This window comes from Streptomyces sp. NPDC058464 (genome assembly GCF_042721035.1).
In the GTDB taxonomy this organism is placed as follows: Bacteria; Actinomycetota; Actinomycetes; order Streptomycetales; family Streptomycetaceae; genus Streptomyces.
On record NZ_JBHXMA010000022.1, the window covers coordinates 1 to 56,173 of the forward strand.

At 72.5% G+C, this 56,173-nt stretch carries 50 protein-coding genes and 1 pseudogene (1 of these 51 cut by a window edge); 20 read left to right on the forward strand and 31 right to left on the reverse strand.

Translation table 11 applies throughout. The features are described 5' to 3' along the window. Positions 1 to 159 precede the first annotated feature (159 nt). The gene (locus tag ACFWPQ_RS27080) at positions 160 to 759 is read right to left on the reverse strand and encodes a hypothetical protein (RefSeq protein WP_384039890.1); all 600 of its coding nucleotides are present in this window, start codon (positions 757 to 759) and stop codon (positions 160 to 162) included. Positions 760 to 839: 80 nt separating this feature from the next. Between ACFWPQ_RS27080 and ACFWPQ_RS27085 the strand changes: the two genes are divergently transcribed. From ACFWPQ_RS27085 to ACFWPQ_RS27095, 3 genes are all read left to right on the forward strand, one after another. Continuing rightward, a complete protein-coding gene (locus tag ACFWPQ_RS27085) occupies positions 840 to 1,919 on the forward strand; it encodes an exo-alpha-sialidase (protein WP_384039893.1) in 1,080 nt (359 codons plus the stop codon). Positions 1,920 to 1,966: 47 nt separating this feature from the next. Then, entirely contained in the window at positions 1,967 to 2,686 is a 720-nt protein-coding gene (npdG, locus tag ACFWPQ_RS27090) for an NADPH-dependent F420 reductase (RefSeq protein WP_384039896.1), read from the forward strand. 62 nt (positions 2,687 to 2,748) lie between these two features. Next, positions 2,749 to 2,931, forward strand: coding sequence for a hypothetical protein (locus ACFWPQ_RS27095; RefSeq protein ID WP_384039899.1), 183 nt, complete (start codon positions 2,749 to 2,751; stop codon positions 2,929 to 2,931). Positions 2,932 to 2,964: 33 nt separating this feature from the next. Here the strand turns inward: ACFWPQ_RS27095 and ACFWPQ_RS27100 are convergent, their stop codons facing one another. From ACFWPQ_RS27100 to ACFWPQ_RS27110, 3 genes are read right to left on the reverse strand one after another with little or no spacing between them, the layout of a single operon-like run. Further along, positions 2,965 to 3,639, reverse strand: coding sequence for a PhzF family phenazine biosynthesis protein (locus ACFWPQ_RS27100; protein ID WP_384039901.1), 675 nt, complete (start codon positions 3,637 to 3,639; stop codon positions 2,965 to 2,967). Positions 3,640 to 3,663: 24 nt separating this feature from the next. Continuing rightward, positions 3,664 to 5,136 (reverse strand): HtaA domain-containing protein, encoded by a 1,473-nt coding sequence (locus tag ACFWPQ_RS27105; protein ID WP_384039903.1) that lies wholly within the window; start codon positions 5,134 to 5,136, stop codon positions 3,664 to 3,666. A gap of 14 nt (positions 5,137 to 5,150) precedes the next feature. Then, positions 5,151 to 6,584, reverse strand: coding sequence for an HtaA domain-containing protein (locus ACFWPQ_RS27110; RefSeq protein WP_384039906.1), 1,434 nt, complete (start codon positions 6,582 to 6,584; stop codon positions 5,151 to 5,153). A 137-nt stretch (positions 6,585 to 6,721) separates the two neighbouring features. On the opposite strand from ACFWPQ_RS27110, the gene ACFWPQ_RS27115 reads away from it, so the two are divergent. The 7 genes from ACFWPQ_RS27115 (at position 6,722) to ACFWPQ_RS27145 (ending at position 14,289) form a co-directional block, all read left to right on the forward strand. Then, the gene (locus ACFWPQ_RS27115) at positions 6,722 to 7,723 is read left to right on the forward strand and encodes a hemin ABC transporter substrate-binding protein (RefSeq protein WP_384039909.1); all 1,002 of its coding nucleotides are present in this window, start codon (positions 6,722 to 6,724) and stop codon (positions 7,721 to 7,723) included. After that, complete coding sequence (locus tag ACFWPQ_RS27120; protein WP_384039912.1) at positions 7,720 to 8,766, forward strand: FecCD family ABC transporter permease; 1,047 nt, start codon at positions 7,720 to 7,722, stop codon at positions 8,764 to 8,766. The genes ACFWPQ_RS27115 and ACFWPQ_RS27120 overlap by 4 nt, the downstream gene beginning before the upstream one ends. Before the next feature lie 237 nt (positions 8,767 to 9,003). Next, on the forward strand, positions 9,004 to 9,825 hold the full coding sequence (locus tag ACFWPQ_RS27125; protein ID WP_384039915.1) for a heme ABC transporter ATP-binding protein: 822 nt from the start codon (positions 9,004 to 9,006) through the stop codon (positions 9,823 to 9,825). Positions 9,826 to 9,985: 160 nt separating this feature from the next. After that, complete coding sequence (gene efeO / locus ACFWPQ_RS27130) at positions 9,986 to 11,119, forward strand: iron uptake system protein EfeO (RefSeq protein ID WP_384039918.1); 1,134 nt, start codon at positions 9,986 to 9,988, stop codon at positions 11,117 to 11,119. Positions 11,120 to 11,129: 10 nt separating this feature from the next. Beyond that, the gene (gene efeB, locus ACFWPQ_RS27135) at positions 11,130 to 12,428 is read left to right on the forward strand and encodes an iron uptake transporter deferrochelatase/peroxidase subunit (protein ID WP_384039921.1); all 1,299 of its coding nucleotides are present in this window, start codon (positions 11,130 to 11,132) and stop codon (positions 12,426 to 12,428) included. Between the two features lie 3 nt (positions 12,429 to 12,431). After that, positions 12,432 to 13,340 (forward strand): iron uptake transporter permease EfeU, encoded by a 909-nt coding sequence (gene efeU / locus ACFWPQ_RS27140; RefSeq protein ID WP_384039924.1) that lies wholly within the window; start codon positions 12,432 to 12,434, stop codon positions 13,338 to 13,340. Next, the gene (locus ACFWPQ_RS27145) at positions 13,264 to 14,289 is read left to right on the forward strand and encodes a hypothetical protein (protein ID WP_384039927.1); all 1,026 of its coding nucleotides are present in this window, start codon (positions 13,264 to 13,266) and stop codon (positions 14,287 to 14,289) included. Before efeU ends, ACFWPQ_RS27145 begins: the two co-directional genes overlap by 77 nt. A 118-nt stretch (positions 14,290 to 14,407) precedes the next feature. Here ACFWPQ_RS27145 and ACFWPQ_RS27150 read toward each other — a convergent pair whose 3' ends face one another. The 4 genes from ACFWPQ_RS27150 to ACFWPQ_RS27165 form a co-directional block, all read right to left on the reverse strand. Beyond that, a complete protein-coding gene (locus ACFWPQ_RS27150) occupies positions 14,408 to 15,151 on the reverse strand; it encodes a bifunctional DNA primase/polymerase (protein WP_384039930.1) in 744 nt (247 codons plus the stop codon). Positions 15,152 to 15,232: 81 nt separating this feature from the next. Then, positions 15,233 to 16,228 carry a small ribosomal subunit Rsm22 family protein gene (locus ACFWPQ_RS27155; protein ID WP_384039933.1) on the reverse strand — a complete coding sequence of 332 codons (996 nt, stop codon included), beginning with the start codon at positions 16,226 to 16,228 and terminating at the stop codon, positions 15,233 to 15,235. Continuing rightward, positions 16,225 to 17,421: a serine hydrolase domain-containing protein gene (locus tag ACFWPQ_RS27160; RefSeq protein WP_384039936.1), complete on the reverse strand. Its 1,197-nt coding sequence runs from the start codon at positions 17,419 to 17,421 to the stop codon at positions 16,225 to 16,227. Before ACFWPQ_RS27160 ends, ACFWPQ_RS27155 begins: the two co-directional genes overlap by 4 nt. Then, entirely contained in the window at positions 17,358 to 18,701 is a 1,344-nt protein-coding gene (locus ACFWPQ_RS27165) for a multidrug effflux MFS transporter (protein ID WP_384039939.1), read from the reverse strand. Before ACFWPQ_RS27165 ends, ACFWPQ_RS27160 begins: the two co-directional genes overlap by 64 nt. 232 nt (positions 18,702 to 18,933) lie before the next feature. Between ACFWPQ_RS27165 and ACFWPQ_RS27170 the strand changes: the two genes are divergently transcribed. Both ACFWPQ_RS27170 and ACFWPQ_RS27175 read left to right on the forward strand, forming a co-directional pair. Continuing rightward, on the forward strand, positions 18,934 to 19,932 hold the full coding sequence (locus ACFWPQ_RS27170; RefSeq protein ID WP_384039941.1) for a Gfo/Idh/MocA family protein: 999 nt from the start codon (positions 18,934 to 18,936) through the stop codon (positions 19,930 to 19,932). A gap of 139 nt (positions 19,933 to 20,071) precedes the next feature. Further along, positions 20,072 to 20,830, forward strand: a complete 759-nt coding sequence (locus ACFWPQ_RS27175; RefSeq protein ID WP_384039944.1) for an SDR family oxidoreductase — start codon at positions 20,072 to 20,074, stop codon at positions 20,828 to 20,830. Positions 20,831 to 21,077: 247 nt separating this feature from the next. On the opposite strand, the gene ACFWPQ_RS27180 is transcribed toward ACFWPQ_RS27175, so the two are convergent. Then, positions 21,078 to 22,334: a D-alanyl-D-alanine carboxypeptidase family protein gene (locus tag ACFWPQ_RS27180; RefSeq protein ID WP_384039947.1), complete on the reverse strand. Its 1,257-nt coding sequence runs from the start codon at positions 22,332 to 22,334 to the stop codon at positions 21,078 to 21,080. Between the two features lie 200 nt (positions 22,335 to 22,534). Here ACFWPQ_RS27180 and ACFWPQ_RS27185 point away from each other — a divergent pair, with 200 nt between their 5' ends. Both ACFWPQ_RS27185 and ACFWPQ_RS27190 read left to right on the forward strand, forming a co-directional pair. Further along, positions 22,535 to 24,007, forward strand: a complete 1,473-nt coding sequence (locus tag ACFWPQ_RS27185; RefSeq protein WP_384039950.1) for an ABC transporter permease — start codon at positions 22,535 to 22,537, stop codon at positions 24,005 to 24,007. A gap of 91 nt (positions 24,008 to 24,098) precedes the next feature. Further along, positions 24,099 to 24,785, forward strand: a pseudogene (locus tag ACFWPQ_RS27190) (ABC transporter ATP-binding protein); the annotation flags it as partial. Between the two features lie 181 nt (positions 24,786 to 24,966). Here ACFWPQ_RS27190 and ACFWPQ_RS27195 read toward each other — a convergent pair. Together ACFWPQ_RS27195 and ACFWPQ_RS27200 are read right to left on the reverse strand one after the other, a co-directional pair. Further along, positions 24,967 to 25,953: an aldo/keto reductase gene (locus ACFWPQ_RS27195; protein WP_384039953.1), complete on the reverse strand. Its 987-nt coding sequence runs from the start codon at positions 25,951 to 25,953 to the stop codon at positions 24,967 to 24,969. Positions 25,954 to 26,052: 99 nt separating this feature from the next. Continuing rightward, the gene (locus ACFWPQ_RS27200) at positions 26,053 to 26,379 is read right to left on the reverse strand and encodes a nuclear transport factor 2 family protein (protein ID WP_384039957.1); all 327 of its coding nucleotides are present in this window, start codon (positions 26,377 to 26,379) and stop codon (positions 26,053 to 26,055) included. A 122-nt stretch (positions 26,380 to 26,501) separates the two neighbouring features. Here ACFWPQ_RS27200 and ACFWPQ_RS27205 point away from each other — a divergent pair, with 122 nt between their 5' ends. The 4 genes from ACFWPQ_RS27205 (at position 26,502) to ACFWPQ_RS27220 (ending at position 28,665) form a co-directional block, all read left to right on the forward strand. Continuing rightward, positions 26,502 to 27,047: a DoxX family protein gene (locus ACFWPQ_RS27205; protein ID WP_384040323.1), complete on the forward strand. Its 546-nt coding sequence runs from the start codon at positions 26,502 to 26,504 to the stop codon at positions 27,045 to 27,047. Positions 27,048 to 27,078: 31 nt separating this feature from the next. Further along, a complete protein-coding gene (locus ACFWPQ_RS27210) occupies positions 27,079 to 27,474 on the forward strand; it encodes a MazG-like family protein (protein ID WP_384039960.1) in 396 nt (131 codons plus the stop codon). Positions 27,475 to 27,558: 84 nt separating this feature from the next. Then, positions 27,559 to 28,191 (forward strand): DUF1345 domain-containing protein, encoded by a 633-nt coding sequence (locus tag ACFWPQ_RS27215; RefSeq protein ID WP_384039963.1) that lies wholly within the window; start codon positions 27,559 to 27,561, stop codon positions 28,189 to 28,191. Between the two features lie 90 nt (positions 28,192 to 28,281). Beyond that, positions 28,282 to 28,665, forward strand: a complete 384-nt coding sequence (locus ACFWPQ_RS27220) for an NUDIX domain-containing protein (protein WP_384039966.1) — start codon at positions 28,282 to 28,284, stop codon at positions 28,663 to 28,665. Here the strand turns inward: ACFWPQ_RS27220 and ACFWPQ_RS27225 are convergent. From ACFWPQ_RS27225 to ACFWPQ_RS27285, 13 genes are all read right to left on the reverse strand, one after another. Then, positions 28,662 to 29,690 (reverse strand): sulfotransferase, encoded by a 1,029-nt coding sequence (locus ACFWPQ_RS27225; protein ID WP_384039969.1) that lies wholly within the window; start codon positions 29,688 to 29,690, stop codon positions 28,662 to 28,664. The two genes, ACFWPQ_RS27220 and ACFWPQ_RS27225, sit on opposite strands and share 4 nt — an antisense overlap. A gap of 310 nt (positions 29,691 to 30,000) precedes the next feature. Beyond that, complete coding sequence (locus ACFWPQ_RS27230; protein ID WP_384039972.1) at positions 30,001 to 30,519, reverse strand: flavin reductase family protein; 519 nt, start codon at positions 30,517 to 30,519, stop codon at positions 30,001 to 30,003. Beyond that, positions 30,519 to 31,928 (reverse strand): MFS transporter, encoded by a 1,410-nt coding sequence (locus tag ACFWPQ_RS27235; RefSeq protein ID WP_384039975.1) that lies wholly within the window; start codon positions 31,926 to 31,928, stop codon positions 30,519 to 30,521. The genes ACFWPQ_RS27230 and ACFWPQ_RS27235 overlap by 1 nt, the downstream gene beginning before the upstream one ends. 1 nt (position 31,929) lies before the next feature. After that, the gene (locus tag ACFWPQ_RS27240) at positions 31,930 to 33,255 is read right to left on the reverse strand and encodes an NtaA/DmoA family FMN-dependent monooxygenase (protein WP_384040326.1); all 1,326 of its coding nucleotides are present in this window, start codon (positions 33,253 to 33,255) and stop codon (positions 31,930 to 31,932) included. 5 nt (positions 33,256 to 33,260) lie between these two features. Next, positions 33,261 to 33,932 (reverse strand): cysteine hydrolase family protein, encoded by a 672-nt coding sequence (locus ACFWPQ_RS27245; protein ID WP_384039978.1) that lies wholly within the window; start codon positions 33,930 to 33,932, stop codon positions 33,261 to 33,263. After that, on the reverse strand, positions 33,932 to 34,993 hold the full coding sequence (locus tag ACFWPQ_RS27250) for an LLM class flavin-dependent oxidoreductase (protein WP_384039981.1): 1,062 nt from the start codon (positions 34,991 to 34,993) through the stop codon (positions 33,932 to 33,934). Before ACFWPQ_RS27250 ends, ACFWPQ_RS27245 begins: the two co-directional genes overlap by 1 nt. A gap of 124 nt (positions 34,994 to 35,117) precedes the next feature. Further along, on the reverse strand, positions 35,118 to 36,233 hold the full coding sequence (locus ACFWPQ_RS27255; RefSeq protein ID WP_384039984.1) for an ABC transporter substrate-binding protein: 1,116 nt from the start codon (positions 36,231 to 36,233) through the stop codon (positions 35,118 to 35,120). A gap of 130 nt (positions 36,234 to 36,363) precedes the next feature. Then, positions 36,364 to 37,221, reverse strand: coding sequence for an ABC transporter permease (locus ACFWPQ_RS27260; protein ID WP_384039987.1), 858 nt, complete (start codon positions 37,219 to 37,221; stop codon positions 36,364 to 36,366). 14 nt (positions 37,222 to 37,235) lie between these two features. Next, positions 37,236 to 38,063, reverse strand: coding sequence for an ABC transporter ATP-binding protein (locus ACFWPQ_RS27265; protein ID WP_384039990.1), 828 nt, complete (start codon positions 38,061 to 38,063; stop codon positions 37,236 to 37,238). Between the two features lie 159 nt (positions 38,064 to 38,222). After that, complete coding sequence (locus ACFWPQ_RS27270; protein ID WP_384039992.1) at positions 38,223 to 38,648, reverse strand: hypothetical protein; 426 nt, start codon at positions 38,646 to 38,648, stop codon at positions 38,223 to 38,225. 72 nt (positions 38,649 to 38,720) lie between these two features. Continuing rightward, entirely contained in the window at positions 38,721 to 39,392 is a 672-nt protein-coding gene (locus ACFWPQ_RS27275) for a LuxR C-terminal-related transcriptional regulator (RefSeq protein WP_384039994.1), read from the reverse strand. Positions 39,393 to 39,912: 520 nt separating this feature from the next. Then, positions 39,913 to 40,554, reverse strand: coding sequence for a hypothetical protein (locus ACFWPQ_RS27280; protein ID WP_384039997.1), 642 nt, complete (start codon positions 40,552 to 40,554; stop codon positions 39,913 to 39,915). A gap of 126 nt (positions 40,555 to 40,680) precedes the next feature. After that, complete coding sequence (locus ACFWPQ_RS27285; protein ID WP_384040000.1) at positions 40,681 to 41,358, reverse strand: alpha/beta fold hydrolase; 678 nt, start codon at positions 41,356 to 41,358, stop codon at positions 40,681 to 40,683. Between the two features lie 352 nt (positions 41,359 to 41,710). Here ACFWPQ_RS27285 and ACFWPQ_RS27290 point away from each other — a divergent pair, with 352 nt between their 5' ends. Next, positions 41,711 to 44,575, forward strand: a complete 2,865-nt coding sequence (locus tag ACFWPQ_RS27290) for an AAA family ATPase (RefSeq protein ID WP_384040003.1) — start codon at positions 41,711 to 41,713, stop codon at positions 44,573 to 44,575. A 22-nt stretch (positions 44,576 to 44,597) separates the two neighbouring features. On the opposite strand, the gene ACFWPQ_RS27295 is transcribed toward ACFWPQ_RS27290, so the two are convergent. Then, positions 44,598 to 45,275 (reverse strand): RNA polymerase sigma factor, encoded by a 678-nt coding sequence (locus ACFWPQ_RS27295; protein WP_384040006.1) that lies wholly within the window; start codon positions 45,273 to 45,275, stop codon positions 44,598 to 44,600. 325 nt (positions 45,276 to 45,600) lie between these two features. Here ACFWPQ_RS27295 and ACFWPQ_RS27300 point away from each other — a divergent pair, with 325 nt between their 5' ends. Then, positions 45,601 to 46,167 (forward strand): PadR family transcriptional regulator, encoded by a 567-nt coding sequence (locus ACFWPQ_RS27300; protein WP_384040009.1) that lies wholly within the window; start codon positions 45,601 to 45,603, stop codon positions 46,165 to 46,167. Between the two features lie 45 nt (positions 46,168 to 46,212). Here the strand turns inward: ACFWPQ_RS27300 and ACFWPQ_RS27305 are convergent, their stop codons facing one another. From ACFWPQ_RS27305 to ACFWPQ_RS27330, 6 genes are all read right to left on the reverse strand, one after another. After that, positions 46,213 to 47,910, reverse strand: a complete 1,698-nt coding sequence (locus tag ACFWPQ_RS27305; protein WP_384040011.1) for an amidohydrolase — start codon at positions 47,908 to 47,910, stop codon at positions 46,213 to 46,215. A gap of 247 nt (positions 47,911 to 48,157) precedes the next feature. Beyond that, entirely contained in the window at positions 48,158 to 50,968 is a 2,811-nt protein-coding gene (locus tag ACFWPQ_RS27310; protein ID WP_384040014.1) for an ATP-binding protein, read from the reverse strand. A gap of 93 nt (positions 50,969 to 51,061) precedes the next feature. Further along, on the reverse strand, positions 51,062 to 53,371 hold the full coding sequence (locus tag ACFWPQ_RS27315) for an FdhF/YdeP family oxidoreductase (protein WP_384040329.1): 2,310 nt from the start codon (positions 53,369 to 53,371) through the stop codon (positions 51,062 to 51,064). Between the two features lie 202 nt (positions 53,372 to 53,573). Continuing rightward, a complete protein-coding gene (locus tag ACFWPQ_RS27320; RefSeq protein ID WP_384040016.1) occupies positions 53,574 to 54,095 on the reverse strand; it encodes a nuclear transport factor 2 family protein in 522 nt (173 codons plus the stop codon). A gap of 184 nt (positions 54,096 to 54,279) precedes the next feature. After that, positions 54,280 to 55,119: a carbohydrate ABC transporter permease gene (locus tag ACFWPQ_RS27325; protein ID WP_384040018.1), complete on the reverse strand. Its 840-nt coding sequence runs from the start codon at positions 55,117 to 55,119 to the stop codon at positions 54,280 to 54,282. Continuing rightward, on the reverse strand, positions 55,116 to 56,173 hold the 3' portion of the coding sequence (locus tag ACFWPQ_RS27330; protein ID WP_384040021.1) for an ABC transporter permease subunit. It continues 316 nt past the right edge of the window; the window shows 1,058 of its 1,374 coding nt (coding positions 317–1,374); the start codon falls outside the window, past its right edge; it ends in the stop codon at positions 55,116 to 55,118. Before ACFWPQ_RS27330 ends, ACFWPQ_RS27325 begins: the two co-directional genes overlap by 4 nt.

Below are 56,173 nucleotides of genomic sequence, written 5' to 3' on the forward strand. Positions count from 1 at the left end.
CGGCCCTGTCCCCCGCGCCCCTGCCGGGGGGTGGCGCAACCGGCCCCTGAGGGGGCGCGGGGAACTGCGCGACCAGCCCCCACCGCACCCGCGGCCGACATCCGTGGCCGCGCCACCCCGGCTTCCTGCTCCCCCCTTCCTCACAGTGGGTGGGCAGAGTCACCAGGGCGGCGGAGGCGGAGCCGTCACCGTTTCCGCCAGGCGGGTCAGGCGGTCTCGGAAGCGGCGGCGCCCCCGCGGAGAGGGGCCGTTCTCGCCGGTGGCCGCGCTGACGAGGTGTTGGACCGTGTCCAGGTCGAGTTCCGCGCCCTCGGGGACGGTGAGCGTCTCGTGGGCCATGGCGGTGAGCGCGTCGTCGGTGGTGGTGGAGAGGGCGAGGACCGTCACGCCGGCGCGGCGGGCGGTGTGGATCCGCTCCAGCAGGGGTTCGGCGTCACCCGGCGTCACCACGAGCAGTGTCTCGCCGCGGCGGGCCGTCTCGATGCGCCCGGGGCCGACCGCGAGGTGCGCCGGGTCGGTGGGACGCGCGTCGTGCCGTACGAGGGTCGGCGCCAGTTCCGGCGTACCGGACCACGCCGCCTCGTCCACCAGGTGCGCGGCGAGATGCCAGGGCTCGTAGTCCGGGGTGCCGAGGAGGAGGAGTCCGCCGCCGTGCGTCACCACCGAACCGCGCAGCGCCCCCGCGAATCTCCGCGTCGCGCTCAACCACTCGGTCCCGGCGAGCACTTCACGCAACAACGCGACCCGTACGGCGTCCATGCCCACGCATACTGCCGCAATCGGACACTCGTGACGCGGAGTTCACTCCGAATTCGCCCGAACCGGGGAGAAGGCGGCCCATGAGCGACGTAGAAGCAAGCATTCCCTTTCGCGCCGGCAAAGAGGGCTACGCCAGTTTCCGGATCCCGGCGGTGGTGGTCTCCCGGGCCGGCACCGTGCTCGCCTTCTGCGAGGGGAGAGTCAACTCCGCCGCCGACCACGGGCACATCGACGTCGTCCTGAAGAGGTCGGGGGACGGTGGACGCACCTGGGGGGCGCTCCAGGTCGCCGCGAGCAACGGGACCGATCTCGCCGGGAACCCCGCCCCCGTCGTCCTCGACACCGGCCGCATCCTGCTCGTGCACGTCCGCAGCGCCGCCTCCGCCACCGAGGACGCCATCCTGCGCGGGCAGGTGCCGGACGCCGACGGGCGGCGGGTCTGGGTGCAGCACAGTGACGACGACGGGGTGACCTGGTCCGCGCCGAAGGAGATCACCAAGTCGGTGAAGAAGGCCGGGTGGCGGTGGTACGCCACCACGCCCGGGCATGCGCTGCAACTCCGTTCGGGGCGGGTGGTCGTGGCCGCCAACCACACCCTGCCGCCCACCGGGACGGACAACGGCACCGAGGGCAAGTACAACAGCGGGCACTGCCTGCTCAGCGACGACCACGGGGAGACCTGGTACCTCGGCTACCTCGACGAGAACACCAACGGGTACATCAACGTGAACGAGACCACCGCCGCCGAACTGCCCGACGGGCGCGTCTACTTCAACACGCGCAACGACTCCCCGGCGCCGGGGAACAGGGCCGACGCGCACTCGGTGGACGGCGGGCGCACGCTCGTGAAGCCCTTCCGGCCGCAGGCCGGGCTCACCGCGCCCGTCTGCCAGGCCAGCGTGCTCCAACTCCGCGATCCGGAGCTGCTGCTGTACTCCGGGCCCGGCGATGCGGCGAGCCGCGCCCTGATGACGATCCGCGCCTCCGCCGACGGCGGGACCACCTGGCGGTCCGTGCACACCGTGGACGGGCTGCCCGCCGCCTACTCCGACCTGACCCGGATCGACGCGGCCACCGTCGGGCTCCTGTACGAGACCGGTGACTTCAGCGCGTACACGACGATCACCTTCCGCCGGGTGCCCGTGAACCGGCTCACCTGACCGAACCTGGCCGGGTACGGCCGTCGGCCCGGACGTAGAGTCGGCCCATGACCTCTACCGACAGTGCACAGCAGCCGGCGGCCGGGAAGGCCCCCGCCAAGGATCCCTGGGACCTGCCCGACGTCTCCGGTCTGGTCGTGGGGGTGCTCGGCGGCACCGGCCCGCAGGGCAAGGGCCTCGCCTACCGGCTGGCCCGGGCCGGCCAGAAGGTGATCATCGGCTCCCGGGCCGCCGAGCGCGCGCAGGCCGCCGCCGACGAGCTCGGGCACGGTGTCGAGGGCGCCGACAACGCCGAGTGCGCGCGCCGCAGCGACCTCGTGATCGTCGCCGTACCGTGGGACGGGCACGGCAAGACGCTGGAGTCACTGCGCGAGGAACTGGCCGGCAAGCTGGTCGTGGACTGCGTCAACCCGCTCGGCTTCGACAAGCAGGGCGCCTACGCGCTCAAGCCGGAGGAGGGCAGCGCGGCGGAGCAGGCCGCGGCGCTGCTGCCGGACTCCCGGGTCACGGCCGCCTTCCACCACCTCTCCGCCGTGCTCCTCCAGGACCCGGAGATCGAGGAGATCGACACCGATGTGATGGTGCTCGGCGAGGCGCGGGCCGACGTGGAGGTCGTGCAGGCGCTGGCCGGGCGCATCCCCGGGATGCGCGGCGTCTTCGCGGGGCGGCTGCGCAACGCCCACCAGGTGGAGTCCCTGGTCGCGAACCTGATCTCGGTCAACCGCCGCTACAAGGCACACGCCGGGCTCCGCGTCACGGACGTCTGAGGGGATGGGGGACACTGGTGGGCGCCAGCAGTGTCCCCCGCACTCGTCAGGAAAGCGATCTCATGCCCCGCCTCGCCCTCTACGCGCTGATCGTCTGCGTCCTCGCCGTCGCCGCCGCCGTCGTCTCCTTCGTCCAGGGCAGCTGGCCGATCGGCGTGGTCTGGGTGCTGCTGACGGGGCTGTCGTCGAACATGACCTGGTACTACGTGCGGCGCGGCCGTCAGGAGAAGTCGGTCACCGGCTGATCACCGGCCGCCCACCGGCCGACCACCGGCCGATCACCACCGGGCTGCCGCCGACTGCCTCTCCTCGCCCTCCAGGAGGACCCGCCCGCCGATCTCCACCCAGCCGTACGGCTGGGGTGCGGTCAGGATCTGCGAGCCCCTGCCCTGGGTGATGTTCAGGGCCCGGCCCAGTTCCGCGGTGAGCAGCAGCGCCGCCGCACCGGTCGCCTCGTCCTCGTCGATGCCGTCGTCGCGGCCCGGGAAGGCGCGGGCACGGACCCGCCCGGCCGACTCGTCCTCCCACGCCCAGGCATAGATCCACTCCCCCGGCGGCGGCACCGGCAGCGCGTCGACCTCGGCGGCCGTGGCGTACTGGCGCAGGGTGCGCGGCGGAACCCACTCCGGGAGCGCCTCGATCCAGCTGAACTCCCCGTCCAGCCGGGCGCCGACCACACCGGCCGGGGTGACCAGTTCGGGTACGTCCAGCAGCCAGGCCGTGCCGACGCAGGGGTGGCCGGCGAACGGCAGGCGCAGGGTGGGGGTGTAGATGTCGACGGCCCCGCGCTCGGGGTCGTCCACGAACACGGTCTCGCTGAACCCGAGCTTCGCCGCCAGCGCCTGCCGGTCCTCCCGCGCGGGCAGCACGGAGCCGTCGCGGACGACCCCGAGCTCGTTGCCGTATCCGCCGTTCGCCGCGCAGAAGACACGCAGCACGTCGTAGTCAGTCACTCCGGCATTGAAGCACTCGCGGCGTCACCCCTCGGTACGACGCCTGCGCATCGCATACACGACACCCGCGCCCGCTGCGACGGTGACGGCCGCTGCCGTGCCGAGGGCGGCTGCCGGAAGGGCCGAGCCGGTGGAGGCGAGGGCACCACCCGTGCCACCCGTCGTGGAGGCGACGGCACCGCCGCTCGCCGAACCGGTGGTGTCGTCCGAAGCGGTGGCGGTCGGGGTGCTGGTCGCCCCGTCGTCGCCGGACGGGAGCTGGGCGTCGTCCGTCAGGGCGATGGAGAGGTCCAGCGGGTCGAGTGCGGTGCCCGCGGTGTAGTAGCCGCTGAACGCCTTCGCGCCGGCCTCGGTGAGGGTGGCGGTGACGTCGTCCAGGGTGATGACGTCGTCCGTGGCGGTCAGGTCGGCGGATCCGGCCTCGAGGTCGGCGAGTTCGACGTCCTCGGTGGTGGTGCCGAGGCTGGTGACGTCGGCGGTCAGGGTGCCCTTGCCGTCGGCGATCGTCGCGCGGACGCCGGAGAGGGTGAGGTCGAGGGCGTAGGTGCCGTCGCTCTCGTGGCCCTTGAAGTTGACCGCACCCCCGAAAGCGGCGGTGAGGGTGCCGGCGTCGGTGTCGTAGGTGCCGGTCGCGTCGGTGAAGGTGAAGACGCCGTTGCCGGCGGCCTGCGTGGCCCCGCCGGAGACGGTGATCCTCCCGTTGGCCACACTGCCGACGACATACGTGCGGAAGGACTCCTTCACGCCCCAGGTGAGGGTGCCGTCGGCTATGTCGCCCTCGGCCGGGGTCTCCTCGGGCTCGGAGGCGGAGGGCGAGGCGGACGTGGACACGGACGCCGAAGGGGACGCGGACGTGCTCGCCGAGGCCGACGCGGACGGCGACGGTGACGGGGACGGGGAGGTGCTCGTGGACGCGGAGGCGCTGGGCGACGGGGACTGTGCGGTCGTCTGGACGACCGTCAGCGGGTCGCCGGCCGCGCCCTCGTAGCCCGCGCTGCCGAGGACGTCGGCGGCCTGCTTGGTGAGGGTGGTCGTCATGTCCGTCATCGCGCGGGTGACGGTCACCGTCGCGAGCGGCACGTCGTCGGTCGTCGTGCCGTTGCGGGTCACGTCGGCGGTGATCTCCGCGGCCCCGCTGTCGAACTGCACGTCGGACAGGGTGAGGTCGAAGCCGTGCAGCTGGGAGGTGATGCGGAGGCTGCCCTGGAAGGCGAGGGCGACGGTGTGCGCGTCGGAGTCGTAGCCGCCGGCGCCCTGGGTGAAGGTGAAGGCGCCGTTGCCCGCGGCCTGCGAGGCGCCGTCGGACGGGGTGAAGGCACCGGCCGCCATCCCGGTCACGTAGGTGCGGTACGACTGCTTGATGCCCCAGGTCAACTCGTAGCCGCTGAGCGGTACTTCGGCGGCCGACGCGGTGGTCGCGGCGGTGAGCGCGCCGGCGCCCAGGGTGACCGCCACGGCGGCGGCGAGGGCGAGGGATCTGGGTGTGGTGGCAAGCATGGGCCTGTGGCTCCTCAGGGGTGTTCGGGGGTGTGGGTGGGTCGGTCCTCGCCGGCGGGGGCGGGCCCGGCCGCCGGGCGGGTACGGCGCCTGCGGACGGCGACCGCGAAGAGCGCGGCGGCCGCCAGCAGGGCACCCGTGGTGAGGACGACGGTCAGGACGGGGGTGCCGTCGCCGTCGGCGGCCCCGGTGTCGTCGGCCAGTGGCCGCGCCGAGGTGGGGCCGGGCGCGGGCGTCTCCGTCCCGTCGGCCGCGCTGCCCAGGTCGGGCAGGGCGGGCAGGACGGCGTCGGCGGTGAGGGCGACGGCGAGGGAGACCGGGTCCATGGCGGTGCCGGCCCGGTACATCCCGGCGAAGGCCCTGGCGCCTTGGGCGGTGAGCTTCGCGGGGGCCTCGGTGACCGAGGCGAGCCCCTTCTTCGCGGTGAGGTCCTCGGCGGTGAAGGTGACCAGCGGGACCTTGTCGCCGGTGAAGGCGTCGCTGTCGACGTCGGCGTAAAGGGTGCCCGTGCCGTCCTCGACGGTGACCCTGACCGCGCTCAGTCCCAGGTCGAGGCCGTGGTCGCCGGTGAAGCGGACGGCGCCCGCGAAGCTCGCCGTCAACGCGCCGTTGCGGTACGTCCCTTCGCCCTTCGGGAAGCGGAAGAGGGCGCCGCCGTCCTCGGCTCCGCCGGTCAGCGTCCACCTGCCGCGGGCGATGTCACCGGTGACGTACTCGCGGAAGGTGCGGCGTACGCCCCAGTCGACGGCACCGTCCTCGACGGCGTTCTTGGCGGCGGCCTTCTTCATGGGCGACTTGGCGGGCGTCGGGGTCGGCGTGGACGTGCTCGCCGGCTCGACGTCCGCCGCCAGGCTCACCGGGTCCAGGGCGGTACCGGCCGTGTAGTAGCCGGCGAAGGACGTGGCGCCCTGGGCGGTGAGGGTGGCGGGCACGTTGTCGAGGACGACGGCGGAGCCGGCGCCTCGCATGTCGATCCCACCCAGGGCGAGGGAGGCGAAGGGCACCTGCGAGGACGTCGTGACCGCCCCGGTGCCCTTCGCCTTGCTGGTGACATCGAGGTAGAGGGTGCCGGCCGAGCCGGAGATACGGACGGTGGGGCGGCTGAGGGTGAGGTCCAGCTGGTAGGTGCCGTCGCTCTCCCGGTGGCCGACGAAGTGCACCCCGCCGGCGAAGGACGCGGTGAACGCGCCCGTGCCGCCGTCGTAGGTGCCGGTCGCCGAGGGGAAGCGGAACCGGCTGCTGCCCACGGTCGCCGCACCGCCGGTCAGGGAGTAACTCCCCTTCGCGATCGGGCCGGTGACATAGCTCTGGAACGACGACCTCACGCCCCAGTCGAGCCGGCCGCCCTGCACGGTACGGCTCGCCGCGTGGGCGGTGGCGGCCGGGAGCAGGGCCCCCAGAACGACCACGAACACCACGGTGACCAGGGCACGAAGGCGCGCGGGCATGGGAGGTCCTCCGGAGCACGACGGAACGGATACGGCAGGTACGGCGACCCGTAGCCAGCTAAGGTAAGGCTAACCTAAGCTTTGCGCCAGGTCGCCGCAGCGGCCACCGGTGACCCGAGAGAAACGGACGGACGACCGTGCGACGCTTGCGCACCCGACTGGCGGGAGCACTGGTCCCGTTGCTCGCCCTCACCCTGACGGCGACCGCCTGTGGAGGCTCACCGCGGGCCGCGGCCGCGAAGCCGACGGCAGCCGCCGACCGGGTCGAGCCGCTCACCGGCACTCCGTCGCCGGAACTCCCGGTCACCGTCACGTCCGCCGACGGCCGGAAGGTGACAGTCCGTCAGGCACGCCGGATCGTCCCGCTCTCCGGCAGCCTCAGCGAGATCGTGTTCACGCTCGGGCTCGGCGGCCGGGTCGTCGCCCGGGACATCACGGCGACCTTCCGGCAGGCGGCGAAACTGCCGGTCGTCACCCGCAACCACGACGTCTCCGCGGAGGGCGTGCTCTCCCTCAAGCCGGACCTGGTGCTCGCCGAGACGACCACCGGGCCCCAGGAGGCGATGGACCAGATCCGCGAGGCCGGTGTCCCGGTGCTGCTGGTCGATCCGGCCCAGGGTCTCGGCGACGTGGGTCCGCGGATCGCCGCGGTGGCCGGCGCGCTCGGCGTCCCGGCGGCGGGGAAGCGGCTGACGCGGCGCACGGAGGACCGTATCGCCGTGGTGCGCAAGGCGGTTCCGCACGAGCGGACGAAGCCGCGGGTCGCCTTCCTCTACCTGCGCGGCTCGGCCTCCGTGTACCTGATCGGCGGGCGGGGGTCGGGGGCCACCTCGCTGCTGGAGGCGGCGGGGGCCGTGGACGCCGGGTTCGAGTCCGGGCTGACGAAGGACTTCACCGCCATCACCGCCGAGGCGCTCGTCAAGGCCGCGCCGGACGCGATTCTCGTCATGACCAAGGGACTCGAGTCGGTCGGGGGCATCGACGGTCTGGTGAAGATCCCGGGGGTGGCGCAGACCCCGGCCGGGATGGACCGGCGGGTGGTGTCGGTGGAGGACGGGGTGCTGCTCAACTACGGGCCGCGCACCGACCAGGTGCTGAAGTCGGTGGTGGCGCAGCTGTACGGGGACGACGCGAAGTGAGCGGGCGCGGAGGGAGGCCGACGGTCGGATGGCTGCTCGCGCTGGGGCTGGTCGCGGCGCTGGTCGTGCTGGTGCCGGTGGCGGCGGGGCTCGGCGCGTATCCCATTCCGACCGGGGACGTGCTGGACTCGGTCCTGCACCGCGCCGGACTCGGCGGTACGGCGCTGGGCCGGGTGCCCGAGTCCGTCCTCTGGAACGTCCGCTTCCCGCGGATCGTGCTGGCGCTGCTCGTCGGTGCCTCGCTGGGGTGTGCGGGGGCGTTGATGCAGGGCGTGTTCGGCAACCCGCTCGCCGAGCCCGGGGTGATCGGGGTCTCCTCGGGGGCCGCGGTGGGGGCGGTGGGGGTGATCGCGTTCGGGCTCGACTTCCTCGGCGCCTGGACGGTGTCGGTGTGCGCGTTCGGGGCGGGGCTGGCGACGGTGTTGCTGGTGTACGCGATGGCGCGTTCCGGAGGCCGTACCGAGGTGGTGACCCTGATCCTGACGGGCATCGCGGTGAACGCGTTCGCGGGGGCGCTGATCGGGCTGTTCCTCTTCTTCGCGGACACCGCGGCGGTCAACCAGATCACGTTCTGGCAGCTGGGTTCGCTGTCCCAGGCGACGTGGCCGAAGGTGCTGGCGGTACTCCCGTGCGCCGTGCTCGGCCTCGCCCTGGCGCCCCGCTACGCCCGCCGTCTCGACCTTCTCGCCCTCGGCGAACGCCCGGCCCGGCACCTGGGCGTCGACGTCGAACGCCTGCGGCTCACCCTGGTCCTGGTCATCGCCCTCCTCACGGCGGCGGCGGTGAGCGTGTCGGGGATCATCGGCTTCGTGGGCCTGGTCGTCCCGCACGTCCTGCGGATGGCGGCGGGGCCGGGGCACCGCTTCCTCGTCCCGGGCAGCGCGCTGCTGGGGGCGGTCACCCTCCTGACCGCCGACCTCACCGCCCGCACGGTGTCCGCCCCGGCGGAACTCCCCCTCGGCGTCCTCACGGCCCTCCTCGGCAGCCCGTTCTTCTTCTGGCTGCTACGGAGGACACGGCGCCGGCAAGGGGGGTGGGCGTAGCGACGCGGGCCTCGCCGTCGGCGGTGCGGGTCCGTCGCCGGGTGCGGCGCCATCGTGGCTCGTCGCGCAGTTCCCCGCGCCCCTTACGGGGCGCTGTCTCACCACCCTTTTCGACACGCCCCGAGCCCCTTATGGGGCACCACCGCCCACCTGTTCACCCCAGGTCCGTAGGCCTCGAACACGCCTCCGCCACTCACCCTCTTCCCGCCGCTCACGACCGATCGGAGAAGCCCGCTCATGAGACTCCGCCGTCCGAATCCCGGGCCTCCTCCTCCCCCAGTTGTCGGTGAGGTTCTCGTCGAGGCCGAGGGGCTGTGTGTGCGGCTCGGTGATCGGTTCGTTCTCCGTGGTGTCGACGTCGTCGCCCGGGCCGGGGAAGTGGTCGCTCTCGTCGGGCCCAACGGGGCCGGGAAGTCCACTCTGTTGGCGGCTCTCGCCGGAGATGTCGTGGCCGGTGGCGGAGTCGTCCGGCTCTTCGGCCGTCCCGCCACGGAGTGGTCAGCCGGGGAGCTCGCGCTGCGGCGGGCGGTGCTGCCGCAGTCGGCCACGCTGTCGTTCCCGTTCACGGTGGCGGACGTGGTGCGGATGGGGCGGGCGCCGCACACCGGCTCCGCACCCGGCGAGGACGAACTCGCCGTCGCCGAGGCGATGGCGGCGACCCAGGTGACCGCCTTCGCCGAGCGGTCGTTCGCCGCGCTCAGCGGCGGCGAGCGGGCCCGGGTCGCTCTCGCCCGGGTGCTCGCGCAGCGCGCGCCCCTGCTGCTGCTCGACGAACCCACCGCCGCGCTCGACCTCAGGCACCAGGAACTGGTGCTGCGGCTCTGCCGGGACAGGGCGCACGCCGGTGACGCGGTGGTTGTGGTGCTGCACGACCTCGCCCTCGCCGCCGCCTACGCGCACCGGGTCGCGATCCTGTGCGCCGGTCATGTCGCCGCCGACGGCCCGCCCGCCGAGGTGTTCGAGGAGCGGTTGCTGTCGGAGGTCTACGACCAGCCGGTCGAGGTGTTCCCGCATCCGCGGACGGGAGTCGCCGTCGTCGCACCGAAGCGCACCCCTTGACCTTCCCTTTGCCATTCCTTGGCGTTTGTTTTTCGCCGTCGATATCAAGCCGTGTCTGTGATCTTTCTGTGGCTGATGAATCACCACCCGGGCGGGTATGAGTGAGGTAAGCCTCAGGTAAGTTAGGCCAGCCTCACCACACCATCCGCTTGGAGCCTGCATGCGTGCCGTCCGACTCACCGTCACCGCCGCCGCCACCGTGGCCGCCTTGACCGCCCTCTCGGCCTGCACGGCGAAGAGCGACGCCAAGGGCGACGACGCGATCCAGGTCACCGCCACCGACTCGAAGTGCGAGACGTCGACGAAGTCGGTCCCGGCGGGGCACGTCACGCTCGCCATCGAGAACACGGGGTCCAAGGCCACCGAGGTCGAGATCCTCTTCCCGGACGACCGGATCGTGTCGGAGAAGGAGAACATCGGGCCGGGGACGAAGTACACGCTCACCGCCGAGGTGAAGGCGGGGTCGTACGAAATAGCCTGCCGGCCCGGGATGAAGGGGCACGGCGTGCGGCAGAAGCTGACCGTGACCGGCGGCACGGTCGCCAAGCGCGACCCGAAGCTGGACGCGGCCGTCGCCGCCTACCGCGAGTACGCGCAGGAGCAGGCCGACGCGACGATCCCGAAGGTGGAGACGTTCGTCAACGCCATCAAGGCCGGTGACGTCGACGCCGCCAAGGACGCCTACGCGCCCTCCCGGGTCGGCTGGGAGACCACCGAGCCGATCGCCGAGTCGTTCGGGGACATCGACCCCAAGACCGACACCCGCGTCAACGACCTGGAGAAGGGCCAGAAGTGGACCGGCTGGCACGCGCTGGAGAAGGCGCTGTGGGTGGACAAGAAGGCCGGCGCCGAGCAGCAGGCCCTCGCCGATGAGCTGCTCACCGACCTGAAGGACTGGCAGAAGCGGGTCGGCAAGGCCGAGATCACCCCGACCTCCATGGCCAACGGCGCCAAGGAGCTCCTCGACGAGGTCGCCACCGGCAAGGTCACCGGCGAGGAGGACCGCTACTCCCACACCGACCTGAGCGACTTCAAGGCCAACGTCGACGGCGCGCAGAAGGCGTACGAGCTGCTCAAGCCGGTCGCCCAGAAGAACGACGCGGCCCTCACCGCCGAACTCGACAAGCAGTTCGCCGCGCTGGACACGCTGCTCGACAAGTACCGCACGGACAAGACCTCCGACGGCTTCGTCTCGTACGACGCCGTCACCGAGGCGCAGCGCAAGGAGCTGTCGGACGCGGTCAACGCCCTCGCGGAACCGCTGTCCAAGCTCGCCGCGGCCGTGGTCAAGTAGGGGGCGGGGAATGAGCGAGAAAGCCAATCCGTCGCGTCGGGCGCTGATCGGGTGGGGCGGGGCCGGGCTCGCGCTCGGGGCCGCCGTGGCCGGGGGCGCGGTGGCGATGACCGAGGTCGGCGACGACGTCGACCCGGTCGCCGCCGACACCGGTGCCGCCGTCCCGTTCCACGGTGCCCACCAGGCCGGGATCGCCACGCCCGTCCAGGACCGGCTGCACTTCGCCGCGTTCGACGTGAAGACCGACGACCGGGACGAGTTCGTCCAGCTGCTGAAGGACTGGACGGCCGCGGCCCGGCGGATGACCGCGGGCAAGGCGGTCGGCGAGGGCGCGTACGGCGGGCTCGCCGAGGCACCGCCGGACGACACCGGTGAGGCCCTCGGGCTCAAGCCGTCCCGGCTGACGCTGACGATCGGCTTCGGACCGTCCTTCTTCGAGAAGTTCGGGCTCGGCGGGCAGCGGCCGGCCGCGCTCGTCGACCTGCCCGGGTTCCCCGGGGACAACCTCGACTCGTCCCGTACCGGCGGCGACCTCTGCGTCCAGGCCTGCGCCGACGATCCGCAGGTCGCCGTGCACGCCATCCGCAACCTCGCCCGGATCGGCTTCGGCAAGGTCGCCATCCGGTGGTCCCAGCTCGGCTTCGGGAAGACCTCGTCGACGACCCCGGACGCCCAGACCCCGCGCAATCTCATGGGGTTCAAGGACGGCACCCGCAACATCGCGGGGACCGAGACCGACCGCCTGAAGAAGTTCGTGTGGGCCGGGGACGGGGACGGGACGGGGTGGATGAGCGGGGGGTCGTACCTCGTCGCCCGCCGGATCCGCATGAACATCGAGACCTGGGACCGGACCTCGCTCCAGGAGCAGGAGGACGTCTTCGGGCGGGACAAGGGCGAGGGCGCCCCGGTCGGCAAGGCCAAGGAGCACGACGCGCCGTTCCTGAAGGCCATGAAGCCCGATGCCCATGTGCGGCTCGCGCACCCGGACTCCAACGGCGGGATCACCATCCTGCGCCGGGGCTACTCCTTCACCGACGGGACGGACGGGCTCGGGCGGCTCGACGCCGGGCTGTTCTTCCTGGCCTACATGCGTGACGTCCGCAAGGGGTTCATCCCGCTGCAGCGCAGGCTGTCGGCGTCCGACGCGCTCAACGAGTACATCCAGCACGTGGGTTCGGCGGTCTTCGCGGTCCCGCCCGGCGTCCGGGACAAGGACGACTGGTGGGGCCGGACGCTGTTCTCCGAATCGTCCGAGTCCTCCAAATCCGCCGAGTCCGCCGAGTCCTCCGAGTCCTCCAAGGGGGCGTGATCCGTGTTCTCCAACTACCTGATCGGGCTGCGGGAAGGCCTTGAGGCGTCGCTCGTCGTCTGCATCCTCATCGCCTACCTGGTCAAGACCGGCCGCACGGACGCCCTGAAGCCGATCTGGATCGGCATCGCGGTGGCGGTGCTGATCGCCATGGGCTTCGGGTGCGCGCTCGAATTCGGCTCCCAGGAGCTGACGTTCCAGGCGCAGGAGGCGCTCGGCGGGTCGCTGTCGATCGTCGCGGTGGGCCTGGTGACGTGGATGGTGTTCTGGATGCGGCGCACCGCCCGGCACCTGAAGGCGGAGCTGCACGGCAAGCTGGACGCGGCCCTCGCGATGGGCACGGGCGCACTGGTCGCCACCGCCTTCCTGGCCGTCGGCCGGGAGGGCCTTGAGACCGCGCTGTTCGTGTGGGCCTCCGTGCACGCGGCCAGCGACGGCACCCCGCGCCCGCTGATCGGCGTCGCGCTCGGCCTGGCCACCGCGGTGTTCCTCGGCTGGCTGTTCTACCGGGGCGCCCTGCGGATCAACCTCGCCAAGTTCTTCACCTGGACCGGCGGCATGCTGGTCGTGGTCGCGGCGGGCGTGCTGGCCTACGGCTTCCACGACCTCCAGGAGGCCGACTGGATCCCGGGCCTGACCGACCAGGCCTTCGACATCAGCGGCGCCATCCCGCCGGACAGCTGGTACGGGACGCTGCTGAAGGGCGTCTTCAACTTCCAGCCGGACCCGACCGTGCTCCAGGTCACGGTGTGGCTGCTGTACCTGGTCCCCACGCTCGCACTCTTCTTCGCCCCGGTAGGGTTCGGCTCCGGGAAGGGGAAGGTGAAGGCACCTGATGGCACGGCACCTGATGACGCACCTGGCGACCAGGGATCGCGGTCCGCTACGGCGCCGCAGGCTCCGCAGGCGTGATCGGAACGCGCTCCTGGCGGTCTCGCTGACCGCCCTGTCACTGACGGCGAGCGGCTGCGTGGTGGTGCACGGGGAGCGCGAGGTGCTCCCCGCCACCACCCGCGCCGAAGCCGCCAAGGCGCTGCGGCAGTTCACGGACGCCTACAACAAGGCCGACAAGGCCTTCGACAGCTCCCTGGACGCGGACTACACGACCGGCGCCCTCGCCGACATCGACTCCGCACGCCTGAAGGCCGGGCACGTCAACAGCCCGGGCGGCAACTCCGGCCACTCGCCACTGGAGTTCGACGACGTCACGTACACCATCCCGAAGAAGGCCGGCTGGCCGCGCTGGTTCGTCGCGAACGCGCACGGCAACAAGGGCGGCGACGAACGCTGGCTGCTGGTCTTCACCCGCAACAGCCTCTCCGCGCCGTTCCAGGTGGCGTATCTGACGCTGGTCGCGCCGGACGCCGTACCGAAGTTCACCACCGACAAGGACGGCTGGGCCGAGGCCGTCCCGGCGAACAGCGCCCAGCTCGCCGCCTCCCCGGGCGACCTGAGCCAGGACTACGCCACGTACCTGAAGAGCGGCGGCACCGTCTTCGCGGACGGCGCGCACACCAGCGGCTGGCGCACGGACCGCGAGAAGTCCACCAAGCCGGGCCTCGCCACCCAGTACATCGACGAGCCGCTGACCAACGGCGACTACGCGCCGCTCGCGCTGCGGACCGCCGACGGCGGGGCGATGGTGTTCTTCACCACCCGCTACTACGCCAAGCAGACCGCGGCCGCCGGCACCTCCGTACCGACCCCGAACCAGGACGTCAAGGCGCTCACCAAGGGCGAGATCAAGCAGTCGCTGACGATGCAGTTCGTCTCCAACCAGGTCGCCCTGGACCCGGCGGGCACCGGAAAGATCTCGGTGCTGGGGCGCATCCAGGGCCTGACCTCGGCACAGGGTTCCTGAACAGCGCCCCCCGAACAGCGCCCCGACAGGGGCGCGGGGAACTGCGCGACCAGCCCCCACGCCGCCGCAGCCGACCGACGTGCCGGCATCACCCAACCTGGTGCTTCCAGCGCAGGGCTCAGCCCCGCAGCGGCCAGGCGGCGGCCACCTGATCGCTCCCCTCTTCGGCGTGCCGGCCGCAGGCATCCGTGAGGATCTCCAGCAGGCTCAGCGGGTCGGGGAGCGCGTGCTCGGGGCCGCGTACCCAGTGCACCCGGCGGTCGTCGTCGCCGGGCAGCCGGGCGGGCGGTACGAGGACGTAGGAGCCCCGGCAGTGCCAGCGCAGGCCCGGGTGCTCGTCCATGGTCTCGGGGCGGCAGTCCAGCTCGCACGGCCACCACTCGTCCTCGTCCTCGGGGGTGCCGCGGGTGAGGGTGAAGAAGAGCAGGCGTCCGTCGTCGCTCCCGGCGACCGGGCCGACCTCGACGCCGTTCGCGAGCAGCCGCTCCAGGGCCTGCCGGCCGGCCTCCAGGGGGACGTCCAGGACGTCGTGGGTCATGCCGGTCGCGGTGATGAAGTTGGCCTGCGGCTGGTGCCGGGCCCAGCGCTCGATCTGGGCGCGGTCGGTGGTGGACTGCGTCTGCCACGCGAACGACACCGGGTGCCGGGCCGGGGTGGGACAGCCGACGCGGTCGCAGGAACAGCCGTAGCCGGGCGCGGGGTGCGCGGCGGGGGCCAGTGGGAGGCCCGCCGCGGCGGCGGCGAGCAGCAGGTCCGTACGGCCCGCGTCGCCTGCGGCGGCCGCCTCCTTCGGACGGCGTCCGCGGAGCCACCGGGAGAGTCTGCCCTGCCGGCCGCTGGGGCCGCCGAACGTCGCGCTCATCTATCGCCTCGCCTCGCTGTGGTCCGGCCAGGATGCCTTATGGCCCTGTCTGGGCATGAAGCGGGGGGTACGAGAGCTGTGTCACCCGGGCGGCCAGGCGTCTCCCCAGTCCGCGTCCCGGGCCGCCTTGTACAGGTCGCCGTGGCGTTTGGTGACCGTCGTGCGGCGGAGCTGTTCGTCGGTCTCGCACAGGTCGAGCAGGACCTGGCCCTTGCGGATCTGGGGGCGGCGGACCACCCGGGCCGGTGCCGGGGCGGGCGGGAAGCGGGTGGCGGCCACGTAGCTGAACTTCTCATCCTCGTAGGGCAGTGATCCGCCCTTGACCTGGCGGTGCAGGGAGGAGCGGCTGACCCGGGCCGAGAAGTGGCACCAGTCCGTGCCGGGGACGATCGGGCAGGCGGCGCTGTGCGGGCAGGGGGCGGCGACGTGGAAGCCGGCGGCGATCAGGCGGTCCCGGGCCTCGATGATCCGGGCGTAGCCGGCGGGCGTGCCGGCCTCGACGAGGACGACGGCCTGCGCGGCGGCCGCGGCGGCGTCGACGAGGGCGGCGCGGCCGGTCTCGTCGAGTTCGTTGAGGACGTACGACACCGTGACGAGATCAGTGCTCTCGATGGTGAGCGTCGCTCCGATCCGAGAGCGCTGCCACTTCGCGTCCCGCAGGGCCGGGTTCGCCGCGGCGATCTCCCGGCCGAGGGCCAGCGCCGGCTCGGCCCAGTCGAGGACCGTCACCGGCCGTGCGCCGTCCCAGGTGTCGGTCACCGCCCAGGTCGCCGCGCCCGTCCCGCCGCCGACGTCCACATGGCTCCCGGGCGCCCAGCCCTCCGGCACCGCGTCGGCGAACGCCGCCAGCGCGGACCGTACCGCCTCGAAGGTCGCCGGCATCCGGTACGCCGCGTACGCCACCACGTCCGCCCGGTCCCGCAGGATCGGCGCGTCGGTCGGGGTGGCCCCGCGGTAGTTGGCGATCAGCCGCTCGACGGCTCCGGCGGCCCGCTTCGGGGGCAGCCCGTCGAGGAGGTCGGAGAGGGTGGCGCGCAGCCGGTCGGCCGGGGCCACGGGATGGGTGGGGTGACTCACCCGGCGATTGTATGGACAGCCCTGGCGAGGCGGGTCGCCGCGGCCGCCCGCGGGGCGCTGTCGCCGGGGCGGCGGCGCGGATGCACGGTGTTGGCCAGCAGCACCAGGAAGGTGTCCGTCGCCCGGTCCAGCACCAGGCTCGTCCCGGTGAAGCCGGTGTGGCCCGCCGCACCGTGTCCCGCCAGTTCGCCCATGAACCACGGCTGGTCCACCAGGAAGCCCAGGCCGGGCGGGGCCAGCAGCAGGTCCACGAAGTCGGGGCCGAGGACGCGTGCGGGGCCGTACGCGCCGCCCGAGAGCAGGGCGCGGCAGAAGATCGCCAGGTCCCGGGCGGTGGAGAAGAGGCCGGCGTGCCCGGCCACCCCGCCCAGCGCCCAGGCGTTCTCGTCGTGCACGACGCCCCGCAGCATCCCCCGGTCCGCCTTGGCCCACGGCCGCCGCTGGTCCTCGGTGGCCGCCGCTCCGGGGCAGGGGCCGAAGTCGGTGGCGGTCATGCCGAGCGGACGGGTGATGCCGTCGCGGACCAGGACGTCGAGGGGGCGGCCGGTGATCCGCTCCAGGACGTGCTGGAGGAGGAGCAGGTTGAGGTCGGAGTAGCGGTAGGCGCCGGGTGCGCTGCTCGGGGCCTCCGCGCGGAGCAGGTCGAGGCGGGCCGCGTCGTCGGGGCAGTCGTACAGCGGGAGTTCGGGGCGCAGGCCCGAGGTGTGGGTGAGGAGCTGGCGGACGGTGATGCCGTGCGCGGCGGCGCCGTGGAAGTCGGGGAGGTAGGCGCCGACGCGGGCGTCGATGCCGAGGGTGCCGCGCTCCAGCTGCTGCACGGCGGCGACCGCGGTGAAGAGCTTGGTGAGGGAGGCGAGGTCGAAGGGGGTGCCGACGGTCGTCGGGACCCGGGCGGCGGGCAGGAGTTCGACACCGGCGTCGGTCGCGGGGTCGTACGCGGAGCAGCGCACGGCCCAGCCGGTCGCCTCCTGCACGGCGATCACGGGTCCGCGTCCGGCGACCACGACGGCCCCGGCCGCCCAGGGCCGCTCACCGGTGGTGAGGCCGCGCACCTCGCGGACGAGGTGTCTGAGTTCCGCGGGGTCGAGACCGGCCCGTTCCGGTGTGTCGACGCGCAGTCTCGGTGCGCTCAGCTCTCCTCCCCCTCTCTCGACGTCGCACGGGCGTTCCCACGTGCTGCCCAGGGACGGCACATTCCCACGAAGCAGGCCAGCGCCACCAGTGCCCCCGCCAGTTGGACGATCGCCATGGGCACGGCGGTTCTCTCCCCGGCGATCCCGACCAGTGGCGAGGCGACCGCGCCGACGAGGAACGAGGACGTCCCGAGCAGCGCGGACGCGGACCCGGCGGCGTGCCGGGTGCGCAGCAGGGCGAGGGACTGGGCGTTGGGGAGGGTGAGGCCCATCGCGGACATCAGGACGAAGAGGGCGGCGGCGACCGGGGCGAGCCCGACCGGGCCGAGGGCACCGCTCGCCATCAGCAGCAGCGCGGTCGCGGCGAGGACGGTCACCACCAGGCCCGCGCCCAGCACCTTGTCCAGGCTGACCCGGCCGACCAGCACCTTCCCGTTGACCTGCCCGGCGATCACCAGCCCGACCGAGTTGAGGCCGAAGAGGAGGGAGAAGGTCTGCGGAGAGGCGCCGTAGATTTCCTGAATGACGAAGGGCGAGGCAGCGATATACGCGAACAGCGCGGCGAAGGCGAAGCCGCCGGCGAGCATGTAGCCGGTGAAGGGCAGGTCGGCGAGGAGGGTGCGCATGGCGCGGACGGCGGCGGCCGCTCCCCCGGCGTGCCGGCGGGCCGGCGGCAGGGTCTCCGGGAGCCGTATCCAGACCAGCGCCGCGAGCAGCGCTCCGACGACCGTGAGGACGACGAAGACGCCCCGCCAGTCCGTCACCCGCAGGATCTGCCCGCCGATCAGCGGGGCGACGACCGGGGCGACCCCCGAGACCAGCATCAGGGTGGAGAAGAAGCGGGCCATGGCGACCCCGTCGTAGAGGTCGCGTACGACGGCCCGCGCGATCACGATGCCGGCCGCGCCCGCGAGACCCTGGACCAGCCGGAAGGCGACCAGGGTCCCGACGTCCGGCGCGACGGCGCACAGGGCGGTGGCGACGACGTAGCAGGCGAGGCCGGCCAGCAGCGGGCGACGGCGGCCCCAGCGGTCGCTCATCGGGCCGACGGCCAGCTGGCCGAGGGCCATGCCGGCGAGGCAGGCGGTGAGGGTGAGCTGGACGGTCGCGGCGGGGGCGCCGAGGGAGCGGGTGACCTCCGGCAGGGAGGGGAGGTACATGTCCATCGCCAGCGGGGGCGTCGCGGTGAGCCCGCCGAGGACCAGGACCAGCAGGAAGCCGGTACGGCGGGCGGCGGGACCGGCGGCGACGGCGGGGCCGTGCGGCGCGGGTACGGCGGGTACGGCGGGTACGGCGGTGTCCTGGGCGTCCGGTCTCGGCGGCGCCGGCTGCTCGGGCATGTGTCCCCCGTCTTCCTGAGATCTCGCAGGTCTCGTGGTGCGCCGTCTGTCGACTGCGGCGCCGTTGTGGCTGGTCGCGCCCACGCGGCGGAGCCGCATATCAGATGCAACCCCGCGCCCCTTCGGGGGCGCTGCTCGACCCCTCTCTTCGTCGGTCCCGCGGCGGCCCCCGCATATGCTCTCAGCTCGTACAGACTGCCGGGAAACACACGAGCGAGGGCGGGCGGCCGGGATGGGTGAGCAGAGCGTGCGGTGGGGGATCCTGGCGACGGGCGGGATCGCGGCCTCGTTCGCGGCGGATCTGGTGGACCTGCCCGACGCGGAGATCGTGGCGGTGGCCTCGCGGTCCGCGGAGTCGGCGGCGGGGTTCGCGGAGCGGTTCGGCATCGGGCGGGCGTACGGCGACTGGGAGTCGCTGGCCCGGGACGAGGACGTCGACATCGTGTACGTCGCCACTCCGCACTCGGCGCACCGGGCGGCCGCGGGGCTGTGCCTGGAGGCCGGGCGCAACGTGCTGTGCGAGAAGGCGTTCACGGTCAACAGCCGTGAGGCCGGGGAACTCGTCGCGCTGGCGAAGGAGCACGACCGCTTCCTGATGGAGGCGATGTGGATGTACTGCAACCCGCTGGTGCGGCGGCTGACGGCACTGGTCGCGGACGGGGCGATCGGCGAGGTGCGGACGGTGCAGGCGGACTTCGGCCTGGAGGGCCCGTTCCCGCCGGCGCACCGGCTGCGGGACCCGGCGCTGGCCGGGGGCGCGCTGCTCGACCTGGGGGTGTACCCGGTGTCGTTCGCCCATCTGCTGCTCGGCGAGCCGGACGGGATGTCGGCGCGAGCGGTGCTCTCGGACGAGGGCGTCGATCTCCAGACGGGTGCACTGCTCTCCTGGGAGAGCGGCGCTCTCGCATCGGTGCACTGCTCCATCGTCGGCGGCACCGGCACCACCGCCTCGGTCACCGGTTCACGCGGCCGCATCGACATCCCGGACGGCTTCTTCAACCCCGAACGCTTCGTGCTGCACCGCGACGGCCACACCCCGCAGGAGTTCTCCCTGGACCCGGCCGACGGACCGCGCAACACACTCCGCCACGAGGCCCGCGAGGTCATGCGCGCCCTGCGGGCCGGCGAGACCGAATCCCCCCTCGTCCCACTCGCCGGCACCCTCGCGGTCATGCGCACCCTCGACACCCTCCGCGACCAGATCGGCGTGCGCTACCCGAACGAGGCGTAAAGCCCCCCGCCGTAGAAGCGCCCCGAAGTGAAGCGCCCCGTCAGGGGCGCGGGGAACTGCGCGACCAGCCCCAACGGCGCCGCACCCGACCAACGACGCAACGCGGCCCTCCCCAGCGGAGCGCCTACGCTGCGACCCCATGAACACCAAACAACCAAAGACCGCCGTGGTCACCGGCGCCGGCTCCGGTATCGGCCGGGCCGTGGCCGTGGAACTGCTGCGGGCCGGCTGGTCGGTGGCGCTGGCCGGCCGGCGCCCGGCGGCGCTGGAGGAGACGGCCGCGCTGGTGCCCGAGGGCGCCTCGGTCGCCGTACGGACCGACGTCTCACAACCCGACGACGTGACCGCGCTGTTCGCGGCGGCCGTGGACCGGTTCGGACGGGTGGACCTGCTGTTCAACAACGCGGGGACGTCCGGGCCCGGCGGGGTGGCCGTGGAGGACCTGCCGTACGAGGCGTGGCGGCACGTCGTGGACACCAACCTCAACGGGGCGTTCCTGTGCGCGCAGGCGGCGTTCCGGCAGATGAAGGAGCAGGAGCCGCAGGGCGGGCGGATCATCAACAACGGATCCGTCTCGGCGCACACGCCCCGCCCGCACTCCGTCGCCTACACCGCGACCAAACACGCGCTCACGGGACTGACCAAGTCGCTGTCCCTCGACGGGCGGCCGTACGGGATCGCGGTCGGGCAGATCGACATCGGCAACGCGGCGACGGACATGACGGCCCGGATGCAGACCGGCGCGTTGCAGGCGAACGGGGAGATCGCCCCGGAACCCGTGATGGACGTGGCCGACGTGGCGCGGACCGTGCGGCACATGGCGGAGCTGCCGTTGGCGGCGAACGTGCAGTTCGCGACGGTGCTGGCGACGGCGATGCCGTACGTGGGCCGGGGCTGAACCGCCGTTCAGTCGGACAATCCACAACCTGCACAACCGGAATTCAGACTTCCGCGGTATTGCGCCCGGTAACGGGCCTATGCTCGACTCTCCTCCACCAGAACTTCACAGTTGGGGCTCTGGCATTCCGCAGACCGCCGGCCACACCGAGGGGGGAGGCGGCAGCCGTTCCACCGGACCGGGGTGGGGGTGGACCCGCGAGGGACCGCGGGTACGCACCGGTGGGTGGGGCGGCTGCCGCGTGACGTCAGCCGGCCGGCGTGTCACCCGAGTCGGGACCGGCCGCCGCACCAGTCGCCCGCCGCCGCCGCCGACGCAGCGCCCACGTCCCCGCGCCCAGCAGCGCGAACGCTCCGGCCGCACCCCCCGCGAGCGGCCACGGCGACGGCCCGGAGGACCCGGAACCGGCCGCAGCCTCCGAACCGGCCGCCCCCGCGGCCCCCTTGCCCTTCGACGGCGACGGACTCGCGCTCGCCCCGCCCTCGCTCAGCGGATCCACCAGCAGGCCCACCGACTGCGCCGAACTCCCCTTCCCGAAGCCCCAGTCGAGCAGCGCGGCGGTCTGCTCGTACACGGCGTTGGTGCCGGGGTCCGGGTGCATCACGGTGACCAGGAGAGTGCGCCCGCCCCGGGTGGCACCGCCGGTGAAGGTGTTGCCGGCGTGACTGGTGTAGCCGTTCTTCACGCCGAACAGGCCCTTGTAGACGTCGAGCCCCCAGGCTCCGGTGAGCAGGCGGTCGGTGTTCTGGATCTGGAAGGTCTTCTTGCCGCCCGCCGGGAAGTTCGCGGTCCGCGTACCGCAGTAGCCGCGGAAGTCGTCGTCCTTCAGCCCGTGCCGGGCGAAGAGGGTCAGGTCGTACGCCGACGACAGCTGGCCCTTGTGGTCGAAGCCGTCGGGGCTGACCACATGGGTGTCGAGGGCCTGCAGGTCGGCCGCCTTCGCCTGCATCTCGGCGACGGTCCTCGCGATCCCGCCGTTCATGTGGGAGAGCACGTGCACGGCGTCGTTGCCGGAGCGCAGGAAGACGCCCTGCCACAGCTGCTCGACGGTGTAGGTGAGGCCGGGCTTGATGCCGACCAGGCTGGAGCCGGCCGGGACGTCGGAGATGTCGGAGTCCTTGACCTTGTAGCGCTCGGTCCGCTCGAACTTCTTCAGCACGGTGTCCGCGAACAGCATCTTCAGGGTGGAGGCGGGCGCCAGCCGCCGGTGCGCGTTGTACGAGGCGAGCACCTCTCCGCTGTCGCAGTCGGCGAGCAGCCAGGCGCGGGCGGTGATCTTCTTGGGCAGGCCGGTGGCGCCGCGCACCTGTATGCCGCCGCGGGCCAGCCGCTCGCCGCCTATGACGACGGCAGCCGTGGCGGCGGCCGAAGCAGTGGCCGAAGCGGTGGCCGAAGCGGTGGCCGAAGCGGTGGCGGCCGAGGCGGAGGCCGCCGCGGACAGGGGAAGAGCAGCGGCCGTCAGTCCGAGGGCGGCACGCCGGGTCAGCCGAGAGGAATCGCGCATCCCGGGACCGTACACCGCAGGCCACAGGAGCTACCTGGCAGTACCCCCTCGCCCGCCCAGGAATTTGCTGTCTTATGAAAGTTTGCTAAGACCTCGCCGTTTCTCAGCTCTGACACATGTTTTACCCAGGGCTGCTCAAAGGTTTCTCCCTAGCTTGAGCTCGCGTCCACAGCGGGCGCCAAGAACCTTCGAGGAACGGGATGTTTGGCATCTATCTCAAGCGCGAGCTTGGCCGCAGAAAGAAGGCGGCCCTGGTCATCGCTCTGGGTCTGGCGCTCGGTATCGCGCTGGTCATCACGGTCAACTCGGTGTCGGCCGGCATGACTCAGGCGCAGGACAAGGTCCTCAAGTCGCTCTACGGCCTCGGTACCGACATGACGGTCACCAAGGCCCGTACCGCGCCGACCTCGGGCAGCTCCGGCGGCCCGAACTTCAAGTTCGACGCCAAGTCCAGCAGCAGCTCCACGCAGAGTTCGGACCGGGTGCAGACTCAGGGCGGTCAGGCCCTGAAGTCCTCCCTGGTCACCAAGGTCGCCGACCAGACGGGCGTGGAGAGCGCGGTCGGAGCGCTCTCCCTGAACGTCACCAAGGTCGACGGCTCCTTCACCCAGGGCAAGGCGAAGTCCTCCACCAGCGGCAGCAGCAGTAGCAGCAGCGGCCAGGGCCAGCCGGGCGGCAGCGGCAGCAGCAGCAGCTCGGGCGGTGCGCCGCAGGTCCAGGGCGGCGGCGCCAACTTCAACGTCAACAGCTACTCCGTGGTCGGCGTCGACGTGGCCCACCAGGGCCTCGGCCCCCTCTCCACCATGAAGGTCACCTCGGGCAAGACCTTCACCTCCGCGCAGACCAGCTCGAAGGTCGCGGTGGTCAGCAAGTCGTACGCCAAGGAGAAGAAGTACAAGGTCGGCTCGACCTTCAAGATCTCCAGCACCAAGTTCACGGTCATCGGCATCGCGACCCCGGACAGCAGCGAGTCCGACACCGACGTGTTCGTCCCGCTGAAGGTCGCCCAGACCCTCGGCGACGCCAAGAACCAGGTCACCACGATCTACGTCAAGGCGACCGACTCCAAGCAGATCACCGCCGTGAAGAAGGCGATCACCGCCAACATCTCCGGTACGACGGTCACCACCTCCGCCGACCTGGCGTCCACCGTCTCCGGCTCCCTCTCCACCGCCTCCAGCCTGGCGACCAGCGTCGGCAAGTGGCTGTCCATCGCGGTCCTCGCGGCGGCCTTCCTGGTGGCGGCCCTGCTGACCTCGTCCGCGGTGTCCCGCCGGGTGCGTGAGTTCGGCACCCTGAAGGCGCTCGGCTGGCCCTCGCGCAACGTGACCCGGCAGGTCGTCGGCGAGTCCATGGTCAACGGCCTGATCGGCGGCGCCCTCGGCATCGCCCTCGGCGTCGGCGCGGCCTACGCGGTCACCGCGATCAGCCCGAAGCTCACCGCCCAGCTGGGCAGCACCGGCGGCGGTGCCGGCGGCCCGGGCGGTGGCGGCGGCCCCGGCCAGCAGGCCTCCCAGAACACCCTGGAGATCGCGCTGTCCGCGCCCGTCTCCCTGACCACCATCGCCCTCGCGGTCGGCCTCGCGGTCACCGGCGGTCTGATCGCCGGCGCGATGGGCGGCTGGCGCGCCTCCCGGATGCGCCCGGCCGACGCCCTGCGCAGCGTCGCGTAACTCCCCCGCCCCTCCCTCCAAGCCGGGGCGCCGCTTCCACTCCCCCCGGGAGGCGGCGCCCCCACCCCTTACAGCACCCAGTGGAGAACCCATGTACAGACTCACCGGAGTCACCAAGCGCTACACGCGGGGCAAGGAGACGGTCGAGGCGCTGCGCGGCGTCGACCTGACCATCGAGGACGGCGACCAGCTCGTCATCCAGGGCCCGACCGGCGGCGGCAAGTCGACCCTGCTCCAGATGATCGGCGGCCTGGACCGCCCGACCGAGGGCAGCGTCGAACTGGACGGCGTCGACCTCGCCCGGATCAGCGAGACCAAGCTGACCCGGCTGCGCGCCGAGAAGATCGGCATCATCTTCCAGTCGTTCAACCTCATCCCGACGCTCACCGCCCAGGAGAACGTCGAGACGGCCCTCGTCCCGCTCGGCATCAAGCCGGCGGACCGTCGCGAGCGGGCGGCGGAGGCCCTGCGCTCGGTGGGCCTGGGCGAGCGCCTCACGCACGCCCCCTCCGAGCTGTCCGGCGGCCAGCAGCAGCGCGTCGCGATCGCCCGCGCGCTGGTGAAGAAGCCGAAGGTACTGCTCGCCGACGAGCCGACCGGCAACCTCGACGAGGGCACCCGCGACGACATCATGGCCCTGCTGGAGGGCCTGTGGCACGAGTACGGTCTGACCTTCATCATGGTCACCCACGACTCCTCCATCGCGCGCCGTGCCCCGCGTCTGGCCACCATCAAGGCCGGCCAGATCACCCTCACCGAGCAGGGCGGCGGACAGCGGTACGCGCAGCAGGCGGCGGCCGGTGACGGCCGGCAGCAGGCGGCGGCGTACGGCGGTCCGCAGCAGGGCTACGACCAGCAGCCGTACGTGCAGCAGCAGTACGGGGGCGGCCAGGGCTACTGACCGCGGTCAGAGCTACGGTCAGGGCTGCTGACCGCGATCAGTGGGCGGCCGGGGCCGCTCACCGCCCGAGGAGACGGTCGATCTCGGCCATCTGCTCGGCGGTGAGCGGCCCCTTCGCGATCGCGCCGGCGTTCTGCTCGGCCTGGGCGACGGACCGGAAGCCCGAGATCGGGACCGTACGCGGACTGCGGGCCCAGATCCAGCCGAGGGCACCCTGGGCGAGGGTCCGCCCGCCGCTGGTGAGGATCTCGCGCAGGGCCTCGATCCGCTCGACCCACGCGGGGTCGGCGCCGTCGCCGTCCCCGAACCCGGGCAGCCAGGCCGGCGGCCTGCTGCGGATGTCGCCCTCGGCGGCACCCGCCCGCCGCCCGCCGAGCAGCCCCATGGCGAGCGGGCTGCGGTTGACGGCGGCGAGCCCCGACTCCTCGGCCAGCGCGATGAGTTGCGGAGCGTCCTGGAGCACGTTGAGGGTGTGCTGCACGGCCGTGCAGTGCGGTCCCTCGGCGAAGACGGCGGCACGAGCGGGGTCGTCGGTGCTCCAGCCGTAGGCCCGGATCAGCCCCTCGGTGACCAACTCCTCGCAGACGTCCCGGAGTTCGGCGGCACGGACCGGGTCGGCGTCGGAGAGGTGGAACTGGTAGAGGTCCACGTGGTCGGTGCCGAGGCGCCGCAGGGAGGCGGTGAGGGCGCGGCGGACGTGGGCCGGGGAGTCGTCGCTGCCGGTGAGCGTACGGCTCCCCTCGTCGAAGACGTTGCCCCACTTGGTGGCGACGACCACGTCGTCGCGCCGCTTGCCGAGGGCCCGGCCGAGGACGCGCTCGCTGTGGCCGGCGCCATAGGTGTCGGCGGTGTCGAAGAACGTCACGCCGAGGTCGAGGGCGCGGTGGACCGCCCGTACGGACTCCTCGTCGTCGACCTTGCCCCAGCCGAGCGGCTGCCCGGTGGCGTCCTGCCACTCGCCTCCGATGGCCCAGCAGCCGAAGCCGAGCGCGCTGACTCGGATGCCGGAACGTCCCAGGGTCCTGGTGGTGCTGTCGGTTTCCATGCCCGAGACGCTAGGAGTTGAAGTGCACACCAAGGCAAGGCACTTACCGGGCCCGCTGCCCTCGCGCTGCCCTTGCGCTGCCCTTGCGCTGCCCTCGCGCTACGCCTGCCCGGTCTCGAAGCGGGAGATGCGGCCGTCGTCCTCGACCGTGAAGTCCCAGCGGGTGACCATCTCGCCCCAGGTGTCGTTGCGGTAGTGGGCGAGCAGGGAGCGGCCGCCGTTGGACTCGTTGTCGACGTCCAGGTGGCCGTTGGAGGAGAAGATCTCCCGGTCGATCCAGTCGTCGAGGTTCCGGTCGGAGCCGTCGTCGGCCATCGTCGCGTCGTCGGTGAGGATCCTGCGGAAGCTGTCCCGGTCGCTGGCGTTGACGGCGGTGACGAAGGCCCGGACGGCGGGGTCGCGGAGCTTGGCTGTCTTGATCGTCATGTCAGTCAGCGTCACATCGGTCCCGGCGGCCCGCCACCCGAACGGCGGCGAGGACGGGCCGACCGGGTGTCCCGGGTGCGACGGTGGAGACCCGTGATCCGCTGCCGCCGATGGGAGCACCCGTGACCTGCTACGACCGACGTGACGTGGGCCTGCTGCTGCTCCGGCTGGGCACCGGCGGGGTGCTGGCGGCGCACGGCGCACAGAAGCTGTTCGGCTGGTTCGGCGGGGGCGGGATCGAGGGCACGGGCCGGTTCATGGAGTCGGTCGGGTACGTGCCGGGAAGGCAGAGCGCGCTGGCGGCGGGGCTGGCGGAGGCGGGCGGCGGGACGTTGCTGGCGCTGGGCCTGGCGACCCCGGCGGCGGGGGCCGCGGCGGCCGGGGCGATGGCGGGCGCGACCGCCCTGCACATGCCGAACGGCTTCTTCGCCCAGGGGGGCGGGTACGAGTACGCGGCGACCCTGGGCCTGACCGCCTCGGGTCTGGCCGTCGCGGGGCCCGGCCGGCTCTCCCTGGACCACGCGTTCGGGCATGTCTTCGACCGGGGCTGGATGGTCCCGGCGGCGCTGGGTGTGACGGCGGCGGTGACGGCCGTGGTGATCGGCGCGCGGAACCGGCGGGTGCGGCGGGCGGAGGAGGGCGAGCAGGGGACGCTGTTCGAGGGGTAGCCGTCTGTGCGGGTGGGGCAGGCTACGGGCCATGACGGGACAGCGGACACCGCCCACGGCCGACCTGTGGGCCGCCATCGACGACCTCTGGACCTGGCTGGACGCCAACCGTGCGCACGGCGGCGACACCGGCCTCGTCCTGCGCATGCTCAAACTCACGGAGGAGGTCGGCGAGGTCGCCCAGGCGGTGATCGGGGCGACCGGCCAGAACCCCCGCAAGGGCGTCACCCACACCTGGGAGGACGTACAGGGGGAGCTGTGTGACGTCGTGATCACGGCACTGGTGGCGCTGCGGACGCTGACGCCGGACGCGGCGGGGGTGTTCGAGGGGCATCTGGCGAGGGTGACGGCGCGGTCGCTGGGTTCACCGACGCCGACTCCCCTTCCGGACGGATCCACACCCCGCCGCATCGACAGGACACTCTGACCATCCTCGCCGGCCCCGGCGACTCGCGGCTGCCGTAGCGCGAGAGGAGGCGTGGACACACCGGCGGGACTACCGTGACGACGCATGAAGATCCCGTTGCCGCTGGATGCGGTGCCCCGCCTCACCGGCGCGGCGATCGCCGGAGCCGTGGTCGGCACGGCCGTCGCGGTGGCTGTCGACGGAGCACTGGGGGCGCTGGCCGCGATCGCCACCACGGAACTCTGCTTCGTCGTGGCGGGCTGGGCGGTGCTGTGGCCGATGGATGCCACCGCCACCCACCGCAATGCGCGGCGCGAGGACTTCCGGCCCGTGACCGACGAACTCGTGGTGGTCGCGGCGGCGCTGTGCGGACTCGCCGCCATCGTGCTGCTGCTCGTGCGCGGCAAGCCCGACCCCGGCCATGCCGCGGCCGCGACCGCCCTGTGCGGCGTCTTCACGGCCTGGGCCGCGCTGCACCTGATGTACGCCGCCCGCTACGCCTACGTGTACTACGAGTCCGCGGACGGCATCGACTTCAACTCGAACGCCCCGCCGGCGTACCGGGACTTCTTCTACTTCAGTTACAACCTCGGCATGACCTATCAGGTCTCCGACACCGACGTCTCGAGCTCGACGATCCGCGCGATCGTACTCCGGCACACACTGCTCTCCTACGTCTTCGGCACCGGCATCCTCGCCACCGCCATCAACCTCGTCGTGGGAATCGTCACCGGCTGACGGTGTCGGGCGGGTCCGGGCAGGAAAGGATGGATCGGGCTGACGCGGCCGACCGGGCCGTCGGCCGAAGCGGGAAGGGACGGGTGGGCCATGGCGTCGGAGCAGACCGCCGGGAACATGGTGGACGCGGTCGTCGTGTACGACGGACGCCTGCTGATGGTGAACGCGCGGAACCGCTGGGAACTGCCCTCCGGTGCTCCTGAACCAGCCGAATCGGCGACGGCCGCCGCGGCGCGCGTGGTGTACGAACTCACCGGCCGTCTCGTCGACGGCTCAACGCCGCTGGGACCGGCGGGTACGGATCCGTCGGACCCACGCTCGTTCGTGGTGTGCCAGCTGCTGACCGAGACCCCGTCCGACACGGAGACACGGCTCCCCCCGGAACAACTCCGCTGGACCCCGATCCCAGAGGCCCTCGACGCCGGGCTCCCTGAACCCGTACGTGTCTACCTGAAGGGCCATACACCCGTCTAGCGGACCGCCTCCAGAACGCGGGTGCCCGGCGCGCAGCTCTCGCTCAGTTCGGCGAGTTCGGTCACCGGCAGTCTGCGGGCGGAACCGCGTCGGCTGTGGTCGAGCAGCGCGGACGCGGTGTGCAGCCAGTGCGGCAGTGGGGCGACGCCGATGAACTCGGCCAGGCGCGTCAGCTCTTCGGCAGGACGGTCGAGCAGGTTCTCGTAGGAGAGCGTGCTGCGCCGGTCGGCGGGCAGCCGGGCAAGGAACCGAGTGCCTTCGGTGACGAGTTCGGACCACAGGGTGCCGAACGTCCGCAGGGGGATGTCCCGGTCGCGTACGAGGGCGGGATCGAAGCGTTCACCGAGCAGCGGAGCCAGGTCCGCGGGCAGGGCGCGCACGTGCTCCTCGGTCAGCTCGGCGAAGCTGTCGATACCGGCGCGTGCCTTGATCTCGCGCAGCAGGGAGATCGTGCGGTAACCGGGATGGCGGCTCATGGACAGGGCGCAGTCCGGTCCGTCCCGGAACATGTGCACGAACCTCGCATACGGGAACGCGGCCCGCAGCCCCGGCGCCCAGCCGGTCGAATAGCCGGACCGCTCCACGACGGCGGTCCGTCCGAACCGCGCGCACAGCAGGTCGAACAGTGCCCGGTGATGCTCGGCGGCGGTCCGCTCGGGCCACCGGGCCACCGCTGCGCCCACTTCGTCGAGAAGGCCGTCCGGCTCGTCCGAGAGGTGGGGCAGCACCATCAGGGAGAGCGCGGGGATACCTGTGGTCTTGGCCGTGTATCTGCCGGGGCGGCGGGTGTAGAGGAACTCCGGCAGCGGCAGACCGCTGCGGATCATCCGCTCGAAGTGCGGGGCGGGCTGGACGAGCGTCTGCCAGAACTGCGCGCCGGTCACCCTCCCTTCCGGAAAGGCGGCGTCGCCCACCGAGGCCATGAACTCGTTGAGGCTCAGTACGTCCGGGTGGACGTTGAGGATGCGCGACAGCGCGGTCGAGCCGCTGCGTCCCGTACCGATGACGAAGGTCAAGGAACGCATGGTCACCCTCCGCATGGTCCGCCGGTCCCCGGGGACCCGTTCACCGTGTGTGCCGTCCCACTCTGCCAGTCCGGCCGTTACGGCGTCGGTACCGCCGGCGTCCACCGGCCGGCGGGCGCTCCCCCATGCCGTGGGCCGAGCCGGTGGTGCGGGTGGCCGGTTCGCCGCGGCCCAGGACGGCGGGGCTCGCCCGGTTCCTCGTCCGGTCCTGCCTGCTGTTCGTCCCCCATGGCGACGAGCGTACGGTCCACCACCGGCACTTCGTGGGAGAGCCGGAGAAGGGGACCTTCCCGGCCGCTCGTCGCACATCTCACCCCGCCAGCATCTTCAGTTCCCGCCGGTGCCACACCACCGGGCTCCGGTCGTCGTCCGTCATCAGGGCGAGGACGCGCAGCACGATGATGTCGTGGTCGCCGGCCGGGTAGGTGTGCTCGACGGTGCACTCCAGCCAGACCGGGGCGCCCTCCAGGAAGACGGCGCCCGACGCCGTCTCCAGTGTGCCGAGGCCGACGAGGCGGCCCGCCTTGCTGCGGGAGGCGAGCTGGCGGGCCTTGCCGCTGTGGTCCTCGCCGAGGACGGAGACGCCGATGGTCCGGGCGTCCGCGAGTGTCGGCCAGGTGGTCGAGGTGTGCTGGACGGCGAAGGAGACCATGGGCGGACGGTGGGAGACGCCGACGGCGAACGACGAGACGACCATGACGGTCGGTTCGCCGTGGACGCGTGCGGAGAGGGCGGCGACGCCGGACGGGAACGCGGAGAAGGCCCCCTGTATGTCGCCGGGGTCCGAGGTGAAGCCCGCCGGGGTCGTCATCGTGGGGTCGGTCTTCATCAGGCGACTCCTGTGGGTAGTTGCGGGGTGGCGGTGTTCGTCCCAAGAGGTCCCGCCCCGGGGTGCTGGTCGGTTCGGAGGAGGGTGGCGGCGAGGAGGGTGAGCAGGCCGACGGCGGCGAGCGCCGCGAGGGTGGTGGCGTAGCCGAACCCGGTCAGCAGGACGGCGCAGACCGCGCTGCCCAGGACCGCGCCGAGTTGTTTCACGGCGTTGAAGGTTCCCGAGGCCGCTCCGACCTCGTCCGGGGCGACCGTGGTCACGGCGGCGATGGAGAAGGGCGACCAGACGAACGAGTTGGCCACCCCGTACACCGCGAAGGCGGCGGTCAGGACGGGGATCGGCGCGTCCGTCGCGACCAGTGCCGCCGAGGCGCCGACGGAGAGGACGAGGGCCGAGGAGCCGGTGACGGCCACGGCACGGGGGCCGATCCCGTTGTTGAGGCGGGCCGAGAGCGGGGCGCCGAGCACGCACACCACGCCCATCGGTACGAGGGTGAGCGCCGCCGTACCGGGGGCGAGCCCGCGCTCCCGCTGGAGGTAGAGCATCAGCGGGATCATCGCCGAGCCGGAGCAGAAGGAGGCCGCGGCGGCGCCCCAGGCCGCGGTGACGAAGCCCCGGCTGCGCAGGATGGTGACGGGGACCAACGCCCGCCGTCCTGAACGGCGTTGGAGCCGGACCACGGCCGTGACGAGCAGTGCGCCGAGGACGGCGAGAAGCCAGCGCGGGACGCCCCACACGTCGGCGCGGGCCGCGTCGGTGCCCTGCACGCCGAGGACGAGCGCCCCGGCACCGGCCGCGTTCGCGCAGACCGCCCAGACGGGGATGACGGCCCCCTGCCGGGGCAGGGCGGGGACGAACACGGTCACGGCCGCCATCGTCGCGATGCCCACGGGCACGTCGACCCAGAACACCGCGGGCCAGCCGCCGGCGGCGACGAGCAGGCCGCCGAGCAGCGGGCCGGCGGCCACCGCGGCCCCGCCGACCGCACCCCACACGCCGAGCGCGACGGCGAGGCGGGGCGGCCGGAACAGGGCCCTGATGAGGGTGAGGCACTGCGGGGTCATCAGCGCGGCGCCGATGCCCTGGAGGACCCGCCAGGCGATGAGGGCCCCGGCGGTGGGGGCGAGCGCGCACAGCAGCGAGCCGAGCGTGAAGGCCGCGAGGCCGAGGAGGAGGACGCGCCGGTGGCCGTGGCGGTCGCCCAGCCGGCCCGCGACGATCAGGGGGACGGCACAGGCGATGAGGTAGCCGCTGTTGACCCAGATCGCGAGGGTCTCGGTGGTGTGCAGGCCGCTGATCAGCGCGGGCAGGGCGACCGAGGTGACGGTACTGTCCAGCAGCAGCATGAAGAAGCCCGCGCAGATGCCGGCGAGGGCGAGCCAGTCGCGCCGCTCGCTCCCTGCGGTCATCTCACACCGCCAGGTTCTCGCGCAGCGTGGTGCCGGGGTAGGCCGGGGCGAGGCTGCCGCGGCGGCGCAGCTCGGGGAGGAGCAGTTCGGCGATGTCGGCGAAGCCGGAGGGCATGGCCAGCGGGCTGGAGAACATGTAGCCGCCGCGCGAGCCGGTCGCCGCGAAGTTCTCCTCCAGGGCGTCGGCTACGGTGCCGGGATCCCCGACGATGCCGTGGTCGAGGCCGGTGGCCCTGCTGCGGCCGTGCGCGAGGAACTCCGCCCGGCTCATCGTGTGCTCGGCGCCGAACTCCGCGACGAGCGAGCCGACGAGACCGGCCGGGCTGGCGTTGGCCGCGACGACCGCGTCCCGCAGCTCGCCGAGGCGGAACGACTCCGGGAGCGTGGCCAGGTCGTAGCCCATGTTGTGGGAGAGGTGGGTGGCGACGGTCTCCTCGTTCCAGAACGAGAGTGCCGCGTCGCGGCGGGCCCGTGCCTCCGCCGTCGTACGGCCGACGATGACCTGGGTGGCCCACAGGATGCCGACGCCGGCCGGGTCGCGGCGCTCGGCGAGGAGTGCCTCGTCGAGCAGTTTGCGGTGCCGTTGCTGGGCGGCGAGGCTGCCGCCGAAGCCGAAGACCAGGTCGGCGAAGCGGGCGGAGGCGGCGATGCCGCGGGGCGAGTTGCCCGCCTGCACGATCAGCGGATGGTGCTGGGGGCCGGGCACGGAGGCGAGCGGGCCCTTGACCGTGAAGAAGCGGCCCCGGTGGTCGATCGGGTGCACCTTGGCCGGGTCGGCGAAGCGGCCGGTGGCCCGGTCGCGGACGATCGCGTCGGGGGCGACGGAGTCCCACAGCGCCCGGCAGACCGCGACGAACTCCTCCATCCGCTCGTAGCGCAGGTCGTGGTCCATCAGCTCGCCGAAGCCGTAGTTCGCCGCGTCCGCGCCACGGGTGGAGGCGACGACGTTGAAGGCGATACGGCCGCCGGTGACGTGGTCGAGGGAGTTCAGCAGCCGGGCGACGTAGAACGGGTGCATGAAGGTGGAGGAGTAGGTCAGGCCGAAGCCGATGCGTTCGGTGACCGTGGACATCGCCGCGATCACCGGGGACATGTCGTGGCGCGGCCACTGGATGCCCCACTCCACGGCCGGTGCGATGCTGCCGCGCCAGGTGCTGGGGACGCCGCTGCCGTCGCCGAAGAAGAGCAGGCCGACGCCCGCGCGTTCGGCGGTCCTGGCCAGTTCCATGTACAGGCGAACGTCGGGGAAGTCCGTGCCGACCCAGGAGCCGGGCCGGGCCCAGGCGCCCTCGGTGTGGGTGAAGGAGAGGTCGAAGCCGATGTGCATGCCGGTCACCGGGCGCCCCGCTTCCACAGGCCGACGACCTCGTCGGCGTCGCTGAGTACGGCGACGTTCAGTTCCAGCTGCACCAGGGCGGCGGCGTTGACGTCGAGGTCGTAGGCGGCGGTGGCGTCCCGGGGGACGACGACCGGCCAGTCCAGCTGTACGGCGTCCTGCGCGGTCGCGTACACGCAGCACTCGCTGGTCAGGCCGACGACGGTCAGCCAGCCGCGGCCGGCCGCGCGCAGCCGCGCGTCGAGGTCGGTGCCGAGGAACCCGCTGTAGCCGCGCTTGACCACCCGCGTCTCGCCGTCGGCGGGCCGTAGCCGGAACCACTCGGCGCCGGGCGAGCCGAGCACGCACGGCTCGTCCGGGCCCATGGGGGCGTCGTAGTCGCCGCCGCGCAGCCAGTTGCCGGCCCGCCAGGGCCGGGCCGGGTCGCTTCCCAACTCGACCCAGACGACGGGCACTTCGTGCTCACGCGCGGCCTGGACGAGGTGCTGGGTGCGGGTGACGGCCAGGTCGAGGGCCGAGCGGCAGTCGTCGGTCAGGCCGTATGCCGTCAGGCGCTCAGGTTCGGCGAAGTCGCGCTGTACGTCGACCACGACCAGCGCGGGCCCGCTGCCGGGCCGGGCGAGGTGGGCGAGTTGTCTCTCCCGCAGGCCGGTGCCGGTGCCGGGCATCAGGCGGTCACCTCGTCCCGGGCCCGCAGTTCGGGCAGCACGGTCTTGCCGAACAGCAGCATGTCCTCGTCGTACTCCGGGAAGATCAGCATGAGTCCGTCCAGGTCGGCCTCGCGCACGATGTACTCGATGTGGTCGGTGACGGTGCTCGCCGATCCGGCGACGTACGGCGTCTGGAACGCGGCCTCCCCGTCCGCGCCCTCGGCCCAGGCGCGGGCCTGTTCCTCGGGGATGCCCCAGGTGCTGCGCATCCGGGCGAGGGCCTCCCGGTCCAGGCCGGCGCCCCAGGCCCTGACCTTCTCGGCGGCGAGTTCGTCGGTCTCGTCCTGGACGACGGTGAGCATGGAGTACGTCCTGCAGACCCGGCCGGCCGCCGCCGCCCGTTCGTGGACGTCCGTCGACAGCATGCGCATCTCGTCGAGGCTCTCGGCGGCGAGGAAGGCGCCGTCGGCGTAGCGGGCCTGGAAGCGGCGGGCGTCCTCGGAGCGGCCCGCGTTGATGAGGGTGGGGCGGACGGCCGGATGCGGACGGGACTCGCAGTCGACGAGGTCGAAGTACGGGGTGTGCAGGGTGACGGAGTCCTCGGTCCACAGGCGCGTGACGGCCTCGGTCCACAGTTCCGTCATCCGGTAGCGGTCCTCGTGGCCGAGGTCCGGGTCCCACTGGCCGAACTGCTCGAACTCCCCCGCGTACGAGCCGTTGACGATGTTCATGCCGGCGCGGCCGCCGGAGATGTCCTGGAGGGTGGCGAACATCTTCGCGGCGACGGCGGGGTTGTGGACGTTGGCGTGCAGGGTCGCCCAGATCTTCACCCTGCTGGTCGCCTCGGCGAGGGCGGCCATCATGGTCATCGACTCGAGGGAGCGGCCCCAGTGGTCGGTGCTGCCGCCGAAGCCGCGCCACTTCGCCATCGACATCACGAAGTCGAGGCCGATGGCCTCCGCGTGCACGGCGGCACGCCTGTTCCAGGCGTAGCTCGCCTCGGGGTGGGGGGCGGTGGTGGAGAGCATCCAGCCGCCGTTCCCGATGGGGAGGAAGATTCCGTACTCTTTGGTGGGCACGTTGCGGGCCTTTCCTGCGGGTGCGGGCCGGTGTGGGTCGTCGGTCGGGTGCGGCGCCGTTGGGGCTGGTCGCGCAGTTCCCCGCGCCCCTAACGGGGCGCTGACGCTTACGGGGCGCTGACGCTTACGGAGCCGGCCAGACGAGCTTGCCTCCTGTGTAGATGTTCTTGACGTACGACGTGTCGAACCATGTCGCGGCCTTGTCCGCGGTCACGTCGGCGGGGACGATCGCGAACTGGTGGAGCATGGCGACGAGCGCGGTGACGTTCTTCGGGTCGACGGCGCCGAGGGGCTGGCCGGGCGTCGGGTTGTCCTTCACCACCTGGGTCTCGGTCTTCCAGATGGTCGCGTTGAGTTTCTTGTCGTACGTCGGTCCCGACAGGGCGGCCGCGTAGCCGACGCACTCGGTGATGTGGGCCGTGCTCGCCGAGCAGTAGGCGTAGGCGTGCAGGGCGGCGCGCAGGATGTCCTCGACGGCGTGCGGGTGGGCCTTGGCGAAGGCCGGATTGACCGCCATCGCGCCCAGCGAGCTGGGGACGTCGTAGTCGACCGGCTTCCAGACGGTGACGTCGTGGCCGGCCGCCTTGAGCTGGTTGGGCTCGTTGGAGACGAATCCGGTGAGCGCTTCGAGTCCGCCCTGCCTGCGGGGCAGTACGGAGGGGTCGTAGCCCTCCTTGACCAGCTTGAGCGAGTCCCATTTCACGCCGGCCTTGACCAGCATCGCCCGGACCGAGGCGGGCACATAGCCCTTGTGGCCGACTGTCTTGCCGTCGAGCTGGGTCAGGGCGGTGATGTCCTTGTTGGTCATGAGGATGTCGAGGCCGGCGTCGGAGTACGAGGAGACGCCGGTGATGTCGATCCCGTTGGCGCGGGCCTGGATGACGTCCTGTTCGGCGACGGGGCTGACGGTGGCCTGGCCGCCGGCGAGGAGTTTGGTGTTCTGGGAGGTGTCGCCGGTACCGGGCTTGAGGGTGACGTCGAGGCAGAGGTCCTTGAAGTAGCCGAGTTTGCTCGCGGCGATGTATTCGAGGATCGACGCGGACGACTGGTACTGGTAGCCGGAGAGGTAGGTGATCCTGCCGGCGGCCTTGTTCTCGGCGCAGCGGTCGGCGGAGATCGCCGATCCCTCCGAGCCCTTCGAGGTGGTGGCGTCGGATCCCGATCCGCATCCGGCGGCCACGGCCGTCAGGGCGACGGCGGCGAGCGTGGCGAGGCCGGATCTGGCGAGGCGTGACTGCATGGGTGACTCCCAACTGGCGGTGTCCGCCGGGCGTTGACGGGTGAGGGACGAGTGGGGCGGATGACGGCACGGGGCGTCGGCGCGCCGGGCCTCGTGGGCCCCGGGCGGGACGGTGCGGGCGCGGGCCCGGTCAGTCGTGCGTGCTGTCGTGCCAGTGCAGGACGCGGCGTTCGACCAGCGTCACGGCGAGCAGCAGCAGGACGCCCATGACGGCGAGGACGAGGATCGCGGCGTATACGACCGGGAGCTGGTTCATGGACGAGGCGACGCTGATCACGGTGCCGAGGCCGCTGGCCGAGCCGGACGCCGACATCTCGGCCACGACGGCACCGATGATCGACAGCGGGAAGACGATGCGCAGCGCGGCGAACAGGAACGGCAGTGCGTGGGGGATGCGGACGTGCCAGAGCAGTTCGGTGCGGCTCGCGTCCATCGTCCGGTACACCTGGAGGACCTGTCGGGGCACCGAGCGCAGTCCGGCGGCGGTGTTGATGAGGATCGGGAAGAAGCAGATCAGGGCCGCGATGATCAGTTTGGGCAGCGGGCCGAAGCCGAACGCGACGACGAGGGCGGGGGCGATCGCCACCAGCGGGGTCACGTTGAGGACGACGGCGATCGGCATGACGGCCCGTCGCAGCAGCGGGAGTTCACTCGTCAGCACCGCGAGGACGAACGCGGCGGCGAACCCCGTCCCCAGGCCGGCCGCCGCCTCGCCGAGGGTGACCAGGGCGTTGTCGACGTAGTAGCCGAACTCGGCGGTGAGCGAGGCGCCGATCTTCCCCAACGGGGGCAGCAGGTAGGGCAGTTCGTCGGCGCCCCACTGCCAGAGCAGGGCGAGCAGGGCCAGCGTCACGAGGAGCGGTGCCCAGACGGCGGGGCGGATCCAGGCGATCCGGGACCTCGGATGCCGCAGGCTGAAACGGGAGGGCTCGGCGGGCGGTTCGGTGGCGGCGGCGGTCCGCGCGGTGCGTTCGTCGGCTACGGTCATCGCTCCCGCCTCCCTCACGCGGCTTCGCTGTGCCAGGCCCGGCGCAGCCGGTCCCGGATCAGGTCCTCGTACGCGTGGAACCGGCGCTCCCCGAAGAGGCGGTCGCCGCGTGGCCGTTCCAGGTCGACGTCGACGGTGTCGACGATGCGGCCGGGGCGGGGGGCCATGACGACCACGGTGTCGGAGAGCCGTACGGCCTCGGAGACGGAGTGGGTGACGAACAGGACCGTCGTCCTCAGCTCGTCCCAGAGGTCGAGGAGCTGGTCCTGGAGGCTCTCCCGGGTGAACTCGTCGAGTGCCGAGAAGGGTTCGTCCATGACGAGGACGTCGGGCCGCAGGCCGAAGGCGCGGACGATCGCGGCGCGTTGCCGCATCCCGCCGGAGAGCTGGGCGGGAAGCTTGTGCATGGCCTCCCCGAGACCGGCCTTGGCCAGGAGTTCCCGCATGTCCGGGGCGCCGGTCACCGCGCGCTCGGCGTGGCCGGCGATCCGCTCCCGGCGGCGCGCCGCACCCTTGTTGATCTTCTGTGGCAGGGTGACGTTCCTCAGCACCGACAGCCACGGCAGCAGGGCCGGGCTCTGCGGCACCAGGCCGATCATCTTGGCCGCGCAGGCCTCGGCAGGCGGGACGCCGTGCACCCGTACGGTGCCGTGGTCGGGTTCCTCCAGACCGGCCGCGAGCCGCAGCAGCGTCGACTTGCCGCAGCCGCTGGGCCCGATCAGGCTGACGAACCGGCCCGCGGGTACCGACAGGTGGACGTCGTCGAGGGCGGTCGTCGCGGACGGCCCGAATCCGTAGACCCGGCGCACCGACCGCAGGTCGAGTGCTGGCGTACCAGTCACCTTCACGCTCCCATCCATGTCGCGAGCACGAAGGCCCGATCCTGGAAGTCGGAGAGCGTGCGTGGCGAGTGCGGAACTGCCACGCGGAAATCCGCTTAGGTGCCCCCGACAGTAGGAACCTCGTGTTTCACCCGGTCACGGCGGTCCGTTTCATCGGCTTTACGTTCGGCGCGGCAGTGTTACGACGGTGTCGCCGTCGAAGACGTAGACCTCGACGCCGAGATCCGCGGCGGCGCGCGCCACCCAGCCGCCCAGCGCCTGCACGACGACCTCGGTGACGAGGAGGACCGTGCGCTCGGCGGTGGGCACCGAGTTCCGCAGCCAGAGCAGCTTGAACATGTCCGCCATGACCTTGTTGCGGTAGGCGGGCTTGTAGGCGCCCTGGTTGCAGACGAGTTGGACGAGCACACGGCCCGGGGCGTCGATGCCCTCGACCTCGACCCGGCTGCCGTCCGGCAGCATCAGCGGCTTCGGGCGCAGCGCGGTGCCGAGGCTCTCGCCGAGGGCGAGCAGCATCCGGCGTTCGACGGAGCCCTCGGCGAAGCGGCTCCACTCGGTGGGGGCGTCAAGCACTGTCAGGCGCACGTCCGGGAGTCTAGGAACGTCCCGTTTCGCAGGTGTTTCCCGCGCTGTGCCGGATCCTGCTGCGGGCCGGGCTCAGAAGATGCCCGTCCGGATCGCGTACGCCACGGCCTGGGTCCGGTTCCTGACCCGCAGTCTCTTCACGGCCTCGTGGATGATGCCCTTGATGGTGCGTTCCGAGTAGCTCATCTTGTCGGCTATCTCGACCGTGTTCATGCCCTCGGAGAGCATGCGGAGCACCTCGATCTCCCGGACCAGCAGGCCGTCCCTGCGGGACAGGTCGGTGAGGGTCTGCTGCCGCTGCTGGTTGCCCAGTTCGGCGATCAGGTGGGCCACCAGGTCCTCGGGTATCCGGCAGCGCCCGGCGCCGGCCTCGACGACGGCGTCCACCAGCCGGTCGAGGTTCAGGTCGCCCCGGTACAGGAAGCTGGTCAGTCCGTACTCGACGGCCAGCGAGAGCTGCCGCTCGCTGATCCGGTCGGCGATCATCACGACCGGGACGGGTGGGCCGGGGGCGCGGGCGGCGTCCTGCCGCATGACCCTGATCCAGTGGTCGTCCACGGCGCTCAGCAGGAGGACGGACACGTCCGCGTCGGGCAGCCCTTGCGCGGTCAGGAGTTTCACACGTGCACTCGACTGCAGGTAGGCGCCGGTGGCGTGTTCCAGGATCGCGTCGCTCGCCCGCAGGACGACGGAGACCGGAACGCTCAGCGCGTCGCACATTCCATCTGCTTGGTTCTCAGGCACGTTCGGCACTTTATGGCGCCGGTGAGTCACCGGCTTACGTCAAATGACCCAATGAAACTTACGCCCCTCTGTGCCGATATGGCGCGCTCCAGTGCCTTTCGGGGTACGGGAGTTGGGCGCCGGGCGGCCGGTGCGGTCAGCATGCGGCGCAGCCTGGTGCGGTACTGGCCCAACGGCAGCAGGTCCGCCGCCGGGTCGGCCGGCACGGCGAGGTCGAGCGACTCCCCCGGCGCCCGGACTGCCAGTCGACACACACAGGTTGTACCAGGCAGGGCCGCCACCGGACTCCCGCTCGTCGAGGTCGTCCGCCCCTTCGTTCAGAGGGTGGGTTCGTTCGCACAGGAAGTCGCCCGGACATGTCTGCGGACGGCCTTGGGCCATATGCCATGTGTGCCGCGGAGGTGATACTGCGGCGGTGACCCGGCAGGGAGCCGAGGCCGGTCCGCCGGACTGAGGCACATGCCTCCGTCCGCCCGGCCGTGGACGGCGGACCTGTGTCCCGGGCGGGCCGGGCGCGGTGTCAGGCTCCGGTCTCCGGTGCCGTCAGGGTGTAGAAGACCGCCCGGCCCTGCTTGGTGCGCCGGGCCCGGTTTCTGGCGACCAGGTTCTCCAGCGTCGTACGGATCACCGTCGTCTTGATGGTGCGGCCGGGCTGACCGGCCCTGATCGCCTCGGCGACGTCGGTCGCGGAGCGCGGCTCCCGCTGCTCGGCGAGGTAGGTGTGGACGGCCTCGACGAGGCTCGGCTTCGCGGGGGTGGGCTTCGCGGGGGTGGACTTCGCGGAGCCGGACTTCGCGGAGCCGGACTTCGCGGAGCCGGCGCGGTCCGGCGCGGGTTCGGTCCGCTGGTGCGGCACGGCGGCCTCGACGGTGTCGGCGGCTTCGGCCGCTTCGGAGGTCCCGACCGTCCCAACGGTCCCGGCGGTACCGGCTGTCCCGGCTGTCCCGGCTGTCCCGGCTGCGGAGGCGGCGGTGGCCTGCGGGGTGAGCGCCTGTTGCAGCCGCTCCAGCACCACCCGGTTCTCCCGTACCGCGTGCAACCGCTCTTCCAGGGCGGCGATCTCGGTGGCGAGGCGGTCCTGTTCCGCGGCGTTGAGTTCCAGGTCCTGCGCGATCCGCGCGCTGTACTCGGACGCCAGCTCGGTGCCGGATGACTCGGACATGCGGTCGGGCCTCTCGTCGGTGTGCTCCACGCGGGTGAGCCGAGGTGCTCGCCTATGTGCTCCGCGCGGTGATACAGCGTACGCACACGGGAGGTGCCAGGGGTGTGACTCGGGCCGACGGGTGTCTCAACCGGTGGCGGCGGCCCGCTCGATGACCTCGACGACCACCTCGGGCCGCGACACATAGATGGCATGGCTGCCGGGTGCCTCGACGACCGTGGCGCCCGCGCGCTCGGCCATCGCCCGCTGGGCCAGCGGCGGGATCATCCGGTCGTCGGCCGCTACCAGGTACCAGCTGGGTCTGGTCCGCCACGCGGGCTCGCCGACGGTCCCGGACAGCGCCCCGGACCCCCACGGCACCTGCGAGTCGGCCATGAACCGCGCCCGCGCCTCGGGCAGGTCACCGGCGAAGGAGGCGTGGAACCGGTCGCGGTCGAGCAGCACATAGCCGTCCCGCATCGGCAGGAACGGCGGCACCGACGCGCCCGGCGGCGGGTCGGAGATCAGGGAGTCGACGGACTCGCCGCGGTCCGGGGCGAAAGCGGCGACGTAGACGAGCGCGGACACCTTGGGGTCGACACCTGCCTCGGTGGTGACGACACCGCCGTAGGAGTGCCCCACCAGGGTCACCGGCCCGTCCTGCAGGGCGATCAGCCGCCGGACCGCCGCGACGTCCTCGGCGAGGGACCGGGTGGCGTTCTGCGCGATGGTGACCTGGTATCCCGCGGCGACGAGGCGCTCGTGCACCCCCGCCCAGCCGGATCCGTCCACGAACGCGCCGTGGACGAGAATCACGTTCCGCACAGATCTTCCCCCTTGTCGTGACGGGCCGTCGGGCTCCGCACCGCGTCCGGGCCGCTTCGCCGTGCTCACTGTACGAGGCCGTGAAGTGCGCCGTACCGGCAAGATGACCTGATCGCCCGCACGGGCAGGCGGGACCGCCCGTCCGGCACTGTGACGCACGCCACGGCGGCGCGTCCGAACTTTCGGCACCGGTCCACCATCCAGTCGCAGAGCCCGGCCCGACCCCACCCCCGATCCACCCCCGATCCACCCGCGATCCGCCCCCGATCCGCCCCCGATCCTGAGTCGATCCACCTCGATCCACCTCGATCCGACTCGATCCAGTCCGACCACGATGGGAAGCTGTTTCATCATGTCGTCCCCCACACCCTCGGCCGCGGAAGACGGCGAACGCCCCGCCGGCGGTCCCGGCGGCCCCAGTGTGCCCGGCGGCGGTCTCGTCGGGCGTTCGGCGGAACTGGCGCTCCTCGACGGGTTCTTCGGCTCCGCCGCCGCGCGGGGACGGGCGCTGATGCTGACCGGTGAGGCGGGGGTGGGGAAGTCCGCCCTGCTGGACGCGGCGGCGCGGCGGGCGCGGGACGCGGGTTTCCAGGTGCTGCGGGTGGTGGGTTCGCAGTTCGAGGTGAGTGTCAGTTTCGCCGCGCTGAACCAGGTCCTCCAGTCGCTGACGGCGGAGATCGCCGAACTGCCCCCGTGGCAGGCGGAGACACTGCGGGCGGTGCGCGGGGTGTCGGACGAGCAGCCGACCGAACTCCTCGCCGTCGCGGGCGCGGTGCAGGTCCTGCTCTCCCGGAAGGCCGCGCGCAGCGGGCTCGTGACGATCGTGATCGACGACGTGGCGTGGCTGGACCGCCCCAGCGCCATCGTGCTGGGCACCGTCGCCCGCTACACCCAGAGCGCGCCGGTGGCGCTGCTTGCGGCGTCCCGGACCGGTGACGAGTCCTTTCTGAGCAGTACCGGGATCCCGGCGCACGAGGTCAGACCGCTGGACGAGGCGGCCGCACACGAACTGGTGGCGCAGCGGTTCCCGGCGATGGCGCCCCGGGTACGGCAGCGGCTGGTCAGGGAGGCGGCCGGCAACCCGCTGGCCCTGCTGGAGCTGCCGGGCACCCTCAACGAGGCGCAGCAGCAGGAGCGCGGGCCGCTGCCGGCCGTGCTCCCGCTGCCCGAGCGGCTGAAGAAGGTCTTCGCCGTCCGGGTCGGCGCGCTGCCGGACCGCACCCGGGAGCTGCTGCTGCTCGCGGTGCTCGACGGCTCGGGCGGGCTGCACATCCTGGAACGGGCCCTGGACGGCGGCGATGTGCTGGCCGAGCTGGGCCCGGCCGAGCACGCGGGTCTGGTGCGGGTCGACTCCGCCACCGGCCGGCTGGCCTTCCGGCACCCGCTGACCCGGTCCGCGGTGATGGAGCTGTCGACGGCCGCGGAGCGGCGGCGCGGGCACCTGGCGCTGGCCCGGGAGTTCCCGGAGGGGTCCGAGCACCGGGCCCGGCACCTGGCCAACGCCGCGGTCGGCCCGGACGACGAGGTGGCCGCCCTGCTGCACGAGGTGGCCTACAGCACGCTGCGCCGCGGGGACGCCGTCGGCGCCATCACCACCCTGCTGCGCGCCTCCGACCTGAGCAGCACGGGCGCGGCCCGGGGGCGGCTGCTGGCCGAGGCGGCCTGCCTGGGCGCCAACATCACCGGTGACCTCCGCAACGTCCACGCGCTGCTGGACAACGCCCTGCTCGCGGACCCGGTGGGCAGCGGTTCGCTGGCCGCCGCGACCGCCGCCGCCAGCCGGCTCATCAACGGCGAGGGTGACGTGGACACCGCGCACCGGCTGCTCACGGGGGCGATCCGCAACCACGCCGGGACGGGCGGTGCCGACGACGACATCCTCAACGAGGCGCTGCTCACCCTGCTCATGGTGTGCTTCCACAGCGGCCGGCCGGAGCTGTGGCAGCTCTTCGACGCCGAGGTCGCCAAGGCCCAGCAGCGCTCCCCCGACCACCTGCTGTGCGTGCTGCGCGGCACCTTCGGCGATCCCGCGCACGTGCCGCCGCACCTCCTGGACCTCCTCGACGGCATGGTCGCGGACCTGCACCGGGAGACCGACCCCCGGCACATCGTCCGTACGGCGGTCGCCGCCGCCTATGTGGACCGGCTGCCCGGCTGCCGCAGCGCGCTGCGGCGGGTCGTCGACGACGGCCGGGACGGCGGCGCCATCACCATGGCCATCGAGGCGTTCTTCCTGCTCGCCAACGACGCCTACTTCAGCGGCCAGTGGGACGAGCTGCCCAAGCTCACCGAGGAGGGCCTGCGCTGGTGCACGATGTACAACTACCGTCTGACGGCGGAGCCTGGCCGGTTCCTGCGGGGGCTGCTGGCGGCCGCCCAGGGCGACACCGACACCGCCCGGAGGACCGCCGACCGCCTGGTGGCCTGGGGGAACCCGCGGGGACTCGGGCTGCTGCGGGTGTACGCCGCGCACATCCGGGCGCTGTCCGCGCTCGGCGCCGCGGACTTCGAGAGCGCCTACTGCCACCTGCGGTCGGTGGTCACCCCCGGTGAGATCCCGGCGCACCTCCCGCACGCCCTGTGGCTCTTCCTGGACTTCGCCGAGGCCGCGGCGCGCACCGGCCGGCACGCCGAGGCGGCCGCGCACGTGGCGGCGGTGCGCGCGACCGGGATCCCCGCCGTCTCGCCGCGGCTGGCGATGATGACCGACGCGGCCCAGGCCATCGCCACCCCGGACGTCATCGACCACGAGCTGTTCCAGCGGGCCGTCGGCACCCCCGACGCGGAACGCTGGCCGTTCGAGTGGGCGCGGATCCGCCTGGCGTACGGCGAACGGCTGCGCCGGGCGAAGGCGGGCGCCGAGGCCCGGGGCCATCTGGACGCCGCGCTCGGCACGTTCCGGCGGCTGGGGGCCGAGCCGTGGAGCGCGCGGGCCGCGAACGAGCTGCGGGCGAGCGGCATCCCCGTCGGCACCGCGGCCTCCGGTGCCGGCCGGCCCGCGCTGCTGACCCCGCAGGAGCTGCAGGTGGCGCAGCTGGCCGCCACGGGACTGACGAACAAGCAGATCGCCGCCCAGCTCTTCCTGTCGCCCCGCACGGTGGCCGGACACCTGAGCAAGGCCTTCCCGAAGCTGAACGTCACCTCCCGCGCGGGCCTGCGCGACGCGCTCACCGGCCTGGACCCGGAACAGGCCGTGTGGCCGGAACAGACCGCGTGACCGGAACAGACCGCGTGAACGGTCAGGAGGCCAGCGTGGGGCGGGCCCGCGCGCGGGCGGCGTCGAGCATCCGGCGCGCCTCGGTCCGGCTGGCCCGGACCCGTTGCTCGGCGTCGCCGTGCGGGGCGTCCGCGGTGGCGGCGAGCGCGAGGGCGAGTTTGGCCCGCCCCTGGCTGAGCCGGCTGCGCACGGTGCCCAGCGGGATCCCGCAGGCGAGGGCGATCAGCTCGTACGAGGCGCCCTCCGCGGTGAAGTAGCGCAGCACCAGCGGCATGCGCAGCACCGGCGAGAGTTCCTCCAGCGCCTCCCAGAGCCAGTCCCGCACCGCGCTGCGCTCCAGCCACTGTTCCGGGCCGGCGTCCTGCGACGGCGCGGCCAGCTCCTCCATGGGCAGCACGAGAGCGGAGTAACGCAGCACGGACCGGCTGCCGTTGCGCACGATCATGCGCAGCCAGGCGCCCACCGCAGCCGGGTCGCGGACGTCTCCGATCCGCAGCAGCGCCGTCAGCGCCGCGTCCTGCAGGACGTCGTCGACGTCCGCCGCCCGTCCCAGCACGCTCAGCGCGACCGCGCGCATGCCCGCCCGGTGCCGCTCCAGCAGCACCCCGAGCGCGGCGACCTCGCCCGACTGGGCGGCCCGCGTCAGCACCGCGTCCTCGACGCGCGCGCCCTCCGCGACTTCCGCGACTTCCAGAACCATGAGCTCCCCCTCCTGACCGACGCCGTTCCGCCGGGCGGCAGCGCCCCGCGGAGACGGCCCGGCCGGCAGGCCGTGACGGTCAGGCGGCACCCGGCAGCGGGCCACCGGGAAACCCCACGGGCAGATACCGGGGTGTCGAGGTCGGCGCCGGCGTGCGGGGGTCGGTGAGGTGCGGTGGCGGCTTGGTCGTGTTCATGGGAACGTCCTTGGAGTCGAGATTCCAATGTTGACATGTGGAACGTAGAAGTTCTCTCGACAACATGTCAAGGTTGGAATGTGAGAGGCGACCTGTCAATGCTGGAATAAGAGAGTTAGAGTGGCGGGCATGAGCCTTCGTCACGCCCTCTTGGGTCTGCTTGTCTTCCGCCCCGGTAGTGGCTACGACCTGCTGAAGATCTTCGACACCTCGCTCGGCCACGTCTGGCCGGCCAGGCAGAGCCAGATCTACGGCGAGCTGACGAAGCTCGACGCCACCGGCCTGATCACGGTGACCGACGAGGGCCCCCGGGGGCGCAAGCAGTACGCGCTGACCCCCGAGGGACACGCGGAGGCGCGCCGCTGGCTGGCAGGCGGGGAGGAGCACCAGCCGCAGCGCAACCCGATGCTCCTGCAGACGTTCTTCCTGGGGCTGCTGCCCCCCGAGGAGGCCGTGGCGCGGCTCCTGCGGTACGCGGACACCGCGGCCAGGGAGTACGACGCCCTGGTGGCGCTGCGGGACGCGGAGCCCTGGGAGCGCGACGCGATGGCCGAGTGCGGCCGGCTCGTCCTGGAGTACGGCCTGCGCCAGCGTGCCCTGGAACAGGAGTGGGCCCGCTGGGCGGCCGAACGGCTGCGCGAGGGGCGGCTCACCGCGCCGGCCGCCGGGCAGCCGGACGTACCGGAACCCGCCTAGGAACGGGACGGCACGGTCGCATCCCTCAGGTCACGTCAGGTCACATCAGGTCACGGGTGCCAGCGCGGGGCCGGTGGTGCCGAGCTGCTCGGTGGCGACCACCTGCGGCACCGGCCAGGTCACCCCGGGCGGCGGCCAGCTCTGCCCGGTCTCCCGGAGGAAGTCGTCCGGCGGCTGGTAGAGCGGCGGCTGGGTGCCGTCCGGAATCATCGACGCCCAGCCGACACCCTCGGTGCGGTCCTCGAACTCCTGCCGCATCGCCGCCAGTAGATCCGGCTGCTCGATCAGGTCGACGGCGGCGGCCGCCAGGTACCGGGCGGCGGAGAGCAGCGCCTGGTGGCCGCTGTTGGTGGCCGCGGTCGCGGTGACGCCCCAGTTGTGGTTGGGGATCCCGGTCGGATAGGCGGCGGACAGCAGGACGGCGGTGGGTGCCTGCCAGCTGATGTCGGCCGTGTCGGTGGACAGTCCGCCCGTGTACGACGCGGCCGGCGGCGTCAGCGGGGTCAGTTCCGTCGGCATGCCCGCCTCCGGCTTGCCCAGCGACTTCTGCACGGCCTTCGCCAGCGCCTGGTCGGCGTCGGTGAACTCCGGGGCGCCGATCCGCTGCATGTTGTCGTTGAGCAGCTCCGCGCCGGCCTTGTTGGCGAGCAGGTTCCAGGTCGCGGAGTGGAACCTGTGCACCAGCCGGGTCTGGCTGGCCTGGGCGGCGGCCTGTGCGCAGGCCACGATCTTGTCGTAGAGGACGCGGGCGCGCGCCGGGCTGCCCTCGCGGACGAAGAACCAGATGGAGCACATGTCCGGGGTCACGTTCGGGGCGCCGCCGCCGTTGATGACCGCGTAGTGGAAGCGGCCGGAGGCGGCGACGTTCTTCTCCCGCAGGTACTCCGACATCGTCGCCATCAGCAGGGCGCCGTCCAGGCCGCTCTTGTTGCCGAGCGGCGAGCCGCCGTGCCCGGAGGCGCCGAGGAACGTGAAGGTGGCCGAGACCAGGGCACTGGTGGTGTTCCAGAACGGCATGGTGACGTTGAAGGGGTGCCAGTCGAGGAAGGCGTCGAGGCCGTCGTAGACACCGGCCTTGACGGCGTACGCCTTGCCGACGAGCTGTTCCTCGCCGGCGCTGCCGAACAGTTTCACGGTCGCCTTCAGACCGTGCGCGCGGATCGCGTGCGCCGTCGCGATCGCCGCGGCGGTGCCGCCCGCACCGAGGGCGTTGTGGGCGTCGCCGTGCCCGGCGCCGTACGAGGGGCCGTAGGCGTCGTGGTTGTAGACCAGCGGGTCGTGGCTGCCCGCGCCCTTCTTCTGGGACAGGCCCGGCAGGGCGTCGTACTCGGCGTTGAAGCCGAGGACCGGGCCGCCGTCGCCGTAGGTCGCGACGAACGCGGTCGGGAAGCCGCCGGCGCCCCAGGTGATCTCGAACCCGTTGGCCTTCAGCAGGCGGGCGGTGGCGAGGGCGGACTTCCACTCGCGCAGGGACAGTTCGGCGTGCTCCCACACCTCGTCGCTCAGCCCGGTTATCGCGCCCTCGTGGGCGCCGATCCAGTCGAGCGCCGTCCGCTTCGCGTCGGTGTCCTGGGCGAGGCCCGTGGGTGCCCGGTAGTCGACGGGAGAGACCCCGGTCCGCTCGTCGTGTCCGAGGGTCGCCGCCAGCACCGGGTCCGCCTGGAGGACGGCGGCCGTGGTCGCGGTGGCACTCAGGCCGAACATCTTCAGCAGGCGTCTGCGGCCCATGGTCACGTCTGTCATGCGGTCTCTCGTTTCGCCTGGTGCGTGGGGTGAACCGCCGTGCGGCGGGCGCCGGTTCGGGGACGCCGTGGCCCGGCCGACGGCCTGCGGCCCATGGCGGACTCCGATGACGTGTGGGGGATTCCCTGCCGGTATATCAGCCGGTCCGGACCGCGCCCCGGGAGTCCCGCACGCCGCTGGCCGAAGGTGAAAGGACTCGGTGCGAAAAGGCACCCGGATGCCGGTCCCGGGTACCGGTCCCGGCCGGCTACCCCTCGTATCCCGCGTGCCCCGTCTCCCCTGCCTGTCCGTCCAGTTGCTCCAGTGCGTCGCGCAGGGCGGCGCGGGAGGTGACCCCGAGTCTGGGGAAGGCCTGGTAGAGGTGGGTCGAGACGGTGCGGGGCGAGAGGAAGAGCCGTTCCGCTATCTGCTTGTTGGACAGGCCCGCGGCCGCCAGGCCCGCGATCTCCCGCTGCTGCGGTGTCAGCGCCGGCAGGTCCCGGGCCCGCGCCGGGGAGCCGCAGGCGCGCAGCTCCGCGTCGGCCCGCTCGGCCCACGGACGGGCGCCGAGCCGCCGGAAGTTCTCGCCGGCGGCCGCGAGTTGCTCCCGCGCCCGGGCCAACGACCCGTCGCGGCGCAGCCGTTCGCCGAAGTAGAGCCGGATACGGGCCTGGTCGAAGGGCCAGCGCCCGGCGCCCTCGACGGCCAGCGCCCGCTCGAACCCGCGGACCGCCGCCGCACCGCTCCCGGCGGCCAGCGCGGCCGAGCCGAGCAGCACCATGCGCAGCCGCGGTGACACCGCGTCGAGCCCCGCCTGCCGGGCCGCCCGGACATGCCGCACGGCCTCCTCGCGGCGGCCGGTGCGCACCGCGGCCTCCACCAGGTCCAGGATCACCCACAGCGCGTGCCCCGCGAACGGCGCGAACGTCCCGGCCGGCGAGATCGTGCACACGTGCCGGTAGGCCGCCTCGAAGTCGCCCTGCGCCAGCGCGATCAGCGTCCTGGCGTGGGCCGCGTAGCAGCGGACGGCGTGGCCCCGGCGGGAGCCGGCCCACTGGTCCATCTGGTCCGCGAACCCGCGCGCCGTCCCGAGGTCGCCGCAGGCCGCGGCGGTACAGGCCAGCACGAACCTGCCGGTCCAGGACCGCAGCGGGTACTCGAGGTCCTCGCACCAGCGCAGGCCCTGGTGGGCCACCCGCCGCAGCTGAGGCCACTGGCCGGTGAACCAGGCGTGGCTGCTCCACAGGAACGAGGCCTGGATGGCCGGGAAGATGTTCTCGCCGCGCAGTCCGCCGCGGGCGGTGAGCAGCAGCGGCTCCTCGATCGCGCCGAGCCGGTCCGCGTAGGCGGCGGCCGTGGCGATCCGTACGATCCGCACCGGGTCCGGCGTGCCGGACAGCGTCCGGACGGCCGCGTCCAGCCGGGCCCAGTCGGCCGGGCGGGCCCGGGCCGGGTCGCCGAAGGTGGTCCGCATCAGCCGCACGGTGTCCGGGACCGAGGTGCACCTCGCCAGCGTCGCGTCGAAGTCCGCCCAGAGCTCGGGCCGGCCGGCGTGCACGCACACCATGAACAGGGTGCTGACCGCTTCGAGCAACGTGGCGTCGGAGAGGTCGTACGGTTCGGGCTGCAGGGCGATGGCGCCGGACAGCAGGCGGTGGGCGGTGTCGAGGTCGCCGTAGCTGTTGAGGAGGTGCAGCGCGGCGGCCACCGCGACCGCCGGGGACTCCGCGTCCGGGGCGGCCTGCCGGGCGTCGTCGAGCAGCCGGGGCACGTCGCGCACGCTGCCGGTGAGGTTCGCGCCGACGTACGCCGCCTTGGCCAGCCGCCGGGCGTATCCGGAGCCCGCCGGGCTCAGCTCGGCGGCCCGCACCAGGGCGGCGACCGCGTTCGGCCCGTCGCCGCGGTGGGCGGCGGCCTCGGCGGCCTCCTCCAGCAGCGCGGCGATCCCCTCGTCGGGTTCGACGGCGGCCTGGGCCAGATGCCAGGCCCGTTGTTCGGGCATCCCGTGCCAGGCGTCGGCGAGCGCGCGGTGCACGGTGCGCCGCTGGTCGCCGGTGGACAGCTCCACCACGGCCGAGCGGATGAGCGAGTGCCGGAAGGCCAGCCGGCCGGCCGTCTCGTCGACCCGTACGAGCCGCGCGCGTTCCGCCGGGACCAGGGACGTCAGGGCTCGCCCGCCGGCCCCCGCCCGGCGCACGGTGAGCAGGCTGCCGCTGCCCTCCAGGGCGGCCACCAGCAGCAGGTGCCGGGTGGCGGGCGGCAGGGTCCTGATGCGGGCGGCGAAGGCCGACCGGAGCCGTTCGGTCAGCGGGATGCGGGCCGGCAGGGCCTGGGACGCGATGCGCTGGGACTCGCTCAGCGCGGCCGGGAGCTCCAGCAGCGCGAGGGGGTTGCCCTCGGCCTCGGTGATCAGCCTCCGCCTGACCCCGGAGGCCATCTCCGGGAACCGGCGGCCGAGCAGTTCGCCGGCGGCGGCCTCGCCGAGCGGGCCCAGTTCGTGCGAGGCCAGCCCGCTCGGGTCGAAGAAGCTCTCCTCACCGAGCCGGGCCGCGCAGAGCAGCCCCGCGCCGGTGCCGGCGAGCCGGCGAGCCACCTGCCCCAGGACGACGGCGCCGGCCCGGTCCAGCCACTGGACGTCGTCCAGCACGAGGAGCGTGGGCCTGTCACGGGAGAGTTCCGCGACGAGCGCCACCACGGCGTCGGTGACCGCGTCGGGCCCGGGCGCCGCGCCCCGCTCGAAGCCGAGGGCCCCGGCGAGGACGCGGCTGCGCACCACCTTCGACTGGATGTCCGGCGCCGAGGTCAGCAACTGCTGCAGCGCGCCGTGACCGGCCTCCACCCGGTACTGCACCCCCGCGGCCCGCAGCACCCGCAACCCCGCGGCCTCGGCCCGGCGGACGCCCGCGGCGAGCAGCGCGCTCTTCCCGACCCCCGGGTCCCCCAGCACCACGAGCGAGGCGCTGCCCAGCCGCGGGACGGCGGCGAGGAAGCCGTCCAGCCGCTCCAGGTCGGCCTCGCGTCCGAGCAGCGGCTCTTCGCCATGGGGAAGGTGCTCGGCGGCCGCCCGGCCGTCGGTCATGCGCGGGCTCCTGACGAAGGGGTGCGGGCAGGGATGTCCCATGATGCGGGACGGGATGCCGATCGCCCCCATCGTCCGTCGTCGCCACGGTTCTCAGGAGGCGGCGGCCCGGCCGATCGTCGCCCGGATGTGCTTCATCAGCGGCTGGTCGCTCTGTTCGCTGTAGTCGCACAGGGCGATCAGCACGTTCATCTCGGGCATGTACCCGGCCGCGCAGCCGCGGGGCAGGTCGTAGGGGACGGCGAGATAGCCGTTCAGTTCACGGGTGGTGCCGTCCTTGGCGGTGCTGGTGATGTCGACCGGGTCGAACTCCCCGATGCCGCGTTCGCGCATGTCGGCCGCGTTCATGAAGACGAGGGTGCGCAGGTTCTTGATGCCCCGGTAGCGGTCGTCGTCGGAGTAGATGGTGGTGTTCCACTGGTCGTGCGAGCGCATGGTGCCGAGCGCCAGGGTGCCCGGCTCGGGTACGACGTCGGGCAGCGGCGCCGAGGAGAACTCGGCGCGCCCGGTGGGCGTACGGAAGACCAGTTCCCGCGCCGGCTGCCGGATCCGGAACCCGAGCGGCAGCCGCACCCGCCGGTTGAAGTCCTCGAAACCGTCCAGGACTTGGGCCATGGTGTCGCGGATGCGGTCGTAGTCCTCGACGTACCAGGCCCAGGGCGTACGGCTGTCGGGCAGCGCCGCGCGCGCGATGCCGGCGATGACGGCGGGCTCGGACAGCAGGTGCGGCGAGGCCGGCTTCTTCATGCCGACCGACAGGTGCACCATGCTCATCGAGTCCTCGACCGAGGTGCTCTGGATGCCGTGGCGCTGGTGGTCCTTCTCGGTACGGCCGAGGCAGGGCAGGATCAGCGCCTGCCGGCCGTGGACCAGGTGGCTGCGGTTGAGCTTGGTGCTCACCTGGACGGTGAGTGCGCAGTTGCGCAGGGCCTCGTAGGTGGCCCGGGTGTCGGGCGCGGCGAGGGCGAAGTTGCCGCCCATGCCGACGAAGACCTCGATGTCTCCGCGGAGCATCGCCCGGATGGTGCCGACGGTGTCGAGCCCGTGCTCGCGGGGCGGGTCGATCCCGCACGCCTCGGCGAGCCGGTCCAGGAACTGCGGCTCGGGCCGGTGGTCGATGCCGCAGGTGCGGTTGCCCTGCACGTTGCTGTGCCCGCGCACGGGCGAGGGACCGGCGCCCTCCCGCCCGAGGTTGCCGCGCAGCAGCAGCACGTTGACGATCTCCCGCACGGTGTCGACCCCGTGCTCGTGCTGACTGACGCCGAGGCACCAGCTGATGATGGAGCGGTCGGCGTCCCGGTAGACCCGGGCCGCGCGGAGGATGTCGGCGCGGCTGATCCCGGACTGCCGCTCGATCTCCTCCCAGGGCGTGGCCTCGCACAGCTTCCGGTACTCCTCGAAGCCGCTGGTGTACCGGTCGACGAACTCCCGGTCCAGGGCCTTGGGATCGGACGTGGCCTGGTCGAGGACGGCCTTCGCGATGCCCCGCAGCAGCGCCATGTCACCGCCGACGCGCACCTGGAGGTTCAGGGTCCCGGTGCGGGTGGAGTGCAAGGCGGCCATGTCCACGAAGTCGTGCGGGATGATCGTGCGCCGCGAGGCCGCCTCGATCAGCGGGTTGACGTGCACGATCTGGGCGCCGCGACGGTAGGCGTCGGCGAGGGCGGTGAGCATCCGGGGCGCGTTCGAGGCGGCGTTCACGCCCATGATGAAGAGGGCGTCCGTGGCGTCCCAGTCCTGGAGGTCGACGGTGCCCTTGCCGGTGCCCAGCGAGGCGGCGAGGCCCCGCCCGCTGGCCTCGTGGCACATGTTGGAGCAGTCCGGCAGGTTGTTGGTGCCGAGTTCGCGGGCCATGAGCTGGTACAGGAAGGTGGCCTCGTTGCCGAGCCGCCCGGAGGTGTAGAAGGCCGCCCGGTTCGGATCGTCCAGCCCCCGCAGCGCCCGCCCGGCCAGTGCGAACGCGTCACACCAGCTGATCGGCACGTAATGGTCCGACTCGGCGTCGTACACCATCGGCTCGGTCAGCCGCCCCTGGTCCTCAAGGGCGAAGTCGCTCCACTCGGAGAGCTCGCCGACGGAGTGGGCGGCGAAGAACTCCCGGCCGACCCGCTTGCGGGTCATCTCCCAGGTGACGTGCTTGACCCCGTTCTCGCAGAGGTCGAGCCGCAGCCCCTTCGTGTCGTCGGGCCACGCGCATCCGGGGCAGTCGAACCCCTCCCCCTCGTGGTTCATCTTCATGATCGCCCGCGGCCCCTCGAGCGCCCGCTCCCGCACCAGGAACTTGCTCACGCTCTTGGCGGCACCCCAGCCGGCGGCGGGATGGTGATACGGGTGGAAGAACGGCTCACCGTCGGCTCTGGGCCCCACCCGGGGCTCGACCTGCTCCCCCTCGCCCCGCCGCAGCCGCTTCTGCTCGTCGTGGGAGGTACTCACGGCTCTCACCCTTCACCGTCGAGAGCGCACACCGCCGGACCCGACGGCGTCCTTCCCATGCTAGGCACGCCGATCAGGGGAGGCGAGGCGAGCCGGGAGAGACGCACGACAGGCAGATATCACTCTGCGTGAAGGAAGGGCCACGCCTGCCGTGAGACGGGCCCCGGAGGGGTCAGGTGACGGTCCCGAACTCGGACTGGCCGAGGTCGAAGTAGTCCACCCACGAGGTGAACTGCCGGAAGTCCGCCGTCAGCTCGAAGACGCCGACGATCGGGAGGTCGACGTCGTGGTCGGCGTTCGTGTAGCGGTACGAGTCGACGCGTGTCGCGATGACCGTGTTCCGCCAGGAAACGGCCTTCTGGATGTTGAGGGTGGTGTACTGCAGAATCCGGATCTGCTCCGCGAGGGCCTGCTGGATCGCGTCGCGTCCCGCGATGACACCCGGCAGGGGGATGTTCTGGTAGGTGGCGTCCTCGGTGAAGAAGGCGGCCAGTTCGGCGGCGTCCAGGTTCGACCACGCGGCACAGAACCGCTGGACGAGCGCGGTTCCCTGGCCCGGTTCCAGCGTGCCGTCGGTCTCCGGGAGCGAGGGCGCCGCCGAGGCGGGAGCCCCGCCCGTCGCCAACGCCGTGGCGCCGAGGGAGACACCCCCGGCGGTCCGTAAGAGTGCTCTTCTGGTGGAGCGGATCTCCATGCGGAACTCCGTTGCTCGTGCGGCGGCTTGTGTGCCGCCTGTGTAGCAGCGGACCGCCAGGGCGCCGTGAGCGTGACGCGGGTAGCCGGCCGAAGGGGAAGAGGCTCCGCCCGAAAGGGAGCCTCTCCGACCTCTCCAGGCCTCTCCGGGCTTTCCGGGGCCTCGGCCGGGACTCTCCCGGCTACTACTTGACCGACCCCGCCATCACGCCCTGCACGAAGTGCCGCTGGAAGGCGAAGAACACCACCACGGGCACCACGAGGGACAGGAAGGCGCCCGGCGCCAGCACGTCGATGTTGCTGCCGAACTGCCGGATCTGCGACTGGAGTTCGACGGTCAGCGGCTGCGAGGACGGATCCGCGAACAGCAGGGCCACCAGCATGTCGTTCCAGACCCACAGGAACTGGAAGATGGCGAGGCTGGCGATGGCCGGCCGTCCCACCGGCAGCACCAGCCGGGTGAAGATCCGCCACTCGCTGCCGCCGTCCATCCGGGCGGCCTCCAGCATCTCCTTGGGCATCTCGGCGAAGTAGTTCCGCAGCAGGAACACCGCGAACGGCAGTCCGTACGCCACGTGGAAGAGCACCACACCGGGAATCGTGCCGAACAGCCCCAGCTGCCCGAAGAGTTTGGCGACGGGCAGCAGACCGATCTGTACCGGCACCACCAACAGGGCCACCACCAGCAGGAAGACGGGTTCGCGGCCCGGGAAGTCCAGCCAGGCGAAGGCGTATCCGGCCAGCGCCGCCACCACGACCACCAGCGTCGTCGCCGGCACCGAGATCAGCACGGTGTTCCAGAAGGCCTGGGTCATGCCCGAGTTCTTCAGCAGGGCCGAGTAGTTGTCGAAGGACAGCTGCCCGGGACTGGCGAGCGCCGTCCACCAGCCGCTGCTCGCCGAGTCCTGCGAGGACCGCAGCGAGGACAGCAGCAGCCCGGCAAGCGGGGTGAGCCACACCAGCCCGACCACCACGAGGAAGACCTGCACCACGGCGTTGCCCAGGCCGCGTCTGATCGCGTTCATCGCTGACTCCTCCGGAAGCGCCGGACGTTGAAGGCCATGGCCGGGATCACCAGGACCAGGAGCAGCACGCCGAGGGCGCTGCCGAGCCCCTGGTTGTTGCCGCCGCCGAAGGACACCAGCCACATCTGGGTCGCGAGGACGCCCGCGTCCTCCGCCACCTGCCCCGGCGCGATGATGTACACGAGGTCGAAGACCTTCATCACGTTGATGACGAGCGTCACGAACACCACGGTGAGCACCGGCGCCAGCAGCGGCACGGTGATGCGCCGGAAGATCTGCCACTCGTTCGCGCCGTCCATCCGGGCGGCCTCCAGGGCGTCCCGGGGCAGAGCGGCCAGCCCGGCGCCGATCAGCACCATCGCGAACCCGGTCCAGATCCACAGGTAGGCCCCGATGATGGCGGGCGTGACGAGGGTGGGTCCGAGCCAGGAGACACCCTGGTAGGGCTGGGCGAAGTTGGAGGCGGGCAGCTCGACCCCGTAGGAGCCGGCCGCCAGTCCCGTGAACCGGAAGGAACCGTCGGCCGCGGTGCTGGTACTCGCGACTGCCTTGCCGTCGCCACGCACCGCCTCGACCTTCATCCGCGGCAGCCCGCTCTCCGTACGGTCGACCACGCCCGGACTGCCGCCGCCACCCGGGGTGAAGTCCAGGTAGACCACCCCGCGCAGCTCACCGGACGCGGCCCGTTGCTGCGCCGCCGGGTAGGCGGGCCGCACCCCGCCCGGCAGGTCCTTCGGTGCGACGCCCACCAGCCCTAGAGCCACCGTGTCGCCCGGCCCGAGGTTGGCGGCCGTCCGGTACGAGCCGTCCTTCTCGGCCGTAAGGCCCTGGCCCTGGCCCTGGCCGGTGCGGGCGCGGGCGGTGGGGTACTCGGCGGTGCCCTTGAACGCGTTGTGCACGGTGACCACGGCCGCGTTGAGCACGCCCTTGTGCGGGTCCTGGTCGTAGGCGAGCCGGAAGATGATGCCGGCGGCCAGGAAGGACACCGCCATCGGCAGGAAGAGGAGCAGCTTGAAGGCGGTGGCCCAGCGCACCTTCTCCACCAGGACGGCGA

Coding starts and splice junctions, on each gene's coding strand:
- ACFWPQ_RS27085 (WP_384039893.1), top strand. CDS start 840: ATGAGCGACGTAGAAGCAAGCATTCCCTTTCGCGCCGGCAAAGAGGGC.
- ACFWPQ_RS27235 (WP_384039975.1), bottom strand. CDS start 31,928: ATGACCGCAGGGAGCGAGCGGCGCGACTGGCTCGCCCTCGCCGGCATC.
- ACFWPQ_RS27320 (WP_384040016.1), bottom strand. CDS start 54,095: ATGGAGATCCGCTCCACCAGAAGAGCACTCTTACGGACCGCCGGGGGT.
- efeB (WP_384039921.1), top strand. CDS start 11,130: ATGAGCGAGAAAGCCAATCCGTCGCGTCGGGCGCTGATCGGGTGGGGC.
- ACFWPQ_RS27290 (WP_384040003.1), top strand. CDS start 41,711: ATGTCGTCCCCCACACCCTCGGCCGCGGAAGACGGCGAACGCCCCGCC.
- ACFWPQ_RS27230 (WP_384039972.1), bottom strand. CDS start 30,519: ATGAAGACCGACCCCACGATGACGACCCCGGCGGGCTTCACCTCGGAC.
- ACFWPQ_RS27295 (WP_384040006.1), bottom strand. CDS start 45,275: ATGGTTCTGGAAGTCGCGGAAGTCGCGGAGGGCGCGCGCGTCGAGGAC.
- ACFWPQ_RS27095 (WP_384039899.1), top strand. CDS start 2,749: ATGCCCCGCCTCGCCCTCTACGCGCTGATCGTCTGCGTCCTCGCCGTC.
- ACFWPQ_RS27200 (WP_384039957.1), bottom strand. CDS start 26,379: ATGACGATCAAGACAGCCAAGCTCCGCGACCCCGCCGTCCGGGCCTTC.
- ACFWPQ_RS27080 (WP_384039890.1), bottom strand. CDS start 759: ATGGACGCCGTACGGGTCGCGTTGTTGCGTGAAGTGCTCGCCGGGACC.
- npdG (WP_384039896.1), top strand. CDS start 1,967: ATGACCTCTACCGACAGTGCACAGCAGCCGGCGGCCGGGAAGGCCCCC.
- ACFWPQ_RS27180 (WP_384039947.1), bottom strand. CDS start 22,334: ATGCGCGATTCCTCTCGGCTGACCCGGCGTGCCGCCCTCGGACTGACG.
- ACFWPQ_RS27325 (WP_384040018.1), bottom strand. CDS start 55,119: ATGAACGCGATCAGACGCGGCCTGGGCAACGCCGTGGTGCAGGTCTTC.
- ACFWPQ_RS27220 (WP_384039966.1), top strand. CDS start 28,282: ATGGCGTCGGAGCAGACCGCCGGGAACATGGTGGACGCGGTCGTCGTG.
- ACFWPQ_RS27150 (WP_384039930.1), bottom strand. CDS start 15,151: ATGAGCGCGACGTTCGGCGGCCCCAGCGGCCGGCAGGGCAGACTCTCC.
- efeO (WP_384039918.1), top strand. CDS start 9,986: ATGCGTGCCGTCCGACTCACCGTCACCGCCGCCGCCACCGTGGCCGCC.
- ACFWPQ_RS27300 (WP_384040009.1), top strand. CDS start 45,601: ATGAGCCTTCGTCACGCCCTCTTGGGTCTGCTTGTCTTCCGCCCCGGT.
- ACFWPQ_RS27260 (WP_384039987.1), bottom strand. CDS start 37,221: ATGACCGTAGCCGACGAACGCACCGCGCGGACCGCCGCCGCCACCGAA.
- ACFWPQ_RS27215 (WP_384039963.1), top strand. CDS start 27,559: ATGAAGATCCCGTTGCCGCTGGATGCGGTGCCCCGCCTCACCGGCGCG.
- ACFWPQ_RS27175 (WP_384039944.1), top strand. CDS start 20,072: ATGAACACCAAACAACCAAAGACCGCCGTGGTCACCGGCGCCGGCTCC.
- ACFWPQ_RS27165 (WP_384039939.1), bottom strand. CDS start 18,701: ATGCCCGAGCAGCCGGCGCCGCCGAGACCGGACGCCCAGGACACCGCC.
- ACFWPQ_RS27125 (WP_384039915.1), top strand. CDS start 9,004: ATGAGACTCCGCCGTCCGAATCCCGGGCCTCCTCCTCCCCCAGTTGTC.
- ACFWPQ_RS27145 (WP_384039927.1), top strand. CDS start 13,264: ATGGCACGGCACCTGATGACGCACCTGGCGACCAGGGATCGCGGTCCG.
- ACFWPQ_RS27170 (WP_384039941.1), top strand. CDS start 18,934: ATGGGTGAGCAGAGCGTGCGGTGGGGGATCCTGGCGACGGGCGGGATC.
- ACFWPQ_RS27210 (WP_384039960.1), top strand. CDS start 27,079: ATGACGGGACAGCGGACACCGCCCACGGCCGACCTGTGGGCCGCCATC.
- ACFWPQ_RS27105 (WP_384039903.1), bottom strand. CDS start 5,136: ATGCTTGCCACCACACCCAGATCCCTCGCCCTCGCCGCCGCCGTGGCG.
- ACFWPQ_RS27110 (WP_384039906.1), bottom strand. CDS start 6,584: ATGCCCGCGCGCCTTCGTGCCCTGGTCACCGTGGTGTTCGTGGTCGTT.
- ACFWPQ_RS27195 (WP_384039953.1), bottom strand. CDS start 25,953: ATGGAAACCGACAGCACCACCAGGACCCTGGGACGTTCCGGCATCCGA.
- ACFWPQ_RS27240 (WP_384040326.1), bottom strand. CDS start 33,255: ATGCACATCGGCTTCGACCTCTCCTTCACCCACACCGAGGGCGCCTGG.
- ACFWPQ_RS27310 (WP_384040014.1), bottom strand. CDS start 50,968: ATGACCGACGGCCGGGCGGCCGCCGAGCACCTTCCCCATGGCGAAGAG.
- ACFWPQ_RS27245 (WP_384039978.1), bottom strand. CDS start 33,932: ATGCCCGGCACCGGCACCGGCCTGCGGGAGAGACAACTCGCCCACCTC.
- ACFWPQ_RS27185 (WP_384039950.1), top strand. CDS start 22,535: ATGTTTGGCATCTATCTCAAGCGCGAGCTTGGCCGCAGAAAGAAGGCG.
- ACFWPQ_RS27225 (WP_384039969.1), bottom strand. CDS start 29,690: ATGCGTTCCTTGACCTTCGTCATCGGTACGGGACGCAGCGGCTCGACC.
- ACFWPQ_RS27280 (WP_384039997.1), bottom strand. CDS start 40,554: ATGTCCGAGTCATCCGGCACCGAGCTGGCGTCCGAGTACAGCGCGCGG.
- ACFWPQ_RS27305 (WP_384040011.1), bottom strand. CDS start 47,910: ATGACAGACGTGACCATGGGCCGCAGACGCCTGCTGAAGATGTTCGGC.
- ACFWPQ_RS27255 (WP_384039984.1), bottom strand. CDS start 36,233: ATGCAGTCACGCCTCGCCAGATCCGGCCTCGCCACGCTCGCCGCCGTC.